The 57671-nt window shown below is 69.6% G+C and carries 49 protein-coding genes and 1 tRNA gene (2 of these 50 cut by a window edge); 28 read left to right on the top strand and 22 right to left on the bottom strand.

Annotation, left to right across the window (positions count from 1 at the left end):
- From D1409_RS06945 to D1409_RS06935, 3 genes are all read right to left on the bottom strand, one after another.
- Window positions 1-376 carry the beginning of a DUF1616 domain-containing protein gene (locus D1409_RS06945; protein ID WP_123535438.1) on the bottom strand. Its footprint begins 629 nt before the window's first position, so the window shows 376 of its 1005 coding nt (coding positions 1-376); its start codon is at window positions 374-376; the stop codon falls past the left edge of the window.
- 88 nt (window positions 377-464) lie between these two features.
- Window positions 465-1436 carry a glycosyltransferase family 2 protein gene (locus tag D1409_RS06940; RefSeq protein WP_123535436.1) on the bottom strand — a complete coding sequence of 324 codons (972 nt, stop codon included), beginning with the start codon at window positions 1434-1436 and terminating at the stop codon, window positions 465-467.
- Window positions 1437-1549: 113 nt separating this feature from the next.
- Window positions 1550-3037 carry a hypothetical protein gene (locus D1409_RS06935; protein ID WP_164471597.1) on the bottom strand — a complete coding sequence of 496 codons (1488 nt, stop codon included), beginning with the start codon at window positions 3035-3037 and terminating at the stop codon, window positions 1550-1552.
- 339 nt (window positions 3038-3376) lie between these two features.
- Here D1409_RS06935 and D1409_RS06930 point away from each other — a divergent pair, with 339 nt between their 5' ends.
- From D1409_RS06930 to D1409_RS06910, 5 genes are all read left to right on the top strand, one after another.
- On the top strand, window positions 3377-4747 hold the full coding sequence (locus D1409_RS06930; protein ID WP_123535432.1) for a polysaccharide deacetylase family protein: 1371 nt from the start codon (window positions 3377-3379) through the stop codon (window positions 4745-4747).
- 44 nt (window positions 4748-4791) lie between these two features.
- Window positions 4792-6516: an asparagine synthase-related protein gene (locus D1409_RS06925; protein WP_123535431.1), complete on the top strand. Its 1725-nt coding sequence runs from the start codon at window positions 4792-4794 to the stop codon at window positions 6514-6516.
- Between the two features lie 79 nt (window positions 6517-6595).
- Entirely contained in the window at window positions 6596-7567 is a 972-nt protein-coding gene (locus D1409_RS06920; protein WP_206424995.1) for an alkaline phosphatase family protein, read from the top strand.
- Window positions 7568-7724: 157 nt separating this feature from the next.
- Window positions 7725-8915, top strand: coding sequence for a glycosyltransferase family 4 protein (locus tag D1409_RS06915; RefSeq protein WP_164471596.1), 1191 nt, complete (start codon window positions 7725-7727; stop codon window positions 8913-8915).
- Window positions 8915-10366: a sulfatase-like hydrolase/transferase gene (locus tag D1409_RS06910; protein ID WP_123535427.1), complete on the top strand. Its 1452-nt coding sequence runs from the start codon at window positions 8915-8917 to the stop codon at window positions 10364-10366. Before D1409_RS06915 ends, D1409_RS06910 begins: the two co-directional genes overlap by 1 nt.
- Before the next feature lie 26 nt (window positions 10367-10392).
- On the opposite strand, the gene D1409_RS06905 is transcribed toward D1409_RS06910, so the two are convergent.
- The 7 genes from D1409_RS06905 to D1409_RS06875 all read right to left on the bottom strand — a co-directional run bounded on the left by D1409_RS06905 (window position 10393) and on the right by D1409_RS06875 (window position 19932).
- Window positions 10393-11340: an aldo/keto reductase gene (locus D1409_RS06905; RefSeq protein WP_123535425.1), complete on the bottom strand. Its 948-nt coding sequence runs from the start codon at window positions 11338-11340 to the stop codon at window positions 10393-10395.
- Between the two features lie 113 nt (window positions 11341-11453).
- A complete protein-coding gene (locus tag D1409_RS06900; protein WP_164471595.1) occupies window positions 11454-12965 on the bottom strand; it encodes an oligosaccharide flippase family protein in 1512 nt (503 codons plus the stop codon).
- Window positions 12966-13082: 117 nt separating this feature from the next.
- The gene (locus D1409_RS06895) at window positions 13083-14039 is read right to left on the bottom strand and encodes a hypothetical protein (RefSeq protein ID WP_235853524.1); all 957 of its coding nucleotides are present in this window, start codon (window positions 14037-14039) and stop codon (window positions 13083-13085) included.
- A gap of 332 nt (window positions 14040-14371) precedes the next feature.
- Complete coding sequence (locus D1409_RS06890; protein WP_123535421.1) at window positions 14372-15733, bottom strand: polysaccharide deacetylase family protein; 1362 nt, start codon at window positions 15731-15733, stop codon at window positions 14372-14374.
- A 174-nt stretch (window positions 15734-15907) separates the two neighbouring features.
- A complete protein-coding gene (locus tag D1409_RS06885) occupies window positions 15908-17536 on the bottom strand; it encodes a right-handed parallel beta-helix repeat-containing protein (protein ID WP_123535420.1) in 1629 nt (542 codons plus the stop codon).
- A 363-nt stretch (window positions 17537-17899) separates the two neighbouring features.
- Window positions 17900-18925 carry a DUF354 domain-containing protein gene (locus tag D1409_RS06880; protein ID WP_123535418.1) on the bottom strand — a complete coding sequence of 342 codons (1026 nt, stop codon included), beginning with the start codon at window positions 18923-18925 and terminating at the stop codon, window positions 17900-17902.
- Window positions 18922-19932, bottom strand: a complete 1011-nt coding sequence (locus D1409_RS06875) for a glycosyltransferase family 2 protein (RefSeq protein WP_123535416.1) — start codon at window positions 19930-19932, stop codon at window positions 18922-18924. Before D1409_RS06875 ends, D1409_RS06880 begins: the two co-directional genes overlap by 4 nt.
- Window positions 19933-20308: 376 nt before the next feature.
- Between D1409_RS06875 and D1409_RS06870 the strand changes: the two genes are divergently transcribed.
- The 4 genes from D1409_RS06870 (at window position 20309) to glmS (ending at window position 26487) form a co-directional block, all read left to right on the top strand.
- Window positions 20309-21646, top strand: coding sequence for a nucleotide sugar dehydrogenase (locus tag D1409_RS06870; protein WP_123535976.1), 1338 nt, complete (start codon window positions 20309-20311; stop codon window positions 21644-21646).
- Window positions 21647-22059: 413 nt separating this feature from the next.
- Window positions 22060-22686: a DUF7344 domain-containing protein gene (locus D1409_RS25170; RefSeq protein WP_206424994.1), complete on the top strand. Its 627-nt coding sequence runs from the start codon at window positions 22060-22062 to the stop codon at window positions 22684-22686.
- 277 nt (window positions 22687-22963) lie between these two features.
- The gene (locus D1409_RS06860) at window positions 22964-24457 is read left to right on the top strand and encodes a helix-turn-helix transcriptional regulator (RefSeq protein ID WP_235853522.1); all 1494 of its coding nucleotides are present in this window, start codon (window positions 22964-22966) and stop codon (window positions 24455-24457) included.
- 212 nt (window positions 24458-24669) lie between these two features.
- Window positions 24670-26487, top strand: a complete 1818-nt coding sequence (gene glmS, locus D1409_RS06855; RefSeq protein ID WP_123535414.1) for a glutamine--fructose-6-phosphate transaminase (isomerizing) — start codon at window positions 24670-24672, stop codon at window positions 26485-26487.
- A gap of 398 nt (window positions 26488-26885) precedes the next feature.
- On the opposite strand, the gene D1409_RS25545 is transcribed toward glmS, so the two are convergent.
- Window positions 26886-27665 (bottom strand): hypothetical protein, encoded by a 780-nt coding sequence (locus D1409_RS25545; protein WP_206425012.1) that lies wholly within the window; start codon window positions 27663-27665, stop codon window positions 26886-26888.
- Between the two features lie 371 nt (window positions 27666-28036).
- Here D1409_RS25545 and D1409_RS06845 point away from each other — a divergent pair, with 371 nt between their 5' ends.
- Window positions 28037-28321, top strand: coding sequence for a PadR family transcriptional regulator (locus tag D1409_RS06845; protein WP_123535972.1), 285 nt, complete (start codon window positions 28037-28039; stop codon window positions 28319-28321).
- A 215-nt stretch (window positions 28322-28536) separates the two neighbouring features.
- On the opposite strand, the gene D1409_RS06840 is transcribed toward D1409_RS06845, so the two are convergent.
- The 5 genes from D1409_RS06840 to D1409_RS06820 all read right to left on the bottom strand — a co-directional run bounded on the left by D1409_RS06840 (window position 28537) and on the right by D1409_RS06820 (window position 33643).
- Window positions 28537-30156: an alkaline phosphatase family protein gene (locus tag D1409_RS06840; protein WP_235853521.1), complete on the bottom strand. Its 1620-nt coding sequence runs from the start codon at window positions 30154-30156 to the stop codon at window positions 28537-28539.
- 175 nt (window positions 30157-30331) lie between these two features.
- Entirely contained in the window at window positions 30332-30742 is a 411-nt protein-coding gene (locus D1409_RS06835; protein WP_123535412.1) for a hypothetical protein, read from the bottom strand.
- 448 nt (window positions 30743-31190) lie between these two features.
- A complete protein-coding gene (locus tag D1409_RS06830; RefSeq protein WP_123535410.1) occupies window positions 31191-31931 on the bottom strand; it encodes a helix-turn-helix domain-containing protein in 741 nt (246 codons plus the stop codon).
- A gap of 175 nt (window positions 31932-32106) precedes the next feature.
- A complete protein-coding gene (locus D1409_RS25810; protein ID WP_123535408.1) occupies window positions 32107-32340 on the bottom strand; it encodes a DUF7576 family protein in 234 nt (77 codons plus the stop codon).
- A 91-nt stretch (window positions 32341-32431) separates the two neighbouring features.
- Window positions 32432-33643 carry a site-2 protease family protein gene (locus D1409_RS06820; protein WP_123535406.1) on the bottom strand — a complete coding sequence of 404 codons (1212 nt, stop codon included), beginning with the start codon at window positions 33641-33643 and terminating at the stop codon, window positions 32432-32434.
- Window positions 33644-33786: 143 nt separating this feature from the next.
- Here D1409_RS06820 and D1409_RS06815 point away from each other — a divergent pair, with 143 nt between their 5' ends.
- The 3 genes from D1409_RS06815 (at window position 33787) to D1409_RS06805 (ending at window position 35582) form a co-directional block, all read left to right on the top strand.
- Window positions 33787-34626 carry a sugar phosphate isomerase/epimerase family protein gene (locus D1409_RS06815; protein ID WP_123535404.1) on the top strand — a complete coding sequence of 280 codons (840 nt, stop codon included), beginning with the start codon at window positions 33787-33789 and terminating at the stop codon, window positions 34624-34626.
- Window positions 34627-34704: 78 nt separating this feature from the next.
- Window positions 34705-35139, top strand: coding sequence for a cupin domain-containing protein (locus D1409_RS06810; protein WP_123535402.1), 435 nt, complete (start codon window positions 34705-34707; stop codon window positions 35137-35139).
- A 92-nt stretch (window positions 35140-35231) separates the two neighbouring features.
- On the top strand, window positions 35232-35582 hold the full coding sequence (locus D1409_RS06805) for a hypothetical protein (protein ID WP_123535400.1): 351 nt from the start codon (window positions 35232-35234) through the stop codon (window positions 35580-35582).
- Between the two features lie 10 nt (window positions 35583-35592).
- On the opposite strand, the gene D1409_RS06800 is transcribed toward D1409_RS06805, so the two are convergent.
- Window positions 35593-36468 carry an NAD-dependent epimerase/dehydratase family protein gene (locus tag D1409_RS06800; RefSeq protein ID WP_123535398.1) on the bottom strand — a complete coding sequence of 292 codons (876 nt, stop codon included), beginning with the start codon at window positions 36466-36468 and terminating at the stop codon, window positions 35593-35595.
- A gap of 138 nt (window positions 36469-36606) precedes the next feature.
- Here D1409_RS06800 and D1409_RS06795 point away from each other — a divergent pair, with 138 nt between their 5' ends.
- The 11 genes from D1409_RS06795 to D1409_RS06745 all read left to right on the top strand — a co-directional run bounded on the left by D1409_RS06795 (window position 36607) and on the right by D1409_RS06745 (window position 47675).
- Entirely contained in the window at window positions 36607-38658 is a 2052-nt protein-coding gene (locus D1409_RS06795) for a DEAD/DEAH box helicase (RefSeq protein ID WP_123535396.1), read from the top strand.
- 72 nt (window positions 38659-38730) lie between these two features.
- On the top strand, window positions 38731-40605 hold the full coding sequence (locus D1409_RS06790; protein ID WP_123535394.1) for an SLC13 family permease: 1875 nt from the start codon (window positions 38731-38733) through the stop codon (window positions 40603-40605).
- 75 nt (window positions 40606-40680) lie between these two features.
- Window positions 40681-40753 (top strand) — tRNA-Pro (locus tag D1409_RS06785).
- Window positions 40754-41008: 255 nt separating this feature from the next.
- A complete protein-coding gene (locus D1409_RS06780) occupies window positions 41009-41554 on the top strand; it encodes a hypothetical protein (RefSeq protein ID WP_123535392.1) in 546 nt (181 codons plus the stop codon).
- A gap of 79 nt (window positions 41555-41633) precedes the next feature.
- Window positions 41634-43730: a minichromosome maintenance protein MCM gene (locus D1409_RS06775; RefSeq protein ID WP_123535390.1), complete on the top strand. Its 2097-nt coding sequence runs from the start codon at window positions 41634-41636 to the stop codon at window positions 43728-43730.
- Entirely contained in the window at window positions 43730-44050 is a 321-nt protein-coding gene (locus D1409_RS06770) for a DUF7854 family protein (RefSeq protein ID WP_123535388.1), read from the top strand. Before D1409_RS06775 ends, D1409_RS06770 begins: the two co-directional genes overlap by 1 nt.
- A 94-nt stretch (window positions 44051-44144) precedes the next feature.
- Window positions 44145-44726 (top strand): DUF7504 family protein, encoded by a 582-nt coding sequence (locus D1409_RS06765; protein WP_123535386.1) that lies wholly within the window; start codon window positions 44145-44147, stop codon window positions 44724-44726.
- Between the two features lie 68 nt (window positions 44727-44794).
- Window positions 44795-45133: a DUF7855 family protein gene (locus D1409_RS06760; protein WP_123535384.1), complete on the top strand. Its 339-nt coding sequence runs from the start codon at window positions 44795-44797 to the stop codon at window positions 45131-45133.
- Window positions 45130-46062, top strand: coding sequence for a DUF7856 family protein (locus tag D1409_RS06755; protein WP_123535382.1), 933 nt, complete (start codon window positions 45130-45132; stop codon window positions 46060-46062). Before D1409_RS06760 ends, D1409_RS06755 begins: the two co-directional genes overlap by 4 nt.
- 75 nt (window positions 46063-46137) lie before the next feature.
- Window positions 46138-47001, top strand: a complete 864-nt coding sequence (locus D1409_RS06750) for a DUF7857 domain-containing protein (RefSeq protein ID WP_123535380.1) — start codon at window positions 46138-46140, stop codon at window positions 46999-47001.
- Window positions 46998-47675, top strand: a complete 678-nt coding sequence (locus D1409_RS06745; protein ID WP_123535378.1) for a MinD/ParA family ATP-binding protein — start codon at window positions 46998-47000, stop codon at window positions 47673-47675. The genes D1409_RS06750 and D1409_RS06745 overlap by 4 nt, the downstream gene beginning before the upstream one ends.
- A gap of 23 nt (window positions 47676-47698) precedes the next feature.
- On the opposite strand, the gene D1409_RS06740 is transcribed toward D1409_RS06745, so the two are convergent.
- The 5 genes from D1409_RS06740 to D1409_RS06720 all read right to left on the bottom strand — a co-directional run bounded on the left by D1409_RS06740 (window position 47699) and on the right by D1409_RS06720 (window position 54469).
- Window positions 47699-49693, bottom strand: coding sequence for an ABC transporter ATP-binding protein (locus D1409_RS06740; protein WP_123535376.1), 1995 nt, complete (start codon window positions 49691-49693; stop codon window positions 47699-47701).
- Window positions 49690-51603 carry an ABC transporter ATP-binding protein gene (locus D1409_RS06735; RefSeq protein ID WP_123535375.1) on the bottom strand — a complete coding sequence of 638 codons (1914 nt, stop codon included), beginning with the start codon at window positions 51601-51603 and terminating at the stop codon, window positions 49690-49692. The genes D1409_RS06740 and D1409_RS06735 overlap by 4 nt, the downstream gene beginning before the upstream one ends.
- Window positions 51604-51817: 214 nt before the next feature.
- Window positions 51818-52684, bottom strand: coding sequence for a transcription initiation factor IIB (locus tag D1409_RS06730; RefSeq protein ID WP_123535373.1), 867 nt, complete (start codon window positions 52682-52684; stop codon window positions 51818-51820).
- A 196-nt stretch (window positions 52685-52880) separates the two neighbouring features.
- Complete coding sequence (locus D1409_RS06725; protein ID WP_123535371.1) at window positions 52881-53282, bottom strand: hypothetical protein; 402 nt, start codon at window positions 53280-53282, stop codon at window positions 52881-52883.
- A gap of 149 nt (window positions 53283-53431) precedes the next feature.
- A complete protein-coding gene (locus D1409_RS06720; protein ID WP_123535369.1) occupies window positions 53432-54469 on the bottom strand; it encodes a Gfo/Idh/MocA family protein in 1038 nt (345 codons plus the stop codon).
- Window positions 54470-54596: 127 nt separating this feature from the next.
- Between D1409_RS06720 and D1409_RS06715 the strand changes: the two genes are divergently transcribed.
- The 4 genes from D1409_RS06715 to D1409_RS06700 all read left to right on the top strand — a co-directional run.
- On the top strand, window positions 54597-55115 hold the full coding sequence (locus D1409_RS06715) for a DUF7858 family protein (RefSeq protein ID WP_123535367.1): 519 nt from the start codon (window positions 54597-54599) through the stop codon (window positions 55113-55115).
- Window positions 55116-55267: 152 nt separating this feature from the next.
- The gene (gene hemL, locus D1409_RS06710; protein WP_123535365.1) at window positions 55268-56608 is read left to right on the top strand and encodes a glutamate-1-semialdehyde 2,1-aminomutase; all 1341 of its coding nucleotides are present in this window, start codon (window positions 55268-55270) and stop codon (window positions 56606-56608) included.
- A gap of 81 nt (window positions 56609-56689) precedes the next feature.
- On the top strand, window positions 56690-57346 hold the full coding sequence (locus tag D1409_RS06705; protein ID WP_123535363.1) for a DUF7344 domain-containing protein: 657 nt from the start codon (window positions 56690-56692) through the stop codon (window positions 57344-57346).
- Between the two features lie 105 nt (window positions 57347-57451).
- Window positions 57452-57671: the beginning of an HVO_0234 family beta-propeller protein gene (locus D1409_RS06700; protein WP_123535361.1), read on the top strand. It continues 584 nt past the right edge of the window; only the first 220 of its 804 coding nucleotides appear in the window; its start codon is at window positions 57452-57454; its stop codon lies beyond the right edge, outside the window.

Here is a 57671-nt window from a genome sequence, read left to right as displayed (position 1 = left end):
CGAGCAGGGGGCGGAGTCGGATGCCGAAGCCGGCGACGTCGACGCCGAGCGCGACCAGCGGGACGACCGCGACGCTACAGCAGACCGAGAGGGCGATCCGGCCTTCGGCGCCGAGCCCCGCGCCGTCCCGGAGGTACTCGCTGGGGCCGAGCGACGCCGCTTCGAACTCGTCGAAGGGCATGAGCGAGTGGCCGCTCGCCGCGCGCTCCGGGAAGAGGGCGGCGACGAGCGCGTAGCCGGGCAGGAAGAGGACCAGCGGGGCGGCGATCAGTATCCGAGCGATGCCGTCGACGCCGGCGGCGACGCCGGCGACGCAGGCGGCCGTCGCCGCCCCCACAGCCACCAGGTCGATGGACCAGTGTCCGCGTTCGTTCATCCGATCGCCGGTAGGCGCAGGGGTTCCTTACTTATCGTGCGCGTAATCCCGCGTCGAGCCGTCCGGCCGCGGTCGAGCGGGGCTGCCCTCACCGACGCCGCGCGAGGACGACGAGGACCGCGGCGGCGAGCGCCCCCGTCAGCGCGGTCCGCCGGTCGGTTCGGCGCCGGAGGCCCCCCGCAGCGGCCCATACGAGGCCGGGCACGTGCCGGCCCGGCACCGTCGCGCCGGCGAGGTGTCGGACCGCGGTGCGGAACGCCCCCTCGGCCAGGTGTCGCTTGGCGAGGATGAGGTCGTGGCGACCCCTGACGTCGAATCCGCGCTCCTCGGCGCGTTCGACGGCGTCGGCGTACTTCTCGAGGTACTCGCGGTCGGCGGCCGTAACCGTCTCCGCCGCGGGCGTGCCGGTGTCGTGACGGACGACCAGCGGCGCGTCGACGTGGGCGAGCGGCCCCTCGTCGAGGAGTCGGAGCACGAACTCGGGGTCCTGGAACCGGTCGAGTTCCTCGTCGAAGCCGCCCACCGAGCGCGCGACGTCCGTCCGCGCGACGAGCGTGGACCCGGCGCCCGGGTGGAGCCGGTCGGCCAGGATCTCGCCCACGAGTTCCTCGCCGCCCTCGGTCGGGTGGTCGCCGTCGGCTCGCGCGAGCAGCCCGGCGGCCAGCGACTCCAGCCGCGCCGCCGGCCCCTCGCACCGCGTCTCGAAGTCGCAGTAGGCCGCCACCCAGTCCGTATCGTCCGCGTCGAGACGGTCGATCTGGCGTTCGAGCTTCGTCGGCTTCCACTCGTCGTCGGAGTCGAGGAAGGCGACGTACTCCCCCTCGGCCGCCTCGATTCCGGTGTTGCGGGCGACGTTCCCGCCGCGGTTCGTCTCGTGGGCGACGTACCGGACCCGGGCGTCGTCGTAGTCGGCGACGACGGACTCGGTCTCGTCGGTCGAGCCGTCGTCGACCACGACGAGTTCGAGGTCGGCGAACGTCTGTCCGAGGGCGCTGTCCATCGCGCGCGGCAGGATATCCGCGCGGTCGTACGTCGGGATGACGACGCTCACAGTCGGCATTGCCCGGAACGTCGCGACCCCACGCCATTATTATCTCGTCCGTAAGCGCCGGCACACGGCCCGTATTCGCCACGATGCGTATCGGAGAGCCGTCGAACGGGGACGGATCGGGCTCAGTCGTCGATCCCGTTGGGGAAGTCGTTGTGCTTGAGTCGGTAGTCCGCGACGTCGTCGAATATCTTGATCGAGGCGCGGTCCTCGTCGTAGGAGACGCTACGGGTGTCTTCGATCCAGGCGCCCTCGTCCTTCACGGAGAGGCCGCGCTCGGCGACGGCGATGTCGCAGTCGTCGACGTAGGCGTCTCGCCCCGCAAGGAGGATGCCGCGGCGCTTGTTCCCGCCGGTCTGGTCGATGGTGACGTTCCGGAACTCGCAGCCGTTCCGCAGACAGCGGATAGCGTGGCGCATCGTCTCGCCGCCGGCGTCGCCGGTGATCCGGACGTTCGAGAGCCCAACCTCGCCGCCGCCGCCCGCCCCGATCTGGATCGCGTTGTTGCTGTCGCGCATCTCGACGCCCACGTCCTCGAGGTACGTCGGTCCAGTGCCCGGGTTCACGTGGACGCCGATGGACGCGTCTTCGCCGACGGTCACGTCCGAGTGCTTGACGAACGCCCCGTCCACCTCGCTCCCGACGTTGATCCCCTCGCCGGTGGGGTTGGGCATCGACACCGTCGTGTCGTCGACGACCACCCACTCGCCGTGGTCGAGGCGGATCCCCTCCTGCGGGATGTCCCAGGGCTGGTCGTCGACCACCACGGTCGCGCCGGTGACGGAGACCCGCCGGCCGCCGAGCCGGAGCGACGCGGTGCCGCTGTTGGCGTAGCGACCGCCCTCGACGTTCACCCTGCCGCTGCCGCCCGAGGCGTAGAGCCCGTTGTCGGGAAAGCCGCCGAGCACGCAGTCGCGAAAGGTGATCGTCCCCTCGTGGGCCCACGAGCAGAGGATGCCGGTCGGCCCGCGCCAGAGGTGGTCGCCCGGGGTCTGCCACGTCGCCGCCGCTCCGTCCGGGGCGCGAAAGCCCTGGACGACCCCCTCGCCGCCGCCGTCGGTGATGCGGAACAGCGCCGGCCCCCAGGTGCCGCTGTCGTGGCGGCCCCGGATGTCGATGTTTTTCACCGTGAGCCCGTCGTCGACGGCGACGTCGAACACCCTGACCCCCGTGTCGGCGGCCGTGAAGTCGACCGTGAAGTTCTGGATGTGGAGGTCGTTCCCCGGCACCTCCGGGGTCCCGAGCCGGAACAGTTTGTTCGAATCGTCCGCGAAGGAGTGAAAGTGAGCCGGGACGAGCGTCGCGTCCAGCCCCGCCATCCCGAAGTGGTCGAAGTCGGTGAACCGGACCTTGCGGTCCATGTAGTACCGCCCCGACGGGAACTTCAGGAGCGTGTCGTCGTCCGCGAGGTCCTCGATCACGTCCACGACCGACTCCTCGCCGGTGCGGTCGGCGCCGTAGTCGGTCACGTAGAGCGAGGTGCCGTACTCGTCGTCGAGTTCGTGGTACGCCGACGCGACCCCCGAGAACACCCCCACCCCTGCGAGTCCCGCACTCCCGGATTTCAGAAACGATCGCCGGTCGAGCCGCGTGGAAGACAGTTCAGATGTCACGGGACATGGACCGTGGCTGGGGGTGATGAATGACCTCGATAGTCTCGACCGTTTCGGACTGTTTCGGCCGATTTTGCCGGCGAAACGGTCAGTAGCGCGATCACTGTCCCGGTGGTTCGACGCGGACCGCGACGGATCCGAGCGGTCGGTCCCCGTCGTTTAGGCCCCCGATAGTCGCCGTCAGAGCCCGTCGTCGACGGCGAAACCGGGCGATCTGGGCGGTGAGTGCGGGCGGCGCGTCGGCGCGCGAGTGAGAAGCGACCGGGGAGGGCGGTGGCGACCCGCTGGCGGCCTACGCGACCGATAAGTAAGTGGATCGGCGGCGTGGGGACGACCCAGATGAGACAGTCCAGACGAGCCTTCCTCGCGACCGTCGGAGCGGTCGGCCTCGCCGGCTGCGCCGGTGTCGGGGGCCGGAACGACCCGGGCGTCGTCACGCCCACGGACGGGACCGACGCGGGGACCGACGTCGCGACCGGGGCCGAGACGGACGCCGCGACCAGCGGCGAGACGGACGCCACCACCGCCGGCGCGCCCGACACTGGGACGAGTACGTCGACGCCCGCCGGCCGCACGGGTACCGCATCGGTCCCCCGAACGGACGTGGGAGACCGGCTGGAGGGCTTCGAGGACCTCGAGTACTGGTACGCACTCTCGGACCAGGGGACGGTCGAACCGGAGCTCGAGGGCGTCTACGCCGGGTCCCAGTCCATGCGGCTGCGGGCGTCGGGCGACGACGCGTTCGCGGGAGCGTTCACGTCGTTCGGCGAGCCGCGGGACTTCGACGGCAAGAACGTCTCCCTGGCCGTCAAGGTGCGAGCGCCGGCGATCGCGAAGCTCTCGGTGGCGCTGCTGGCCCCGGACGAGTCGAACATGGTCAGGATGACGCGGACGTTCCCGGGACCCGTCGGGACGTGGGTCCGCTCGGACATGGGCGTCACGGCGGTCCGCGGCGATCCCGACCTTTCGGCCGTCCAGGAGGTCCGACTCGTCGCCCGGCGCCGCGACCAGGACGACGCCGCTATCGACGTGTCGGTCGACGACGTGCGGCTCGCGGACGCCCCGGACGCGGGGTCCGTGACGTTCACGTTCGACGACACCCACGAGAGCCACTACGAGACGGCGTTCCCGCTGATGGAGGAGTACGGCTTCAGCGGCGTCGAGGGCGTCATCTCGGACGCCGTCTACCGGGGCGACCGGCTCGACGTCGGGATGATGCGCGAGATGTCGGACGCGGGCTGGGACATGGCCTCGCACCCGTACGTCGGGGAGAAGCTCCTCACGGAGTCGTCCGCGGCGAAACAGCGGAGCGTCATCGAGGGGAACAAGCGGTTCCTCGTGGACAAGGGGTTCGAGGCGGGCGCGCGCCACTTCCTGACGCCGAAGAACATGGTCGGGCCGGCGACGATGCGCATCGTCCGGGACGTCCACGACTCGCTGTACACCTTCGGCGGCATGCCCAACGGACGGCCCGCCACGACGGACTACTACAACAGCCGGATCGCGGCCGCGAACACCGACCGGGTCAGGCAGTACGTCGACTACGCGGCCGAGTTCGGCCAGCACCTCGTTTTGAACCACCACGCGATCGGAGCGGAGGCGGGCGAGATCTCCGAGAGCGACTTCGCGGCGCTGCTCGAGTACGTCGACGGCGCGGACGTGAACGTCGTGACGTGTTCGGACGTGCTCGCGCCGCAGGGACAGCATTGACGGGCGACGTGAGCGACTCTCTCCGCGACACCACGAGGGGTTCGATGGAACTGTTGACCGGCGAAGACGACTGGATCGCCCGGGCCGGCACCGACCGGAACCGGATGCGGATGCGCAAGGAAGTGTTCGGCGTCTTCGGCGACCGGACGGCCTTCGAACGCCACCGCGAGACGGACGCGTTCGACGCCGTCGTCGCGGGCGAGCACCTGACCGTCGGCCTCAGAGACCCCGCGCTCGGCGTGTCCGGCCGCAGCGACGTCTACGAGCACGAGGCCGGTCACTGCGTCGTGTGGGGCGAGGCGTACTGTCCGACCGGTGGCGACGCTGTCGCCGCCTGGCTCGCCGACGCCTACGCCGAGCGCGGCGCTGCGGCGTTCGCCGATCTGAACGGCTCCTATCTCGTCGCGCTCGAACACGGCGAGGACGCGCTCGTCGCCACCGACCCCATCCGCTCGTGGGAGTGTTTCTACACCGACGCTCCCGGGACCCGCGTCTTCGGCTCGGATCCGACGCCGGTCCAGGAGACTGTCCCGGACCCGGAGGTGCGCCGCACCGCCCTGCTGGAGTTCCTCCACCTCGGGACCGTGCTCGGGGAGAAGACCCTGTTCGAGCGGACCCGTCGGGCGCCCTTCGACGGGTACGTCACCCGCGACGGCCACGGGGAGTTTCGCCGCTTCGTCTACGATCCGGCGGAGTTCGACTACGCAGCCGAACTGGCCAACCGCCTCCGCACCGCCATCGACCGCCGGAGCGACTACCCCGGCGAGACCGGCCTCCTCCTCTCGGCCGGCTACGACTCGCGCGTCCTCCTCTCCGAACTCCCCGCCGTCAGCCGCTGTTACACCGTCGGCTCGCCGAACGACCAGGAGGTCGCCGCCGCCCGGCGGGTGGCGGAGCAGTACGGCGCCGACCACCGGGTCCTCGAGACCGACGACCGCTACCTGTCGCTCGACCCGTCCAAGAGCCGCTACAGCCAGTCGATCAAGGAGTCCCTGCACGTCCACCACGCCGGCTACACCGACGACATCGAGGTCGACTCGGTGTACCACGGCCTGCTGTACGACACCCTCTTCAAGGGCTTCTTCCTCGAACGCGACGCCGTCGAGATCGCCGGCAAGCGCCTCCCGTGGCGGCGTCTGGCGACCGACCCGGACCCGTTCGACTCGCTCCTCGACACGCTCGGCTTCTCGGCCCCGGACAGCCGGGACCTCACGCGGTCGGCGAGGCGCGTCTTCGAGGACGTCGAGGTCGACGACCCGGCCGCGTTCCTCCGCTCGTCGCTGGGGAGCGAACTCGACGCCTGCCGGGACCGTGCGGCGACCGACCACAACGCCACGGACCTCCTCGCCATCCGCAACCAGCCGGTGTTGCCCTTCCGGACGCACCTGGCGGACAACTTCCTCGAATCGTTCGTCGCCGTCGACAGCGGCCTCCTCGACTGGCACCTCCGCACCCCGCCCGAGCACCGGTCGCCGGACACGTTCCGCGCGGCGATGGAGCGACTCGACCCCGCGATCGACCGCCACAACCCGCCGGACCGCCCCCACGACGCGCCCCTGCTCAACTACGCCGAGTCGTTCCTCCGGCGACTGCTCCCGTTCCTCTCGCCGTTCGAGTCGGCGTGGCCGGACCGCGAGGCGGTCTACGAGCGCTACGACGTGGCCGCGCGCCTGTCCGCCCCGGTGTCGGAGGACCTGTCGGTCCGGCACGCGCTCCGCCTGCACGACGCGCTCACGCAGGCGGCCGCTCACGAGTGCCGCGAGGACTGACCGCCCGGCCGCGAAGCGGGCCCCGAGTGACTTACCGCGTGCATAAGGAAGGGCCCGCCGCCGCTACGGACCGGTACCCGTGAACATCGCCGAACTCGCCCGGAGCGGCTCGGGCCTGTCCTACGCCGCCGCGCGCCGCGCCTACGACGCGTACCTCGGGACCTGGTACACGATCACGTCGCGATACCCCCTCGGGACGAACGTCTACGACCGCGAGTGGGACGCGCTGCTCGTGCTCGACGCCTGCCGCGTCGACGCGCTCCGCGCGGTCGCGCCGGAGTACGACTTCCTCGACGCCGACCGGATCGAACGGACGGTCTCGGTCGGGAGCCACTCCTTCGAGTGGCTGGCGAAGACCTTCACCGGCGACCGACGCCGCGAGGTGGCCGACACCGCGTACCTCACCGCGAACACGCACGCGCAGATGCTGTTCGTCGACGGCGACGTCCCGCCCTACGAGCGGGAGGTCCCGGGCCGACCGGCCTGGGACGCGGTCGACGCCGCGGACTTCGGCCGGCTCGACATGGTCTGGCGGGACGGCCACGACGACGATCTCGGCAACGTGCCGCCCAGACGGGTCACCGACCGACTCGTCGACGTGTCGCGCTCGGAGGAGCACGACCGGGTTATCGCCCACTTCATGCAGCCCCACGCTCCCTACCTCGCCGGCGCGCTCGCCGAGGACCGCGACCCCACGCCCCTCGAGCGGTCGCCGCTGGACGCCTTCGCGCGCGGCGACGCCGACCGCGAGACGGTGTGGGAGCTGTACCTCGACAACCTGCGGCTCGTCCTCGACGAGGTCGCCCTGGCGCTGGAGAACCTCGACGCGGAGACCGTCGCGATCACGGCCGACCACGGAGAAGCCATCGGCGAGTGGGGCGACGTCGACCACCGCGAGGCGTTCCTCCACCCGGTCGTGAAGACGGTCCCGTGGATCGAGACGAGCGCGACCGACGAAGGCACGTACGAACCCGAGACGACGGGGGCGCCGGCCGACGACGGGGGAGACGTCGACGTCGAGAAGCGCCTCCGCGACCTGGGGTACGTGTGACGCGGTCACCGTCGGTTCGCAGTGTGACGCGACCACGGCCGGTTCGCACCGTGATGCGCCCCCCGTCGGTTCGCACCGCCTAATCCGGTGAGACGCGCGCTTATCGGACCGATAAGGAAGTGCGGTGGGCGGGTAGTCGGACTCGATGCATATCGGGATGGTTTCGATACCTCTCCAGTCCGGAGGGGCGGAACGGCTCGTCATCGAAGAAGCGAAATACTTCGCCGGGGTCGGACACGAGGTCACGCTCGTCACCGCCGACTACTCCGACTCGTTCCTCGACGAGTTCGACCTCCCCGCGAACGTCTCCGTCCGCACCTACAGCGCGCCGGACACCGCCTCGGGGATCGCCGACTTCGTCACCGAGACCGGCGGCCTCCTCGCGACGGTCCCCGACGTCGACCCCGACGTTCTCTTCACGCACTACCGCAACATCCAGATCTACCTCGTCGAAGCGTTCTCGGACCTCGACGTGCCCTTCACGACCCACGTCCACGGGTCTATTCTCTGGTTTCGCGACAACCCGCGCCTGCTCCCCCACCGCCGCGACGACGGCTTCGACGACCTGATCGACGCCGTGCCCGGCCACTCGGAGTTCCAGTCCGACATCGACGACGCGCTCGTCCCGCGGGGGAAAGCCGAGATCGAGGAGTGGCTCCAGAACCGGGCGATGGCCGCCTGCGACGTCGTCTTCACCGGCTCGAACCGGGTCGCCGCCGAGCTCGAAGTGCTCTACGACGTCGACCCGGTCGTCGTCCACCCCGGCGTCGCCGACGAGTGGCTGGCAGACCACGACGAGACGCCGCACGTCGAGCTGATGGACCGCGAACACGTCGTGCTGGCGCTGAGCCGCCTCGACCCGCGCAAGCGATTGGACCTCCTCCTGCGCGCGTTCGCGCGCCTCCGCGAGCGACGTGACGACGTGGGACTCGTTATCGGCGGCACCGGCTCCCACGAGGAGACTTTGAGAGAGATCGTCCGCGACGAGGGCATCGAGGACGACGTCAGGTTCGCCGGCTACATCCCCGACGACGAACTGCCGGCCCACTACAAGTCGGCCGACGCCTTCGCCTGCCCGGCGTGGATGTCCTACGGCCTCGCGCCGCTGGAGGCCTACGGCATGCGGACGAAGCTCGCGCTCTCGGCGGACACGTTCGTGAAGGAACTGCTGGGCGACCAGCGCGGCGTCGCCGTGGCCGAGCCCCGGACCGAGGCGTGGGTCGACTGCCTCGACGAACTGCTCGACGCCGACGAGACGCCGGGGGCCGACGACGTGTCCGTGGTCCCCACCTGGACGGAGTACTGCGCGGAGAAACACCGCGTCCTTGAGGCCGAGGGGGTGCTGTGATGGGGCGGCGCAACGTCGCGCTGGTCGTCCTCGACACCGTCCGCAAGGACGTCTTCGACCGCCACGCGACCCGCCTGCAGGCGCTCGCCGACGTCGACGTGGCCGAGTGCCGCGCGGCCAGCGTCTGGAGCACGCCGAGCCACGCCAGCATGCTCACCGGCGAGTTGCCCCACCGCCACGGCGCCCACACGCACAACGTCGACTTCGCCGGCGTCGACCGGGCGGACACGTTCCTCGCCGACCTGCCGGACCACGCCGCGCTCGGCGTCAGCGCGAACGTCCAGGCGAGTTCCGCGTTCGGCTTCGCGGACTGCTTCGACGAGTTCACCGACGTGAACCCCGACGCGCGATTCAGCGAGGGGCTCGACCCGGCGGCGTTCTACCGGTCCGACGACCGCACGGGGGCCGCGCTCTACGCGGGCTTCCTGCAGGCGGCGCTGTCGCACGAGCATCCACTGGCGAGCCTCGCGAACGGCGCTCTCGCCCAGCTCGACAGCCTGGCCAAGCGGGGTCCGACGCCGGCGCTGTTCGACAACGGCGCCCGCGTCGTCGCGCGTGACGCCAAGCGCGCCGTCGACCGCACCGACGAGCCGTTCTTCCTCTTCGCCAACGTCATGGACGCGCACGTCCCGCTCCGCCCGACCTACGGGTTCGACGGCGACCTCCACGACGCCCCGCCCCGGTGGCACTCGGCGGAGCTGTCGAAGTGGGAGATAAACCTGGACGGGCTCGGGCCCGAGCACGAGCGCGACCTGCGCCACTACCGCGACCTCTACGGGGCCGCCGTGGACTATCTCGACCGTCGCGTGGCCGACCTCGTGACGGACCTGCGCGCGCGAACCGACCGCGAGACCACGGTCGTGATCACCGCCGACCACGGCGAAAATCTGGGCTACCCGGACGAGGACGGGCTCGTCGACCACAAGTCGTCGGTGACCGAGGGCCTGCTCCACGTCCCGCTGTGCGTCGTGAACCCGCCCGAGGGCTTCGAGCGAGTCGCGCGCGACGCCGACGGGTACCTCTCGCACCTCGCGCTGGGGGAGATGCTGGCGGCGTTCGCCCGCGACGAGGTGCCGTCGCCGTTCACCGACCGCGCGGTCGCCGAGGTGGTCGGCGTCGGGACGACCGTCGGGCCGCTCGACGAACCCGGCCGCGAGGACGAGTTCGAGCACTGGGATCGGCTGATCCGGTGTGCATACGACGACGGCGAGAAGTACGTCTGGGACTCGCGGGGCGCGAGCGAGCGGTACGCCCTCGACGGCGGGCCCTGTTCGCAGACGCGACGGAGCGACGACACCGCCGTCCCCGCCTGGGCGGCCGACCGATTCGACGGCACGGCGAGCGAGGCCAAGGCGGCGGCGCGGAGCGGTGGCGCGGCGGGCGGTGACGGCCTGGACGGCGGCGTCGACGACGACACCCGGGACCGGCTCGCCGAACTCGGCTATCTCTGAGCCGGCGCCGCGGTCGAGGTGGGCGGTCAGTCGTGGTACGCGTCGGCGATGCGGTCGTACTGTTCCGCCGAGAGCGACACGTCCATCGCGCCGAGATTCTCTTCCATCTGCTCGGTCGTCCGCGCGCCGAAGATGGGCACGCAGGTGAACTCGCGCTGGTCGACGAGCCACCGCAACGAGACCTGCGCGGGCGTGGCGTCGACCTCGTCGGCGACGTCGGTCACGGCGTCGAGCACGCGCCACTGCCGGTCGGAGAACTCCATGTCCCAGTCGTGCAACGCGGCGCGCGAGTCGTCGTCGGCGTCGCCCTGCTCGTACTTCCCGGTCAGGAAGCCGCCGTCGAGCGGCGAGTACGGACAGACCGCGACGCCCTGGTCGGCGCAGACGTCGAGATAGTCCTGCGGCCGGTCGGCCGCGTTGAACCGCGGCTGGGTGGCCTCGAACCGCTCCAGACCCTCGAGTTCGCTCGTGGCGAGCCCCTTCATGAGCTTCCACGCCGCCATCGACGACGCCGCCAGGTAGTGGACCTTCCCCTCCTCGACCAGGCGGGTGAGCGTCCGGAGCGTCTCCGCGATGGGCGTGTCGTCGTCCCAGCGGTGGATGTAGTAAACGTCGAGGTAGTCGGTGTCCAGCCGGTCGAGCGACCCCTCGATCTCCGCGCGGATATTCTTGCGCGAGAGGTTGCTCGAAAAGCGGCTGACGCCCGCGTTGTACACCTTCGAGGCGATGACGTAGTCCTCGCGGTCGCGGTCGGCGAGCCACTCGCCGATCCACTGCTCGGATTTGCCGTTCCCGTAGCTGTTGGCGGTGTCGACGAAGTTACCGCCGGCCGCCGCGAAGGTGTCGAGCAGTTCGTGGGCCTGCTCGCGGTCGGTCTCGACGGTCCCGTCGCTCCCGGTCTTGTTGAATCGCCAGGTCCCGAAACACAGTTTCGAGACGTCGAGCCCCGTCGAGCCGAGCTTCGTGTACTCCATACCCGAAACGGGGTCGGTGACCGGTTAACCGTAGCGGAACCGGAAGTCCGACGCGGGCTCGCCCGCGTCGGTCGGTCCCGATGCGACCGCGAACGGCGAGCGCGCTCGTGGCGTCAGTCGCCCACCTGCGAGCGGGTCCGGTCGACGAACTCGCGGTCGGCGTCGTCGATCCCGAACGCCCAGATCGCGGCCCCGAACGTCCCGAGACCGACGAGCCCGCCGACGAGGATCAGAGGGAGCCCGCCGAGGCGCGGGTCCAGGGCGGCGCGGACGGCCAGCATCGCGACCGTGGCGTACCCGACGGCGCCGACGGGCTCCAGGTACCGCCGCGAGTACGGCGTCATCCCCTCGAAGTACCACACCTGGACGATGCGGGCGGCGTTGACGACGCTGATAGAGATACCGGTGGCGACCGCGGCGCCGACCATCCCGTAGCGGAGGATGAGCACGTAGTTGAGGACGACGTTGAGGAGCGCGGTGCTCACCTGGTTGACGACGTTGAGGTACTGGTGGTCGGTCATCATCAGGACGTAGCCGCTGGGACCGACGGCGACGTTGACGACCTTCGCGACGGCGAGGACGACGAGCACCGTGGCACCGGCGGTGAACTCCGACCCGAACAGTGCGAGGACGGGGACCCGAAAGACGATCAGCGCCGCGCCGCCGAGCAGGGCGATGCCGAACATCCAGCGAGTGAGGAAGCCGTAGATCGATTCGAGGTCCTCGTAGTTGTCCGCCTCGTAGAGGCGGGAGGCGACGGGCGGGAACACCTGGTTGGTCGCCATCAGCGGGAGCGCGAGGAGACTGGCGAGTGCGAGCGCGACGTTGTAGATGCCGACGTCCGCGGCGCCGGAGGCGAGCACGCCGAGCATGAGCACGTCGACGTTGCTGTAGACGAGCGACCCGGCGCGCGAGACCGTCAGCGGGAGCGAGTAGTCGTAGTACTCCGCGGCCACGTCGCGGGTGCCGGCGAGGCGCGGTCGCAGGTCCGTCCGCGCGAACAGCAGCGCGAACGAACCGGCGAAGACGGCGACGCCGGCGACGACGAGCGCGACGACGACGCCGACGAGCGACGCGTCGAGGAGGAACGCCGCCCCGACCGCGACGACCTGGGCGGCCGGCAGCGCCACCTTGTTGACGCCCACCGTGTACTCCAGCCGTTCGAGGCTCCGGAACGTCGCGGTGACGACCCGCCGGAGCGTGTAGAAGGGGAGCACGGCCGCGAACACCCGGAGCGCGTCCGTGAACAGCGGTTCGTCGAGCGTGTAGGCGTTGATGGCCGGAGCGGCGACCGCCAGGGCCGCGGCGGCGACGAGGCTGGCGACCAGCGAGGTGACCAGTCCGAGCGTCAGCACCGCGCCCCGGCGCTCGGGGTGGTCCTCGAACTTCGGCATGAACCGCAGGACCGCCTTGTCGGCGCCCAGGTCCGCGAGACCGGCGCTGACGGCGATCAGTTTCTTCGCGAAGACGTACACCCCGTAGGCCACCGCGCCGACGGCGTGGGTGAGCGCGAGCGTGAGCAGGAAGCCGAACACGCGCGCGACGAGCGTCCCGACGGTGAAGATGGAGCTCCCGCGCAGGATCGAGAGCATCGACGACCCTCGTACGTCCCCGCCGTCGCTCACGCGGGGCCACCTCTGCGCCGGACGCGCCCGTGGTCGGCAGTCGACCGGACGCGCCCGCGGTCGACAGCCGACCGGCGGTCGCTCGTCGCCGGGGGACCGTCGGCCGTCGGGCGCGCCTCAGGCATAGCCGAGGTGGTCGAGGCGGTCCCGGACGGTGTCGCTCGCCACGTCGTCGGTCTGTTCCGGCGGGTCGGCGGTGACGGTCCGGCGCTCGTCGGCCGGGAGCTCGTGCCACGGCACCTCGACGAGTTCCGGGACCCGCAGGCCGGCGGGGTGGCCGTAGCGGCGGAACGGGACCGGCCACTGGCGCTCGCCGAAGAGGTTCCCGTGGTCGGCGGTGAGGACCGTCTTGCCGCCGAGGGGCGTCGCGAGGTCGGCGGCGCACTCCGCCACGAGGTCGAAGTTCTCCGCGTAGGCCGCCCAGACGGCCTCCGTCGAGACGGCGGCGTCGCCCGCGGCGAGGCGGTCCCAGATGGAATCTGTCGGTTCGTCGGTCTTGGCCTGACCGGTGACGTGGCCGGTGACGCCGCCGCTGTCGAGCGAGCGCCCCGTCTCGCCGATGAAGGGGTAGTGCGGTTGCATGAAGTGGACGAGGAGGCGCTTCTCGGGGTAGCGCTCGCGGGCGGCGCGGGCCGCGTCGGCCACCGCCCCGGGCGGGACCGTCCCCAGGTCGGGGTCCCACTCGTCGGCGAAGCAGTCGACCACGCGGTGGAAGACGCCGTCGTCGAGCCGCGTGGCGAAGGGGTTCGCGGTGACGTAGACGGTGTCGTGATGGGTCTCGCCGGCGAAGTTGTGCTCCAGAAACTCCAGGCTCTGCGAGCCCGGAGACGTGACCTTCCGCAACTCGCCGGGCAGGTCGTGACGCTCGGCGAAGAGGTCGTAGCGGCAGGCGTCGAGGACGAAGCAGTTGTCCCAGTCCTCGTCCATGATGGCCACGGCGTCCCCGGGCGGGTGCCGGCGCGCGGCCACGGCCCGGTTGAGCCGCGAGCCGAGCGCTGCCGCTTCCGTCCGGAGCCGCCGGGGGTCGCGCACCACCCGGCGCAGATTCGTCAGGTTGTACCGAGACGGCAACATACCCGGCCCTTCGGGACGGGTGCATTTTTCTACGGGCCAGCTAATCGGCGGGCGGCGGCCGCCCGCTCGCGGTCCCGCCCCGCTCGCGAGTCGCGGTGGCATCCGACCGCCGTCCCGTCGTTCGCGCCGCAGCGGCCCCGAGGCCGCCGGCGAATGATTTTGGGATCGCGTAAAGCGCCGAGGGCCCGGCAGTGGGGCGGAGGCGCGGCGGCGTGACGGTGCGGCGGAGTGGCAGAGTGGCGGAGCGGAGGCGGCGAAGCGGCGGCGCGGCAGCGCGGAAGCACGGCGAAGCGGCGGCGCGGCGGCGCGGAAGCACGGCGACTCGGAGCCGCCTACTCGGTGCGCATCGACCAGAGGTCGGAGAAGGTGATCGCCTCGACGCCGTCGGTCTCGACGACGTGGTCGAGGAGTCGCTCGTACTCGCCGGGGTCCATCGTGTTGTCGGTGCCGAAGTGGTGGAAGTTGAGGATGCCGCAGTTGCGGTGGGCGGCGGCGCGGTCGACGACGGTCTTCGCGACCGCGAGGTCGTGGCCGATGGTCCGCGGGAGGACCAGCGGGTCGAAGCCGTTGACGCCCGTCGTGTTCACGTCGCCCGCCTGGTTCATCCCGCCCATGTTGAAGTAGCGGTCGGTCACGTCCAGCGACGTGGCGTCGAAGTTGTTGCCGGGGTAGACGACGAAGTCGCTCCCGTCGAAGTCGTTGGCGAGCAGCCAGCGCTTCTTGCGCGCCAGCATCTCGTCGAGTTGCTCGGCCGAGACGGTGCTGAACGTCCGTCCGGTGGTCCCGTGGGCGACGACCTCGTCGCCCGCCTCGCTGACCTCGTTGAACTGGTCGCGACTCATGAACGGTCCCTGTCCGACGTGGTCGACGGTCGGTGGCATCGTCACGACGCTGGGCAGGTCGCGTTCGCGATGGAGCGGCGCCGCCTCCTCGGCGTAGGCGCGCCGCCCGTCGTCCCAGCTGAGGACGACGTACCCCTGGTCGGGCTTTGGGTGGGTCCGCACGTCGTCGACCCACACCTCGACGTCGTCGGGACTCGCGTTGAGCGCGACGAGTTGCACCCGCTCGACGTTCGCGAGGTCGGGGACCTGGTCGCTGGTGGCGTAGACGCCCGGGCAGGTGCGGAACCAGCCCACGTCGGGCGGCTGGTAGGAGAGCTTCCGGAGCGAGAGCGCCGCGTAGTTGCCGTAGCCGTCGACCAGTCTGACGACGAAGGCGATCTCGCGGGGCGTCGTCGACCGGATCGCGACCGAGAGGTCCCTGTCCGACAGATCCGTGGGCGAGATCGACTTCGCGATCGAGGCGTTCGCTCCGCCCGGGCCGACCAGTTTGACGCCCCCCGCGTCGGTGATCCCCCGGTCGGAGGCGCTGGCCTCCCCCGCGACCGTCCGCCACTCACCGGGGCCGTCCAGCGGGGCGAGCGACGCTCCGGGCTGGCCGTACCGCTCGCGCGAGCGGTGGTCCGTCCTGAGCTGTTCGCGCGTCGGCGTCGCCGTCGCGGTGTCGGTCGCGGTGGCCGTTCCGCCCGACCGGGCGGTCGTCGTCGCGGTCGTGGCGCCCGGTTCGGCGGTGTCCGTACCGCTGGCGTTCGGACCGTTCGAATCGGGCGGTGTATCGTCCGTCGCGTCGCCGCAGCCGGCCAGACCGCCCGCCGCGACGACTCCGCTCGCCCGGAGGAATCGGCGTCGGTTCATCGGAGACTCATCACACCGCACGTTCGCACCCGCGTGTTCCTTCTTATGGGGTTGGTAGCACGGCCGCCGCGCCGCGGCGACGCCGCTAGGGCAGTTCTAATCCGTGAGAGACTGCGCGTCGAACCGGCGCGAACGGAGACGGCGGGGACGCTGTGACGCGGCCCGGCCGCTGACTCAGAAGAAGGAGTTGCCGACCATCTTGAGGCCGGAACAGCCCTCGTCTTTGACGTCGTTTTCGATCTCGTTGTTCTTGAGGTAGACGCCCTCGGTGGAGTCGGTGAGGCGGATGCCCTGACGGTCGTCCGCCGAGTGGAACGTCGAGTTCTCCACCCAGGTGTCCGCGGCCGTGTCGATGAGCGGGTGCTGGCGGGCGGTGAAGTCGCACGCGTACACCATGCAGTCGTCGCCGAAGTTCTCCAGCGCGCGGCGCTTGGACGAGCCGGTCTGGTCCACGTCGACGGCGCGGAACTCGACGTTGTTCCGCTTGTTGTAGATGCCGGCGCGGTTCCACTTGTGGCCGGCCGACCCGGTGACGGTGACCTGCGCGAGCATCGCCGACTCGTCGTCGGTGCCTTCGCCGTCGATGTAGAAGGCGGCGCCGCCGGGGCCGTTGTGCTCGACGCTCGTCTGGTAGACGGTCACGTCGCCCGTCCGCGAGGCGAGGCAGATCCCGTGGTTGAACACGGGGCTGTCAACGACGACGGTGTTCCCCCCGAGGAACGCCTTCTCGACGTCCCACTGGACGGAGATCGCGTGGCTGTTGGGCGTGTCCGCGGCGATGCGGACGTAGCAGTCTTTCACGTCGACGTCGTTCGTCTTCTCGACGCGGATACCGCGCTGGGCCTCGGTCTCCTCCCAGTTCCGGTCGACGACGACGTCGACGCCGATGATCTCGCTGTTCGGCCCGCCGACGCGGACGTTCGCGCCGTTGCTGTTCCTGTAGGTGCCGCGCCAGACGCGGATCTGCCCGTTGGTGCCCGCCGCGTAGAGGCCGTTGTCCGGGAACCCGCCGAGTTCGCAGTTGCGGAACGTCATCCGACCCTCGTTGTAGGTGTTGCAGATGATGCCCGAGGGACCGCGCCAGAGCTTGTCGTGCGGGGCGTTGGCCGAGTACTCGCCGCCGTCGACCGCGGTGAACCGCTCGACGACGCCCGTCCCGTCGGGGTCGGTGACGACGAAGCGGCCCGGTCCCCAGGCGCCGGAGTCGTGCTTGCCCTGTACGTCGATATCGCGGACCTCGAGGCGGTCGGCGACGGCGACGTCGAGGACGCGGGCGCCCGTGTCCTCGGCCGTCTGGTCGACGGCGAAGTTCTCGACGAAGAGGCGGTCCCCGGGGTTGTAGGAGACGCCCAGCCGGAACAGCTTGTGCTTGTTGTCCCCGAAACTGTGGTAGTCGGCCGGCACGAGCGTGGCGTCGTTCCCGTACATGCCGAACAGGTCGAAGCCGGTCATCCGGAACTGCCGGTCCACGTGATACCGACCCGGCGGGAAGTACAGCAACGTCCCGTTCTGGAGTCGGTCGTCGTCCCGCAGTCCCTCCAGGACGTCGACGATGGACTCGGAGCCCGTGTCGTCGGCGCCGGCCTCGACCACGTCGATAACGCGGTCGAATTTCTCGCGCAGTCGCGTCGGAATCGCGTCGGTTCCCGTGTCGGCGCTCGCGAAGCCCGACCCGAATATCAGCCCGCCCGCGGCCGCCGCGCCCGTCTTCAGAACCGCGCGCCGAGAGAACCGTCCCCCATCGCCACCGCAGGTCCGCCCCGTTTCGCCGTGGTCGTCCGCATCGCCGTCCGTCTGTGTCATGTGTGCTTTCTCATTTCGGATACCTCCCCCTGTCAGTACCCCTTAACATGTCCACTCATTAAGTCCACACCGAGGAGAGCGGCTGAAAAGCCTGAACGTACGCCCCTCGATATCGGGTCAGGAACGCTCCGTTTCGAAATTTGATATCCGTATGGTGGCGCTCGGGCCGTCTATCGGGCCCCTGCGGAGAGACAGAGAGACGCGTCTATCGCTCGTATCGAAAACGCCGCGCGCGTCCGGGGACCTGTCTGGCGGGCCGTTCGCAGGGACGAAAACGACGGAGGAGCGCGGACCCGGCCCCGGTTCGCGCGGTCAGGCGACCGCGCGGACGGTCGTCGACCGGGTCGAGGCGTGGCGAACGGGTCACCCGCTCGCGAGGATGCGGTCGACGACGACGTCGGTCACGTCTCGCTTGTCCTCCAGGACGCGGGCGCGGCGTCGCTCCCATCGCTCCCCGTCGGGCTCGCCGAGCAGTTCGACCGCCCGGCGGACGCCCTCCTCGTGTCTGTTGGGACCGTTGTACTGGAAGACCAGTCCGTACTCCTCGGCGAGTTCCGTCGTATACCCCAGTTGTAAGGAGTTGACGTAGACGGCGGGCGTCCCGAGGAGCGCGCTCTCTGTCGCGGTCGTCGCGCCCTCGCCGACCGTCAGATCGGCGTAGTAGAGCAGGTCGTGCATCCGCTCGGGCGCGACCGACAGCTCCCGGTCGGCGAGTTCGGGCGGGAGGTCGACCTCGGCGGTGAGCTGGACCGTCGCGCCGGCCGCTTCGAGGCGTTCGACCACCTCGGTGAGGTCGTCGAACCCGCCCTGGCCCACGTCGTGCGAGGAGTCCCAGCTGCTGAATCGGCAGACGACGAGCGGGTCGTCGGGGTCCACGCCGGCGTCGTCGAGGACGCTCTCGTCTGGCGTGTACCGCGAGGGGTGCAGGTACGCGAGTTCGTGGTACCCCGGGTAGCGGACGTGCTTGTCGCCCTCGTCCTCCGTGTAGCAGTCGGGCGTGCACACCTCGTCGGCGAAGGGGTAGGCCAGTCGCTTGATCAGCGAGGCGTGCTCGGTGTCGTAGAAGACGACGCTGCGGGCGCCGACCGCGGCGGCGACGTGGGACGCGGCGACGCCGCCGACGGCCGCGATGGCGTCGGGATCGATCTTCCAGGCGCGCGCGAGCAGGCGGCTCTCGTAGGTGACCTGCACCCGGGCCAGCGACGGGAGCGACGCCGAGGCCCCGGCGAGCATCTCGTAGTCGATGCCGTACGCCGACAGCAGCGCCGCGGTCACCTCGTTCTCCCGGGCGAAGACGTGTACCTCGTGCCCGGCGGTCTCCAGTTCCCGGATGGCGTGCTTGAAGAAGTGGACGTGCCCGGGATGCTGGACGGTGACGACGACCTTCATTCCTCGCTCGACCCCTCCGCGTCGTCGCGGCGCGACAGCGCGATCCACGTCGCGACGGTGACGCCGACCAGGGCGCCGCGGACGACGGTCCGCGGGTCGGCGTTCTCCGGGACGAGCGCGCGACCGATGCGCCAGCAGACGCCGCGAAGCAGCGTCAGCGAGGTCGCGGGAACGAACTCGACGTAGTCGATCGTGCTCTCCTCGTCGTCGTAGACCGCGGGCATCGCGACGTCCGCCACGGACCTGTCGGCCACCTGCAGGCGGACGAGGAGGTCGTTCGGGTAGTCGTGGCCGTCGGGGAGCGACTCGACGTCGACGGCCGCGAGCGCGTCGCCGGAGATGGCGGTGTAGCCGTTCTGCGGGTCCATCACCCCCCAGTAGCCGCTGGCGATCTTGGTGAGATAGGTCAACAGCCAGTTGCCGAAGCGGCGAAACGGCGGCATCGCGCGGCGGTCCTCGGGGTCGGCCAGGCGGTTCCCCTTCGCGTAGTCGGCCCGCCCGTCGGCGACGGGGTCGACGAGCGCCGACATCAGCTCCGGGTCCATCTGTCCGTCCGCGTCCATCGTCACCGTCACGTCGATGCCCTCGTCGAGCGCGGTGAGATACCCCGTCCGAAGCGCCCCGCCCGCGCCCTGGTTCTCTTCGTGTCTGATCGGCATGATCCGTCCGTCGACGTCGGCGCCGGGGGGCCCGGGCCCGCTGGGGCCGGGGGCGCGGATCTCCGCCCACGTGTCGTCGGTCGAGGCGTCGTCGACCGCGTAGATGCGGTCGACGAACGGCGGGATCGAGTCGAGCACCTCCCCGACGCGGCCGGCCTCGTTGTACGCGGGGACGACGACGGCGACCGTCGTGTCCGCGTACGCGGTGGCGGCGGCCCGACTCTCGTCCGCCGAGCCGGTCCGCGAACCGCCCCCGTCCGGCGGGTCGGCCGGTCGTACGCGCCGATAGTCCGTCGTGCGGTCGATCGTCGCTGCGTTCGCTGTCAGATCGGTCGTGGTGGCGTGCATGGGAAACCCCTGTGTGGTCTGTCTTCGGATCCGTCGCGTGACGGGGCGAAGCCGAGATACCCCACGCCGTCAGCGGGTTTTATTATTGAGCTGATAAGCGATAGCGAGCTCACAACGATCGCAACGATTCCGAAAATCCGCCGCACATAGACCCAGCAGACCGCAATTACGCCACATCATCCGAGCGATCGTTTCGCGTCTTACCCCCGGGATAAGCGACCACCTATCAGATTTATAATAAAGTCCATCGCCGGCCGAGGTCGGACACGGACAGCGAGCGGGCGTTCGCTCGCGACGACTACCCATGGATCCGAACAGACCCAGCAATCCCGGCGACGAGCAGGCATCGCACGCACCGACGGACGGCACGGGCGGAATGACCGCGATCCCGATCGAGGGGCAGTCGACGGCCGACGATTCGTCGGCCGAGCCGGCGACGGTCTGCGTCGTCGGGCTCGGCTACGTGGGCCTCCCGCTGGCCGTCGCGTTCGACGAGGCGGGCCAGACCGTCGTCGGGTTCGACATCGACGACGAGAAGGTCGACGCGCTCGCGAACGGCCGCGATCCGACTGGCGACGTGGACGACGACGCCGTCGCCGAGGCCGACGCCGAGTTCACCACCGACCCGTCGCTCATCGAGCGCGCCGACTTCGTCGTCATCACCGTCCCCACGCCGATAGACGACCTGGAGAACCCGGACCTGGAGTTCGTCCGGGCGGCGGGCGAGACGGTGGGCGAACACATGTCCGAAGACACGACGGTCGTCCTCGAGTCGACCGTCTTCCCGGGCGCGACCGAGACCGTCCTCGTCCCGGAACTGGAGGCTGCCTCGGGCTACACCGCGGGCGAGGAGTTCGACGTTGGCTACTCCCCGGAGCGCGCCTCGCCCGGCGACGAGGGGCGGGGCGTGCGCGACGTGGTCAAGATCGTCGGCGCGGACGACGAGGCGGTGCGCGAGCGCCTCGCGGAGCTCTACTCGTCGGTGGTCGACGCCGGCATCTACCGCGCCCCGGACGTCGAGACGGCGGAGACGGCGAAGGTCATCGAGAACGTCCAGCGCGACCTGAACATCGCGCTCGTCAACGAACTCGCCATCGCCTGCGACCACATGGACCTCTCGACCGAGGAGGTGCTCGCGGCCGCGCGGACGAAGTGGAACTTCCACGGCGAGTACTCGCCCGGACTGGTCGGCGGCCACTGCATCCCCGTCGACCCGCACTACCTCGCCCACCGCTCCGAGCGCGACGGGTTCTCGCCGAACCTCGTCCTCAAGGCGCGCGAGATCAACGAGTACGTCCCCACGCACGTCGCCGAACTGGCCGTCAAGGCGCTCAACGACGCCGGGAACGTGCTCTGTGACAGCTCGGTCCTGCTGCTCGGACTCTCGTACAAGCCGAACGTCGGCGACATCCGTACCTCCGAGGTCGACGGCGTCGTCGACGAACTGTCCGAGTTCGGGGTCGACGCGGAGGGGTTCGATCCGCACGCGCCGGACGAGCGTGCCCGGGAGACCTTCGGGCTGCCCGTCCAGTCCACGTTCAACCCGACCGGGTTCGACGGCCTGGTCGTCACGACCGCCCACGACGAGTTCGAATCCATCGACTTCGACGAGGTGGCCGACGCGATGGCCGACGACCCGGTCGTCGTCGACGTCCCGGGCGCGCTCGACGAACAGCGCGTCACCGAGGCCGGCTTCGAGTACCGGCGCCTCTGAACGGTTCCCCAGTTGAACGAACAACGGTAACAGGGATCGAACGGACAACGGTGACAGGGATCGAACGGACGACGGTGACAGGAGTCGATCGCCGACCGGGACGGGCCGCGTCGGTCGGCCGATCGGACCGCCGCGCCCCCGTCGGACGAGTGTCAGACAGTGGTCGATCGACCGGCCGATGACCGGCCGCGGCCCCGTCCGGGTCGGCGAACAGGGGGGAGAACCCGATCTGTCCGCGGACGAACTGGTTTGCAGACGGTAGAACCGGTTTCAGCAGTTTCAGCACCTGATTCGGTGTTTTAGACCGTTTCAAGCGACGGTTTACGGCCTTCCATAGCCGCTGCAACAGTCGTCAACGGTCGGGACGAGAGCCCCGTCTTATTAGAATATCCTGGAATGTCCAGACGAAGCCAATGAGCCACTCACTGCAGAAGACCGACACGACGGCCGCCAACGCGCTCTCGAACGACGAGCCTACCGACGAGGAGCAGGAGACGGAGCCCGACGACGACTCCGACCCGCTCGGTAAGAACGAGTTATTCCACCTGCTGCAGAACGAGCGGCGGCGCGCGGTCATCCGCTACCTCGAGGGAACCGACCAGACGGTCAAGATGCGTGACGTCGCGGAGCAGGTCGCCGCCTGGGAACACGACACGACGGTCCGGGCGCTCACGTCCGACGAGCGCCAGCGCGTCTACATCGCGCTGTACCAGTCCCACCTCGACACGCTCGACGAGGCGGGCGTGATCGACTACAACAAGTCGCGGGGCCTCGTCGACCCGCAGCCGCCGCTCGAAGACGTCGCGTCGTACATCGAGGACGAGCCGAACGCGGACGAAGCCGAGGACGACTCGGTCGACATGTGGGACCAGGGCTACCTGAGCCTCTCGCTTCTGGGGTCGCTGCTGCTCGTCGGGTCCGTGTTCGACGTCACCCCGTTCCAGTTGCTCTCGGGATTCATCGTCGGTGTCATCGTCGTCACGATGGTCTCGCTGCTGACGGTCACCAAGATCACGACGACCGCGGACACCGACGCCTGACGCTACTGCGACCGAACCTGCGCCGCGTCCGACCGTCAGATCGCCGAACTGCGACAGCCACCAGCCGCTGCTCACGCGAGGAGAATGCCCAGATACCAGAGCGCCGTCCGGCGATCCACCGGACCTAAACGAACCGGGCGGTCAGTTAGTAAAGTAATACGTATACCGGGACAGCCTGTGTAGGCTAACAACACGCAACGAAGCCGTCTGGGAATCGATCGAAATGGTTAGCAGAACACACGTTGGAGCGTTCGAAGCGCGATTCAAGCGATAGAACATGGCCCGAACACACGTCATCGCCGTACTGCTGTGCCTCCTCTTCGTCGGCGTCGCCGCTACGCCGCTCGCGGGAGGAACGGTGACCGGAGGTACTGAAGTGGTCCAGGAGGACTCGGACCACGGTCACACCGCCGCGGTCGAACCAGCGGGGAGCCCCGCCGCGACCGAGACCGACTCCGGGACCGCGTCCGTGGACCTGACGATACGCAACGGGACCGTCAGGCAGACGTACGACAACGCGACGTACGTCTGGCAGCAGTCGGCGGTGACGCTGGTGGCCGAGACGAACGCGCGCAACCATCGGAGTTTCAGCGTCTGCCTCACCGTCGACGGCGAGAACGTGACCGACGGCTGCCGGTCTCACTCGCTCATCACCGACGATTACACCGTCACCGACGAGTACACGTTCGACTCCTGGCCGACGAACCGGACGGGGGAACAGACGGTGACGGCCACCGTCAAAAACGAGAGCAGCGGCGCCGTCATCTCGTCCGTCAACCGCACCGTCGTCGTGATACGCCCCGAAGGCGATTTCGACTCCGACCGCCTGACGAACGGCCAGGAGGTCGACCGCGGCACCGGGCTCAACCGGACGGACACCGACATGGACGGGTTAGAGGACGGGCCGGAGGTCATGGAGTACGGAACGGATCCGGTCGACAACGACACCGACGGCGACGGGCTCACCGACGCGACCGAGGTCAACGGCAAGACGAACGCCACGGGCCCGGACACCGACGGCGACGGGCTCGAAGACGGGGCCGAGGTCGACGAGTACGACACCGATCCGCTGGACGAAGACACCGACGACGACGGTCTCTCCGACGCGGTCGAGGTCGACGGACCGACCGACCCGACGCTGGCCGACACCGACGGCGACGGCCTCACCGACGACCGTGAGGTCGACGGGCCGACCAACGCGACCGTCCCGGACACCGACGACGACGGCCTCGTCGACGGCGCGGAGGTGGACACCTACGGCACCGACCCGACCGAAGCCGACACCGACGGCGACGGCCTCTCCGACGCGACCGAGGTCTCCATCGGGACGAACCCGACCAGTCCGCTGACCACCGGCTTCATCGTCATCGGCGTTATCGCCGTCCTCGCTGTGCTCGTCCTGATCCAGCGGAAGATGCTCCCGGACGTGACCTCTATCGGGCGCGAACCCGAGCCGCCGGCGACGGAAGCGGCCGACCGGGACGAGGCGCTCGACGCGGCCCCGGATCCGGTCCCGCCGCGCATCCTGAGCGACGAGGACCGCGTCCTCCAGTTGCTCCGCGAGGAGAACGGCCGACTGCCCCAGAACGAGATCACGGAGAAGACCGACTGGTCGAAGTCCAAGGTGAGCCGCCTCCTCTCGAAGATGGAAGACGGCGGAGAGATCGAGAAGATAAACGTCGGCCGCCAGAACATCATCGCGCTCGAGACCGCCGTGCCCGACAGCGCGCGGTCGCCGTTCGAAGACGCCGCCCCCGGGGACGACACCTGACGCGGCGGTCGATCCCGACAGTTGTCCCCAGTTGCGGCCGTTATTTCGGCGCTAACCCGATCGTTACTATCTGGATAGTAAACCCCTCCCCGCGAGTGGACGGTGATATGCAACGAGTACGACCTTCTCGAACCGACGGACTCCTCCGCACCACCGGCACCCGACGCGCGACCGGGCGGCGGTCGTCCCTGCTCCGGGGGGTGTTCGGATAGATGTGCGGCATCATCGCGCGGATCGGCGAGGGAGGGACGGTCGAGGACCTCGTCACCGGGCTGGAGAACCTGGAGTACCGCGGGTACGACTCGGCCGGCGTCGCCGTCCAGAACGGCGACGGGATCGCCGTCCGTAAGCGCTCCGGGCGGGTCGACGAGCTCCGCCGTGCTGTCCGGCGGCGACGCCTCCACGGCGAGGTCGGGATCGGCCACACCCGCTGGAGCACCCACGGGCCGCCGACGGACGAGAACGCGCACCCCCACACGGACGAGTCGGAGGCGGTGGCCGTCGTCCACAACGGCGTCATCGAGAACTACGACGACCTCCGCGCGGACCTGCGCGCCGACGGCGTCACGTTCTCCAGCGACACCGACACCGAAGTCGTCCCGCACCTGATCGAGCGGAAGCTGGAGGAGGGCCTCGAACCCGAAGCGGCGTTCCGCGCGGCGCTCGACGCGCTGGAGGGGAACTACGCGATCGCGGCGCTCGTCGAGGACGACGAGACGCTGTACGCCGCCCGCGACGGGTCCCCGCTCGTGCTCGGCGTCGCCGCCGACGGCTACTACCTCGCCAGCGACGTGCCCGCGTTCGTGGAGTTCACCGACCGGGTGATGTACCTCGAAGACGGCGACGTCGTCGTCGCCCAGCGGGACGAACTGCGCGTGACCGACACCGCGGGGCGGCCGGTCGACCGCGCGGTCGAGACCGTCGACTGGAGCGCGGACGAGGCCGGGCGGGGGTCCTACGACCACTTCATGCTCAAGGAGATCCACACCCAGCCCGGCGCCCTCGCCAACACGATCGAGGGGCGGATCGACCCCGAGCGCGGGGCGGTCTCGCTCGAGGATTTCCCGCAGGGGGCCTTCGACGACGTGCGACGCGTCCAGCTCGTCGGCTGCGGCACCTCCTATCACGCCGCCCTGTTCGGCGAGACCATGCTGAAGCGGGCGGGCGTCAGAGCCGAGGCGATACGGGCCAACGAGTACGGCGTGTCCGCCGGGCCGGCCGACGAGGAGACCCTCGTGGTCGCCGTCACGCAGAGCGGTGAGACGGCCGACACGCTCGCCGCGGTCGAGGACGCGGGCCAGCGCGGTGCGCGGACGCTCGCGGTGACGAACGTCGTCGGATCGTCGGTGACCCGCGTCGCCGACGACTCGCTGTTCATCCGCGCCGGCCCGGAGATCGGCGTCGCCGCGACGAAGACCTACTCCTCGCAGACGGTCACGCTCGGGCTGCTCGCCCTGCGCCTCGTCGACGACGTCCCGGCGGCCGACCCGCACTTCGACCGCCGCGAGCTGCTCTCGGCGCTCCGCGACCTGCCCGACCAGGTGGAGTCGGTCCTGCAGACGAACGACGCCGAGTCCCTGGCACGCACCTACAGCGACCACGACTCCTACTTCTTCATCGGCCGCGGGCAGGCCAACTCGGTCGCCAAGGAGGGCGCGCTGAAGTTCAAGGAGATCACCTACGAGCACGCCGAGGGGTTCGCCGCCGGCGAGCTGAAACACGGCCCGCTCGCGCTCGTGACGCCGAACACGCCGCTGTTCGCCGTCTGTTCCGGCGACGAGGAACAAGACGAGAAGACGCTCACGAACGCGACAGAGGCGCAGGCCCGCGGCGCGCCCGTCGTCGTCGTCGGCCCGGACCACTCCGACGACGTCGCCGACGCCCGCCTGCCGGTCCCTGACACCCACCCCGTGTGGGCGACGCTGCTCGCGAACGTCCAGCTCCAGCTCGTCTCCTACCACGCCGCGGTCCAGCTCGACCGCGCCATCGACAAGCCGCGGAACCTGGCCAAGAGCGTCACCGTCGAGTGAGGCCGCCGCGCGAGCGGTTCTGCGAACGCGATTTCGACGCGACGCCCGAGAACGGACCTCATTTTTCGCCACCGACGGCGCGACCGACGGACCCGAGAGAGCTCCGCGGACTTCGAGCGCCCGACGTCAGCGACCGCGCGCTTCAGTGACCGCGCGCCATAGCGAGTGCGTACCACAGTGACCACGCACTTCAGCGACCGCGCTCCTCAGTGACCGCGCGTCGACGGACCCGACGGGACCGCGAGCAGAGGTGTCACCCCCGGCCGCTCGCGGGACACCGGGGACGCTGGCGCTCACGAGAACGCAAGCGAGAGAACTGGTGAGAGCGAAGTCTACACCGGGGACGAGCGGCGACGACCGGCCGAAAGACCCGGCCGCAGAGCGACCTCGGCTGCGGACTACAGGAAGAAGTTCGCGATCGAGGGGAACAGACCGCCGCCGTCGTCGTCGTCAGTCGGCGTGTCGGTGGGTGTCTCCGTCGGTGTCGGCGTGGCCGTCTCGGTGTCGTTCCACGCGTCCGTCGGCGTCGGCGTGGCCGTCTCCGTCTCGTTCCACGTGTCAGTCTGTGTCGGCGTCGGCGTTTCAGTGTCGTTCCAGGTGTCCGTCGGTGTGGGCGTCGGCGTGGGCGTCTCCGTGTCACCCCAACCATCCGTCGGCGTCGGGGTCGGCGTGGGCGTCTCCGTGTCGCCCCACGCGTCTGTCGGCGTCGGCGTCTCGGTGGCAGTCGGCGTCGGCGTCTCGGTGGCAGTCGGCGTCGGCGTCTCGGTGGCGGTCGGCGTCGGCGTCTCGGTGGCGGTCGGCGTCGGCGTCTCGGTGGCCGTCGGTGTCGGCGTCGGGGTCGCCGTCGCGGTCGGAGTCGGAGCGGCACTCGCCGTCGGCGGTGCGTCGGTCGGCGCCGCGGTTGCGGTGGCCGTCCCGGCGGCGCTCGTTCCGGGCGGGTCAGCCGACGCGCTCGTCGTCGAGGGCGGATCGTCCGGCGTCGTCGTCTCGTTCGCGGCGCCGAGTCCGGGGGTTCCGCCGACCGTATCCCCCGCGATCGCGAACCCGATCCCGGAGAGGAAGAGGAGGACGCCGACGCCGGCGAGGAGGATCTGGAGCCTGTCGGCGAACCGCGCGCGGCGGCCCCGACGGCTCGGTCCGCGACGGGCGACGCCCGCGCGGGCGGGACCGGCTGTCACGGGTCGACCCTCCGGTGCGGACAGCGGCGGTGGTCGGTTCTGCCCGGTCTGCCGGGACTGACGGGTTCCATAGGTAGGACACCGTAGACCGCCCGGACGGTTTATTATCGGCACGGTAAGTCGACCGCCGCGACGGCTGCCGGCCGAACGGGCACGAGACGGCGCTTACCGTCCGCATAATAAACCCACTGGCCGTCGTTCGTCCAGTCGGCCGGTCGGAATCGCAGCCATCCGACAGGCAGTCCGTGACTCCACCCACTCGACGCCCGCCGCCATTTTTTGCCACTCCGACGAGATATCGGGGCCGTTAATCGCGGCAACGATCGGGACGGTATATACTGGTCGTCGCCCACTGTTGGCACATGAGAACCATCCACAAACTCCGCGGCTTCCAGCGGGACCTGCTGTTCGTCATCAGCGGCCTCACAGACCCGAACGGACAGGATATCATGGCCGAGGTGGAGCGGTCGATCGACGACGAGGTCCAGCACGGCCGCCTCTACTCGAACCTGAACGAGCTCGTCGAACTCGAACTCGTCGAGAAGACGGCGAAGAACGGACGCACGAACCGCTACACGCTCACCGCCACCGGCTGGGAGGTGCTGGAATCCAGACACGAGTGGGAGAGCCACTACCTCGAGACCGGGTCGTCGTGAGAGGATCGAGCGCCTATTGACGGCCTCCGACGGCGGGACGGCTCACGACGATGGCGGAGCGGAGCGAGCGAACGACCGACGGGGACCGACCGCTGTGGCTGCGAGACGACTGTTTCTACGACGGATTCCGCTATCGGAATATCCGAGTGAGGAGCGACAGCGCTCGACGACTCACGCGCGGGAAGAACTGGCTCCGTCGGCGTCGACGGCGGCGGTCACTCCAGGTATCCGAGGTCGGCGAGGCGGCCCTCGACGCCGGCTTCGATGTCGTCGGCCTCCCCCTCGTAGGGCGGGTAGCTCCTGGGCGGGACGCGGGCGGTAACGGGCAGCACGTCGCCGTCCATCCGGGTGCTCGGTTCGATTCCCATGCTCGCGAGGATCGTCGGTGCGACGTCGAACAGGTGCGGGTCGACGGCCGCGGACTCGTCGATCCCGTCGCCGCAGGCGACGAAGACGCCGTCGCGCTTGTGGTTCCACCGCGTCTTGCGCTCGCCGAAGGGGTCGCCCGCGAGCTGGTCCGAGAGGAAGTGCTGGAAGTCGTTGGGGACGACGACCACGTCCACCGCCTGTTCGAGCTCCGGCCCGTGGAAGTACTCCTCGCGCGGACCCACCTCCTCGAAGACCGGCTCGCCGCCGGGCGCGGTGACCGACCGGAGCGCCTCGACGAGGTCCGCGCGGACGGCGTCGTACTCCGCGGGCGAGACGACGCCGTCGGGCTCGCGGCCCGCGAGGTTGATGCGGACGCCCAGTTCCGTCCGGGCGCGCAGATACGCCGTCGACTCCGCGAAGTCCACCTGTTCGGTGGCCGTCCGGGAGACGTTCGCGGAGAGGTGCTGGCTGACTGCGTCCGCGAGGTTGACCCGTTCGAGCGCCGAGCGGGCCCGGTCGGCGGTGAGGCCGACGGAGGCCGCGCTCGCGGCGGCCCGCTCGACCAGCGACGGCTCCCACGACTCCGTCGTCTCGCCGTGGCGGAGCTTGTCGCGGATCGGCGACCAGCCGGGCATCCCCTTGCCGCCGCGCGTGCCGACGACGTGGCCCTCCTCGCGGAGGAAGTCGTTGACGCGGAACTGCGGGCGTTCGTAGGGCCCCATACCGTGGTCGCTGGCGAGGAAGACGCGGTCGGGGTCGCACTCGTCGAGCACCCGACCGATGGCCTCGTCGGTGGCCTCGTACACCCGGCGGACGGCGTCCCAGTTCCCGTCGAACTCGTGGAAGACAGTGTCCGGGCGCTGGAACTGGACGAATCCGAAGTCGGGGTCGTACCGGTCGGCGAGGTATCGAAAGGCGTCGCCCCGCATGCGCACGAGGTCGGCGTACTCGCTCGTCTTCTCGTCGACGGTGTAGGAGTCGTCGTCGGTGTGGTACGCGGGGTAGATGCGATACTCGCCGATCTCCGCCCGGACGTCGTCCAGGAGGCCGGACGGGTGACAGTCGGGGTCTTCCGGCCCCATGAATCCGGGGATCACAGCGCCGTCGATGGCGGGGGGTGGGGCCGTCACCGGACCGTTGACGACGACGCTGGTCTTGTCGTGTCGGTCGAGCAGCTCCCAGAGCGTGAACTCCCTGACGTCGCCGGCGGTGACGACGCGCCAGTCGTACCCCTCGTACGTGACGAAGCCGTAGACGCCGTGTTTGCCGGGGTTCACGCCGGTGTACAGCGACGGCCACGCGCTCGGCGTCCACGGCGGGATCTGCGACTCCATCGGCGCGGCGACCCCCTCCGAACAGAGCGACTCGAGGGCCGGGAGGCGCCCCTCGTCGAACAGCCGTCGGAAGACCGGCAGGCAACCGGCGTCGATGCCGACGAGAAGCGTGTTCACGTTCGCACCCGTCACGTCAGATCACCCGACGGGAGCCGTGGTGACCGCCGACCGGCGGCAGTCCAGTCGCTCGAAATCGGTCGGGCCGTCAGTGCTCGCAGACTCATGGAACGGGGTTGCGGTGCCGTCCATTTCGTTATGAATCAGGTAAACGACGGCGGAGTGGACGGTCGGACCGCGCCGCGAGTCCTCACTCCGTCGCGCCCGTGTCAGTCGATTCCGTCGTCGTGTCGTCGTCGGCTCCGTCGTCGAATTCGGAGTCGCTCTCCGTGTCCGTGTCGGCCTCGGTGTCGTTGCCGGCGTCGGATTCGGTGTCGTCACCCATGCCGGCGTCGGTGTCGTTGCCGGCGTCGGACTCGGTGTCCGTCTCTTCGTCCATCGGATCGTCGCCCTCGGCGGTCTCGGTCTGCTCGTCGAGCGGGTCCTCCTCGTCCGGGCTGTCGGTGGGCTCACCGAGTGGGGCGTCCGTCGACGTGCCCGCGTCGATACCTCCGTCGTCCATCGGCTCTGTGCTCGTGCCCGCTCCCGGGCCCGGGCTCGAACAGCCCGCGAAGATCAGGAGCAGGGCCAGCAGCGGAACGAGTAGCAGTTTGGGCTTCATGCGGCGAGTTCGGCTGGCGCCCGTTCGATGATAAACCGGTCCGGTCGTTCCGTTCGTTGCCCGCAGTTCCGGTCATTTCCAACGGTCGAAGCGACGCGGTCTCGCCGCGCCGAGTTGCAGGTATTTTCCGCGGAGAACCGGTGATACCCCCACTAGCACACCGCTAACCGACGGCCCGACGCCGCCCGCCCGACCGGACACCGTCGGCCCGGGACTGCGACAGACGCGCGCCAGACAGCGGGGAACGGGTGCCGTCTCCAAGTGCGTGCGGACGGGCGACCGACGGTGCGCGCGTCGGAACGCGCGAGCGGTTCGCTGGGTGGACCAATCGAACCGTCAGTGCGGTCGGAAGAAGGGGAGGTGCGCGGGAACCGTATCGGTGCGCTCGGGATGCAGCGGCGGTCGTCGGCGGATCAGAACGCGCCGACCCAGCGTGGCTCGCCGCGGATCAAAACGCGCCGAGGTTGTAGGCGACGAGCTTCCCGGTGGCAGTTCGGAGGCGCTGAGAGATCGCGGACGGCGAGACGTCGAACATGCTCGCGAGGTCGTGCTGGGAGATGCCACGGGGCGTCTCGAAGTACCCGTGGTCGATGGCAGCGGACAGCAGCTCCCGCTGGTCCTCGCTGAGAACGACGTCGTCCACGTCGTCGACCGTTCCGAGGCGGGAGAGCCGAGCGAAGTCGAACGACAGGTCCTCGGCCCGGAATCGGTCGGTCAGCGTCGTGAGCACCGACCGAGAGGAGAGGTACGCGCGGACCGACCAGCCGTCGCGGGTGGAGCGGACCTCCCGGACGACGGCGTCGACCGCGTCGAACGCCGGCATGAGTCGCGTCGCATCGGAGGCGACGGTGACGCGGTAGAGGCGCTCCGTGTCGAAGGCCGCGACCGTGCGGTACTCGGCCACGGTCGCGTCGTCGTCGAGCGCCGCGTCGACCCCGTCGAGCGCCCCGCCCGAGGCGGTGACGAACAGTTCGTCGGTGTCGGTGCCGGCCCAGGACTGGACGTCGAAGCTGAACGAGACCGACGGGAGGGCGGTGATCGTCGGAGTCAAAACGAGGTCGGACCGCGAGAGACGTGTCTCCGTATCGATGTCGTAGGTATCGGCTCCGCTCTCGTCCGCCGGGGCCGCGCGGGAGGCAGCGACGCCCGGCGGCGACGTAGAGATCGACGAGTCGTCTGCAGCTCGCATTGACGCGTCGTACTCCCCACGCGTGGAAGGGCCTGTCCGCTATTATCAGCGAGACCCGCGACCCGCCGGTCTCTAGATGGCTAGTGCGGTGGGGGCGGGACCCGTCGACCGGCGTGCGGTCCCGCGAACCCGTCGACTTCGGTCCGGTCGTCGAGCGGGAGCGTGCCACCAGTGCTCACGGTGAGTCGCCGGGACCGTCGCGCGCGGCGAGCCACGCCGTCCGACAGGCCGTGCGACAGAACGGATAGACACGGTCGCCGTCCGGCGGGGCCGCGGCCGAGTGCCAGACCCCCAGGGCGATTCCCGTCCCGCAGGTCGCACACCGTGTGCGCCGCCGCGAACGCGACGGGTCGGCCGCTCCGCCGGTCGCCGGGTGGTGAGCGACACCGTCGACCGACGGGGAGTCCATACTGCGTTGTCGGAGGCGATACACATTCCTCCACTCGTTCACATCTGGCCTCCTTAAGTGAGCGCCCCGGCCCCGCGACCCGCCGGGTCGCTCAGGGCTGGCGAGACTCCTCCGGGCGGAACACGTCGGGGCCGCTCTCCTCGGCCGGTTCGGACTGGTAGCGACCGCCCGACTTGATGATCGAGAGCGCGGTCATGATGTCCGTCCGGGTGACGAGACCGACGAACTCCTCGCCGTCCATGACGAGCAACCGGCCGACGGACTGGGAGTCGAGTTCCTCCAGCGCCGTCATCACGTCCGCGTCGGGCGCGACAGTGTAGAGTTCGGTCGACATGATCTCCTCGACCCGGTAGGCGTCGCGCTCGACCTCGCGGACGGCGCGCGCGTCCTCCAGCGTCACGAGCCCGACGATCTCGCCGTCGCGCTCGACCGGGTAGCCCGTGTGGCGCTCGCGGAACATCGTCTCGATCAGCGCCGTGACCGACTGGTCGGCATCGACGGTGGTCACGCGGTCGGCCGGCGTCATCACGTCGCGGACGGTCACGCCCTCGAAGGCCGCCCGCATCACCGTCTGCTGGGCCTCGGTCGCCGCGCCGATGTAGATGAAGAAGGCGATGGCGACGAGGAAGAGCCCGCCGCCGCCGAACAGGCCGAACAGGCCGAGGACGACGGCGAACATCTTGCCGACTTCGGCGGCGATCTCGGTCGCTCGCGCGTAGGGCCGGGTGCGGTTGAGCAGCGCCCGGAGGACGCGCCCGCCGTCCATCGGGAAGCCCGGGAGCATGTTGAACCCCGCGAGGACGACGTTCATGAGCGCGAGGTAGCCCAGGACGAACTGCGTGGCGGCGACGGCCAGGGAGTCCCCCGCGGGCACCGCGAGGAAGGCCGCGTAGGAGAGGACGCCGAGGGCGACGCTGACGACCGGCCCGGCGATGGCGATGGCGAGTTCCTGACGCCAGTCCTCGGGGACCTCCTCCATCTGGGCGATGCCGCCGAAGATCCACAGCGTGATCGACCCGATCGGGAAGCCGTAGCGCATCGCGACCAGCGAGTGGCCCAGCTCGTGGAGGACCACCCCGACGAACAGGCCGAGCGCGGCGACCAGCCCCAGCGCCAGCGATAGCTCGGTCGAACTGGTGAGCAGGTCGACGGCGATAGACGACCCGAAGAGGTCGTTGACGAACCCGACGTACCGGCCGATCTGCGACCCGATAGCCCAGGCGAACAGCGGCAGGACCAGCAGGAAGGTGAGATCGAGGTCTATCGGGATCCCGAACGCGCTCCCGATACGGAATCGTCGCATACCCCAGAGTAGGGCGGGGACGGTCTTAAGCGCGTGTCCCGTCGCCAGCGGAACCCCCTCGTAGCGCGTGTCCCGTCGCCCGGACACGAGCGAGATTCGCTCCCTGCCGAGGCTATAAGCCGTGCGGCCGACGACTCCGGACCATGTACACCAGTTTCGGGCCCGCCGCGGTCGGCGTCGACCTGCCGTTCCCGGACGCGGCCGCGCTCGCGGCCGAAGTCGGCTTCGACGGGATCCAGACCGACCTGTCGTTCCTCGACGACAGCCGCCCCGAGACGTACCGCGCGGTGCTCGACGAACACGACCTCCGGCCGGGGAGCGCGAACCTGCCCGTGGACGTGACCGGCGACGCCGACGCCTACGAGGCGGACCTCGCGGCGCTCCCCGCGGTCGCCGAGGCGGCCGCGGCCGTCGGCTGTACCCGGATGTCGACCTACATCATGTCCTTCAGCGACGAGCGCCCCTTCGAGGAGAACGTCGCGTTCCACCGCGACCGCCTCGCCCCCGTCGCCGACGTGGTGGCCGACCACGGCATCGACCTCGGACTGGAGTTCCTCGGCCCCGAGACACTCCGCGAGGGCCACGAGTACGAGTTCGTCTCGACCGCCGAGGGGATGCTCGACCTGTGCGACGCCGTCGGCGACAACGCCGGCCTCCTGCTCGACTGCTGGCACTGGCACACCGCGGGCGCGTCGGCCGCGGCGCTGGAATCGCTCGACGCAGACGACGTGGTCGACGTCCACGTCAACGACGCGCCCGAGGGCCTCGCGCTCGACGAGTACGTCGACACCGAGCGCGCGCTGCCCGGCGCGACGGGCGTGATCGACGTCGAGTCGTTCCTCGGCCGCCTAGACGCGATTGACTACGACGGCCCCGTGATGGCCGAGCCGTTCTCCGACGAACTCGACGCGATGGACGACGCGGCGGCCGCTCGGGAGACGGCGCAGTCGCTGGAGCGCGTGTTCGACCGCGCCGGCGTCTGAGCGGCCGGACAGTCACCGCCACGTCGCCCGATCCCCCGCAGGGCCACAGTCTTTGTTCCCCCACCCGTAGCCGGGCGCATGAGCGACAGCGATCCGCAGACGCCGCTGATTCGTCGCGCCACCGACATCGAGTACGAGTCCGTCGACGCCGCCGACGGGCTCTCGAAAGCCGTCCTCATCGGCGAGGACCACGGCGCCGAGAACCTCGCGATCCGGCGGTTCACGCTCGCACCCGGCACCGAAGTGCCGAAACACACCAACGAGATCGAACACGAGCAGTACGTGCTGGCGGGGGAGTACGTGGTCGGGATCGACGCCGAGGCGTCGGAGACGCCCCGAGTCAACGGCGAAGCCGTCGACGGCGAGGAACACACCGTGAAAGGCGGCGACGCGCTCCACATCCCCGCCGGCGCCGTCCACTGGTACCGCAACGAGCGCGAGATCGAGGGCGCGTTCCTCTGTGCGGTCCCCACCGGCGACGACGCCATCGAACTGGTCGACAACGAGGAGTGAGCGGAGCGGTCTCTTCTCCTCAGTCGGGTCGTGACTCACCGCCGACGCACAGCCCCGGAAACACCATACCGATCGATCCCGAACTACCGCCCATGAGCAGTCAGGAACCGGCGGACGGCCAGTCCGACTCCATCGCCACGCGGATCGAGCTCTCCTTCCCGGCGGACGTCGGGAAACACGGGCGCAAGCGGATCGACTCGGACTACTACAAGAAGTACCTCACCAAGGTCCACGACACCGCCGAGGTCGGCGACGAGTGGGACGAGTTCACCGACGTGGGCTGCTGTGGCAGTCAGATGGACGTGCCGATGGTAGTGGAAGCCGTAGAGGGCGGCTCCCGCGTCGGTCTCGACACCGAGATCGAGTACACCGAGCGCGAAGCGTGCGGTGTCAACCAGGGCTGGTCCGTCCAGCACGACGAACCCGAGGCGCTCGACGACTGAGCGGTCCGTTTTACACCTTGGGGACGGGCACGTCCGCGTCGGCCGCCTCGCGCCACGACCGGGTCGGCTGCCAGTCGAGCAGTCGCTCGGCCTTCGCCGTCGAGTAGGCGGCAGCGGCGCCCGAGACCGTGCAGTCGTCGGGAACCCTGCCGTAGTGTTCTTCCAGCAACTCCGCCAGCGGCCGGCCGAGCGCGTTGTCCGGGCCGACACAATTGAACGCCTCGTGGCCGGACACGTCGGCGGTCAGCGCCGCGGCGACCATGTCGGCTACGTCGCGGGCGTCCACGTACGACCAGTAGTTGCCGGCGCCGGCGCTCAGGTCGTCGACGTACGCCGGATCGCGGCAGGGGTACTCGCCGGGCGTCTGGATCCACGACGGCCGGAGGGAGAGCACCGGCACGTCGTCCCGGCGGGCGATGGTCCGCCCGATCTCCTCGGCGACGACCTTCGAGAGACCGTAGTCGTCCTCCGGGCGGAGCGCGTGGGATTCGGTGATCGGGAGTTCGTCCGGGACGGGCGTCTGTTCGGCGAAGAAGAAGCCGTAGGCGCCGTCCGAGGAGGCCTGGACGACCCGGGCACCGATCCGCCCGGCGGCGGTGAGGACGCTGTGGGCCGCGAACGTGTTGTTCCGGTAGGTGTCCACGCCGGGGTGGGTGTCCGCGACGGGGATGGCCGCCCAGTGGACCACCGCGTCCGGGTCGAGCGCCGTCAGCGCGTCGAAGACGCTCCCGGCGTCGGTCAGGTCGAGCGCGCGATAGTCGACGTCGGGATGGCCCTCCGGGCCGGGGTGGTTCCTGTCGAGGCAGGTGACCGCGTGGTCGGCGGCGAGGCGGTCGACGACCCAGCGCCCCGACGCCCCGCGACCGCCAGTGACGACGATGTCCATACCCGAAGCGGGACCGCCAGCGACCAAAGTGTGGCGGGTCGCTCACCGGCCCGACTCTCGCCGCGCGGCACTGACACGCGGTATCGACCCGCACGACAGTCCGAATCGCTGATATACCTCGATAACGGATGGAGAGACGTGTCACAGCAGGTCGGCGAGGTCGGGACGCTGTTCCTCCACGAGTACGGCGACGACGTGCGGGTCGCCGTCGTCAAGGACGGAGAGCGTCGCCTCCACGCGATTCTGGAACTCAAGGAGACCGACGCCGGGCCGCGCCCGGCGCGGCTCCGCGTGAAGCGCGGCTCCAGCGAGGAGCCCCGCCCGCCCGACCTGTTCCTCGAACTCGCCCGCTCGGCCTCCCGGATCCGCATCTCCGAGCAGACCTCGCCGGCCGTCCGCCGACGCCTCCAGGAGCTCCTCGACGCCTACCAGCTGGAGGGGAAAGCCGTCAGGACCTGCCGCTACTGCGCCAGCGAGGGCCACTACTCGCCGATCACCTCGGAGACGGCCATCGAGGCCGACGGCGAACACATCTGCCCGGACTGCGCGAAGGCCGAACTCGACCGCGAACTCGCCTACAAGGGCGAGATCACCGCCGGCGCGCGCGACCGCCTCTACGACCTCCTGACCGAGGTGCAGGACCTGAAACGCGTCTCGAACCTCCTCAAGGGCGACCTCGACCCCGATCTCACCAAGTTCGACGAGATCTCGGCGACCGTCGACGAGGTCGATCCAGTTCGTGTGGACTCGCTGGACCTCCACCCCGGCATCCAGGACCACATCGAAGGCCGGTTCGACACGCTCCTGCCCGTCCAGAGCCTCGCCGTCGAGAACGGCGTGACCGAGGGCCGGGACCAGCTAGTCGTGAGCGCGACCGCGACGGGGAAGACCCTCATCGGCGAGATGGCCGGGCTCGACCGCGTCCTCAACGGGGAGGGGAAGATGCTCTTCCTCGTCCCGCTCGTCGCGCTCGCCAACCAGAAACACGAGTCCTTCGAGGAGCGCTACGGCGACATGGTCGACGTGTCCCTCCGCGTGGGCGCGAGCCGCATCAACGACGGCGGCGGCCGCTTCGACCCCGGCGCGGACGTGATCGTCGGCACCTACGAGGGCATCGACCACGCCCTGCGCACCGGCAAGGACCTCGGGAACATCGGGACCGTCGTCATCGACGAGGTCCACACCCTCGGCGAGGACGAGCGCGGTCACCGCCTCGACGGCCTCATCTCCCGGCTGAAGTACTACTGTGGCGAACTGGCGGACAACAGGAGCACCCACGGCACCCAGTGGATCTACCTCTCCGCGACCGTCGGCAACCCGAGCGACCTCGCGAAGAAGCTCCGCGCGCAACTCATCGAGTTCGAGGAGCGACCGGTCCCCATCGAGCGCCACGTCACGTTCGCGGACGCCCGCGAGAAGACCCAGATCGAGAACAAACTCGTCCGCAGGGCGTTCGACACGAAGTCCTCGAAGGGGTATCGCGGGCAGACGATCATCTTCACCAACTCGCGGCGGCGCTGTCACGAGATCTCCCGGAAACTCGAGTACGAGTCGGCGCCCTACCACGCCGGCCTCGACCACCGCCGCCGGAAGAAAGTCGAGGGGATGTTCGCCGACCAGGACCTGGCCGCCGTGGTCACGACCGCCGCGCTGGCGGCCGGGGTCGACTTCCCCGCGTCGCAGGTCGTCTTCGACTCGCTGGCGATGGGCATCGAGTGGCTCACCGTTCAGGAGTTCCACCAGATGCTCGGCCGCGCCGGCCGCCCGGACTACCACGACAAGGGGACCGTCTACGTCCTCGTCGAACCCGACGGCCACTACCACAACAGCCAGGACATGAGCGAGGACGAGGTGGCGTTCAAGCTCCTGAAAGGCGAGATGGACCCGGTTATCACCCGCTACGACGAGGGCGCGGCCGTCGAGGAGACCCTCGCCAACGTCACCGTCGCCGGGAAGCACGCCCAGCGGCTCAACGAGCGGATGATCGGCGAGGTGCCCACGAAGCACGCGCTGGGCAAACTCCTCGAGTACGAGTTCATCGACGGGCTGGAACCGTCGCCGCTCGGTCGAGCCGTCACCTCGCACTTCCTCTCGCCCGACGACGCCTTCCTCCTCCTCGACGGCATCCGCAAGGGACAGGACCCCTACGAGATCGTCGGGACGATGGAGTTGCGCGACGAGGAGCGGTAATCGCCGGCGACACGGCCGGAGACCACGCGACCAACCGCACACTTTTTCAGACTCCCACACACCGGTTGGAACGTGCCATTCGGGATCACCGCGTCCACTGCGTTCGTCTTCCTCGTGATCCTCGTCGCCCTGATCCTCTTCGCCACCGAACCGGTCCCCGTCGACATCACCGCTATCGGCATCCTGATCGCCCTCTTGCTCGTGGAGCCGCTGTCGGCGGTCGCAGCGGATCTCGGCCTGCTCGCCGACGGCCTCGTCGTGCTCTCGGACCCGGCCGCGGGGCTTTCGATGACCGACAACGGCCTCTCCGGGTTCGCCAGTTCGGCGACGCTCACGGTGCTTGCGATGTTCATCCTCTCGGACGGCGTCCAGCGGACCGGCGTCGTCCAGATCCTCGGCTCGAAGATCGCCGGCTTCACCCGCGACAGCGAGGGGCGACAGCTCGGCGCCATCATCGGCCTCGTCAGCCCTATCTCGGGCTTCATCAACAACACCGCCGCGGTCGCCATCCTCCTGCCGATGGTCACCGACCTCGCCCACGAGGGCAAGACCTCGCCGTCGAAACTCCTCATCCCCCTCTCCTACGCGTCGATGTTCGGCGGCATGCTGACGCTCATCGGCACGTCGACGAACATCCTCGCCTCCGAGCTCTCCGGCCGGCTCATCGGCCGCACGTTCACGATGTTCGAGTTCACCCAGCTGGGTATCGTCGTCTCCATCGTCGGGACGATATACCTGCTGACGGTCGGCCGCTGGCTCACGCCCGAGCGCATCCCCGTCGCCAGGGACCTCACTACGGAGTTCGAGATGGGCGAGTACCTCACCGAAGTCGTCGTCCGCGAGGACTCGCCGCTGATCGGAGAGACCGTGCGGGACGCGCTCCGCGACACCGACTTCGACATCGACCTCGTCCAGTTGATCCGCGGCGACCGGGCGTTCACCGGACCGCTCGACCCGAAGACGATCCGGGCGGGCGACGTGTTCGCGGTGCGGACCGACCGCGACACGCTCGTGGCGCTCTCCGACGCCGAGGGATTGGATCTCCTCCCCGAGGTCGAGGTCGACGAGGACGAACTCGAAGTCGCCAACGAGCGCGACAACCTCGTCGAGGTCGTGATCGCGCCGGGGTCGGACCTCGTCGGCGAGACGCTCCGGACGACCAACTTCCGCCAGCGCTACGACGCGACCGTCCTCGCCCTGCGGCGCGGCCAGGAGCTGTTCCGCCAGCGCATGGACCACGTCCGACTGCGCGTCGGCGACACGCTCCTGATCCAGGGGCCCCCCGACAGCATCGAGCGACTCAACGTCAGCCGCGACTTCATCGTCGCCCAGGAGATCGACCGCCCGGACTACCGCCGGTCGAAGATCCCCGTCGCCATCGGCATCGTCGGCGTCGTCGTCGGCGCCGCGGCCGTCGGCCTCCTCCCCATCGTCGTCGCCGCGCTCGCGGGCGCCCTCGCGATGGTGCTCACCGGCTGTCTCAAACCCACCGAGATCTACGACGCCGTCCAGTGGGACGTCGTCTTCCTCCTGGCCGGCGTCATCCCGCTCGGGATCGCCCTGGAGAACACCGGCGGCGCGGATCTCGTCGCCGATCTCGTCGTCGGGTCCGCTTCCTTGCTCCCGCCGCTCGGTGTGCTCGCCATGCTGTACCTCGTCACCGCCGGCCTGACGAACATCATCAGCAACAACGCCAGCGTCGTGCTCATGATCCCCGTCGCCGTCGAGGCCGCCCAGCAGCTCGGCGTCAACACCTTCGCCTTCATCCTCGCGGTCACCTTCGCCGCCTCGACGGCCTTCATGACTCCAGTCGGCTACCAGACCAACCTCTTCGTGTACGGTCCCGGCGGCTACCGCTTCACCGACTACCTCCGCGTCGGCGGCCCCCTCCAGCTGATCTTCGCCGGCGTCACGACTCTCGGAATCGCCTTCTTCTGGGGACTGTGAGCGGACCCGGGAGTCGTCGCGGGCCTCGGGACGCAACGAAACCCTTTCGTCGGTGCCTCCGCAATAGATTCTTGCGGGACCGTGGGGTAGCTTGGTATCCTTTCGGCCTTGGGTGCCGATAACCCCGGTTCGAATCCGGGCGGTCCCATTCTGTCGCGTCCGATCCGTGAGCGACAGCGACAGAAATCCCGCAGACCGCCCGGAATAAACACCCACAGCACTGAGGACCGAATTCTAAGCCAGTTCCCCTTCGAACGACAGATGGCCGACTGGCGCTCGGCCACGGGGCGGACAGCAAGGGCGACCGTACCCTATCTCTCCATCTGTTCTGGACGCGCAGACGGCCGCCGGTCCTAACTGGTTTGGCCGTGTGTACTTTTCTGGAGCGGTCGTAGACCCCCTCATGAGTTCCGCACGCGGCGACTACCCGGTCGCGGAGATGGAAGTGACCGGTGAGGTGGTCGGGGCAGTCGCCGCCGGCGTGGAGACGTTCTCGACCGAGTCGCGGGCGGCGGCCCGGGCTATCCTCGACGAGCGCGGCATCTCGACGGCCGAACCGGGCGAGTGGTACCCCCTCTCCGCGTTCGTCGCCGCGATCGACGCGCTCCACGACCTCGTCGGCGACCACGCGGTCCACGCGCTCGGTCAGCGCATCGCCCGAGCGGTGTCGTTCCCGACCGAACCCGGAGACGTGCCCGAAGCGCTGACGGCCCTCGACGAGGTCTGTCGCGACCAGCACCGCGGGGGCGACGTGGGCGGCTACTCGTTCCGACAGATCGGGGACGCCGACGGTCGGATCGAGTGTCACACGCCCTACGCCTGTGCGTTCGACCGAGGGGTCGTCGAGGGGACGGCGGTCGCCCACGCGGACGGCTTCGTCTGCGTCTGCGAGGTGGGTGCGTGCCGGTCCGAGGGCGCCGACCGCTGTACCTACGAGGTGAGCTGGTAGTCGGGGTCGCGCGTGCGTTCACTTTCACCCCGGTTTGCGAAGGTTCTTACCCGAGGGAGGGGTAAGCTGGGGTCACCCAATGGCGCGCGCCGAGAACACCGAACTGATAGACTCCTTCGAGGAGCTCTATCGGGACTACTACCGCAACGAGATCGGCGAGCTCGCCCAGAAGTATCCGACCGAGCAGAAGTCGCTGTATCTCGACTGGCAGGACATCTACCGCTTCGACCCCGACCTCGCCGACGACGTGCAAAACCACCCCGAAGAGCTTCGCGACTACGCCGAGGAGGCGCTGCGGCTCTACGACCTCCCCGTCGACGTGAAGCTCGGACAGGCCCACGTCCGCGTCCGCAACCTCCCCGAGACCACGGACATCCGCGAGATCCGCGCGGACCACCGCGGACAACTCATCTCCGTGCAGGGCATCGTCCGCAAGGCGACCGACGTCAAGCCCAAGATCACCCAGGCCGCCTTCGAGTGCCAGCGCTGTGGCACGCTCACCCGCATCCCGCAGCAGTCCGGCGACTTCCAGGAGCCCCACGAGTGCCAGGGCTGTGAACGGCAGGGCCCCTTCCGGGTCAACTTCGACCAGTCGGAGTTCATCGACGCCCAGAAGATCCGCGTCCAGGAGTCCCCCGAGGGCCTGCGTGGCGGCGAGACTCCTCAAAATATCGACGTGAACATCGAGGACGACATCACCGGCAACGTCACCGCCGGCGACCACGTCCGCGTCGACGGCGTCCTCAAACTCGACCAGCAGGGCAGCGACCAGGACCAGTCGCCCATGTTCGACGTGTACATGGACGGCTTCTCCGTCGAGATCGAGGACGAGCAGTTCGAGGAGATGGACATCACCGAGGAGGACAAGACGGAGATCATCGAGCTCTCCAGCGAGGACGGCATCTACGAGAAGATGGTCGGCGCCATCGCCCCCTCCATCTACGGCTACGACCGCGAGAAGCTCTCGATGATCCTCCAGCTGTTCTCGGGGGTCACCAAACACCTTCCTGACGAATCTCGTATACGTGGAGACCTCCATATGTTGCTGATAGGCGACCCTGGAACCGGAAAATCTCAGATGTTATCATACATCCAAAATATCGCTCCGCGCTCCGTATACACCTCGGGGAAGGGGTCGTCCTCCGCCGGGCTCACCGCGGCAGCCGTCAGAGACGACTTCGGCGACGGCCAGCAGTGGACGCTCGAAGCGGGCGCGCTCGTCCTCGCCGACCAGGGCATCGCCGCGGTCGACGAGCTCGACAAGATGGCCGCCGACGACCGGTCGGCGATGCACCAGGCGCTGGAACAGCAGGAGATCAGCGTCTCGAAGGCGGGGATCAACGCGACGCTCAAGTCCCGCTGTTCGCTGCTCGGCGCGGCGAACCCGAAGTACGGTCGCTTCGACCAGTACGAGCCCATCAGCGAGCAGATCGACCTCGAACCCGCTCTCATCTCCCGGTTCGACCTGATCTTCACGGTGACGGACCAGCCGAACGAGGCCGAGGACCGGAACCTCGCGGACCACATCCTGCGGACCAACTACGCGGGGGAGCTCCACACCCACCGCGTGGAGTCCGGGACGTCGAACTTCAGCGACGAGGAGGTCGAGAACGTCACGGACGACGTGGCGCCGACCATCGAACCGGAGCTCCTGCGCAAGTACATCGCCCACGCGAAGCGCAGTTGCTACCCGACGATGACCGAGGAGGCGCGCCAGGAGATCGAGGACTTCTACGTCGACCTGCGGACACAGGGCGCCGACGAGGAGGCCGCCGTCCCGGTGACGGCGCGGAAACTGGAGGCCATCGTCCGGCTGGCGGAGGCGTCGGCGCGAGTGCGGCTCTCGGACAAGGTGACCTCCGAGGACGCGTCGCGAGTCATCGACATCGTCCGGTCGTGTATGGAGGACGTGGGCGTCGACCCGGAGACGGGCGAACTCGACGCCGACATGATCGAGGCGGGGACGACCAAGAGCCAGCGCGACCGGATCAAGAACCTCAAGACGCTCATTCAGGAGCTCGAGGACGAGTACGACGACGGCGCGCCGGTGGACGTGGTCGTCGAGCGAGCCGAAGAGGTCGGGATGGACCAGTCCAAGGCCGAACACGAGATCGAACAGCTCAAACAGAAAGGCGAAGTGTACGAGCCGCGGACCGATCACCTACGAACGACCTGATGGACCGGATCTCTGCCCTGCGCAACGTCGAGGACGCGCTCGCCGAGTTCGAGGACGGCGAGATCGACCTGGCGGGGCTGGAGCGGGAGGTCCGGGGGACGCTGCGGACGTACGCGACGGAGTTCGACGGGGAGCTGTCGGCCTACCGGGCACGGAGTGGAAGCGGGAGCGAAGGCGAAGACGCCGACGGCGGCGATACCGCAGCCGCCGTCGACGGCGTCGTCGTCCTCGCCGCCTCGGCCCAGGGCGCTCGCGAGCGGGTTCGCGAACTCGTCGAGCGGCCGGGCGAGTTCACGGTCGAGCGGTTCGACGGCGCGTAGCGCGGCGAGAGCGCGACGGCGGCGGGCCGTAATCGGTCGGAGCGGAAGGATTTTGGTCGCGCCGCGGATAGATATGGAGAACTGATCGACGAGGATGACTGATCTGACCTCCGAACTGGCCGACGCCCGGAACGTGCTGCTGTGTGCTCCGTCGATGACCGGCGGCGAGGCCGAAGCCTGTACCGACCTGTTGATCCCCGACGCTCCGGGGGGTTCGAACGTACTCTGGGTGACCTTCCGCGGGGACGCGACCGACTGCGTCGACCAGTGGTTCGGGGCGACCGACGACCAGCCGGGGAACGCGGCGGTTATCGTCGTCGGCGAATCGCCCGGCGCCCGGCCCGACGGCGTCACCGTCGAACACATCTCGACCCCCAGCGACCTGACGGGGCTCGGCATCGCCATCGGGGAGTTGCTCTCCCAGTGGGACGGCGCGCCGGTGGTGTGTTTCGACTCGCTGACCTCGATGCTCCAGTACGTCGAGGTGGAGACGGCCTACGAGTTCCTGCACGCGATCACCGGCCAGCTCTACGCCGCAGACGCCAAGGCGCACTTCCACATCGACCCGACCGCCCACGACAGCAAGACCGTCGACAGCATCGCCTCGCTGTTCGACGCCGTCGTCGACTTCGGCGACGGCGAGCCCACGATTCGCAAGCGCCACCTCCTTCAGTAGGGGTCCTGATATCGTTTCGTTCAGTTTATCCAATACATTTATGTCGGGTGGCGGTACAATCGCCGCTCGTGTTACTGGTGGTGACGTACTCGCGGGCGGCGCGGGGGACGCTCAGGAACGTCTGCCGGACGCACGAGGAGGTCGTCGTCCGGCGGTTCGGACGGGTCGCCCTGCTGGCCGAGACGGAGTTCGCGGCGTTCCAGGCGCTCCGGCTCCGGGAGAAACACGGCGGCGACGTGCAGATCGAGCGAACCCGCCCGTTCAACGAGTTCGAGGCCGTCGACGCGTCCGTCCGCGAGGCTGCCGCGGCTTACGAGAAACGCGAGGAGGGGGCGCTCCCGTACACGGCGTTCGCCGCCGAGCGTGACCATCCCGACCCCGAACAGATGCGCGAAACCGAGCTATGACCGAAGAGGGGGTTCTGCGACTCGAACTGGGGGACGACGGCGATGAGGACGGCGACGGCGAGCGGACCGTCGACCTCCGCGGGCACGACATCGGGCCGAAGACGGTGGTCGCGGCTATCCGCGCGGCGTCTCGGGACGCGGCCGCGAGTGGAAATCGACCGATAGCGGTCGACTGTCCGACCCCGGGGCCGGTCCACGAGCACGTGGGACTCGTGACGCCATCGACGAACGTCCGTGTGCGGACGGCGCTGGCCGCTGCGGCCCGGTCACGGGGCGGCGAGGCGCCGCAAGACGAGGAACTCGCGGACGTTCGGGAGCGGGTCGCCGACCTGACGGTGCCGGCGCCGCCTGACCTGCAGGCGCCGCGGGAACGGCTGGCGGGCACCGACGACGCCGTCGAGCGGATCCGCGAGCGGGTCGCCGCGCTCCGCGGCCGGGTTCAGGCCGGGCGAGAAGCCGACCGAGACGTGAGCGAACTGGAGGCCGATCTGGCCGAGGCGACGCGCGAACTCGCCGAGCGCGAGACGGAACGGGCGGCCGCCCGCGAGGCGCTGGAGCGGGCCGAGCGACTGGCACGCGAGAGCCGCGACGCCCGCGAGCGCCGCCGGAGACTCGAAGACCGGCGAGCGAACCTCGAACGGCGCGCCCGCGCACACCTCGTGGGCCGGATCCGCGAGGAGTACGAGGCCGCGCTCGCGGCGGTGCCGGGCGGGCCCGAGCGGGCGGGCGAACGGAGTGAGTCCGCCGAAGGGGCGAGCGGCGACGCCGCGAGACGGGTGGACGACCCGCTGGTCGCCGACGGGGTCTGTGCGGCGCTCGCGGTCGGGCGGGTGGCCGCGCTCCGCGCACCGGTCGTGGTGGCCTGCGACCGCTTCGAGACGCCGACGGCGGCCGCGACGTGGCTCGGCGCGCCGGTCGTACGGGTCTGAGCGGCGGGCGAGAGAGCGGGACGTGCCCGTCGTCGGCCCTCGAATTTAAGGCGGAACGGGCGACCAGCGCCCGTCATGGTCACGCTCGACTGGAGTCTCGAACGGAGCGACGGGGTGACGCTCGTCGGTCTCGTCGTCGCCGCGGACCGGCCGGCCAGAGTGCGGGTCGAGAACCGCCTCGACGGGCCGGTCTGGCCGCCGCGGCGCCGTGGGCAACCGGCGGCGGGGTGGGACGACGGTGCGTTCACTGGGCGAGTCCCCGGCGACGGTCGACTGACGGTGGGGTACGCGACCCCCGCACCGCCAGCGGAACCGCCCGCCGCCGTCGTGTCGACAGAGCCGGCGAGTTCCGCCGAGGCGACCGCCGGAGCCAGTGGATCGACGGAACGAAGGGGGGAGGTTCCCGCGGTCGAATCGACGCCGTCAGGGGTCGTCCGCGCGCTCGGTGACCCTGCCGTCCCACGGGACGCCGTACCGGTCCCGGACGCTGCGGACCCCGAGCGGCGACCGGCTGCGTCGACTGACTCGACCGAGCCCGAGTCGAACGACGGCGGAGACGGTGGTTCCCGACGTGACCACCAGGTGTCGGGGGCGCCCGGGACCGACGAGACCGTGGCCGGGGGCGATGTCGGGATCGGGGCCGGAGATGGGGACGGGGACGGAGATGGGGACGGGGCCGGATGGGCGACTACGGCGGGTGAGACGGTCGGCGGACCCGAGCGACTCGTCGTCCCCGGGGCCGTCCGCGCCTGGCTCCGGGACGTCGACGCCAGACTGGCAGCCGCCGACGGGGGACGACGTGTCGAACCGGGCGACGACCGGACACTGGGGCCGGACTCGGCGCTCGTGGGAGCCGTCGAGACGGACCGGAGGGCGTTACGGCGGGTCCGCGAGCGCGTCGACGCGCTCCTCGCGCGGGCCGACCGCAGGGAGCGATGATCCTCGCTGTCGTCGGCGGGAAAGGCGGCGTCGGCAAGTCGACGGTCGCGTACAACCTCGGCGCGGAACTCGACGCGGTGGTCGTCGACGCGGACCTCGCGATGGCGGACCTACCCGCCGGCCGCGGACCGGACCTGCACGACGTGCTCGCGGGGCGGGCCGACCCGACCGAGGCGGTACGAGAGGAGGGAGCGGTGGCACTCCTCCCCTGCGGGCGGTCGCTCACCGGCGCGCGGGCCTGCGAGCCGACGGCGCTCGTGGAGACGGTCGAGCGGGTCAGGGACGAGTACGGCCGCGTCGTCGTTGACTGTCCGGCGGGGATGTGCGGCGACGTGGGCCTCGGACTGCTCGTCGCAGACGCCTGCGTGCTCGTGACCGAACCCGCGCCGCCGGCGCTGGGCGACGCGCTCCGGGCGCGGGCGCTCGCTCGCGAACTCGACGCGGGGCTCGCGGCCATCGTCGTGAACCGGGCCGGCGACGAGACGCCGACGGACCTCGTGGCGCGCGAACTCGGCGGACCGGTGACGAGGGTCCCGGAGTCGGCGGCGGTCCAGCGAGCGCAGGCGGCGGGCGTCCCGGTCGGGGCGAGCGCGCCCGACACGGCGGCGGCCGGGGCGTTCGCCGATCTGGCGGCGACCGTCGAGCGGGCCTGCGGTCACGGTGTTTCGGCGTGACCGGAAGCGGATCCTCGAGGCGGTCAGTCGTCGGTGTCGAGCGCGTCGGCGCGGCGCTCGATCCGGTCGACGAACGCCGGCGGGAGCGACTGGACCTCGCCGACCTGGACCTGCCAGAGGGTGGCGTACAGTCCGTTCCGGTCGAGGAGGTCGGCGTGGCTGCCCTGCTCGGCGACGCGACCGTCGTCGAGGACGACGATGCGGTCGGCGTCTTTGACCGTCGAGAGGCGATGTGCGACGACCAGCGTCGTCCGGTCGGCGACGACGGACTCGATGGAGCGCTGGATGAGCGCCTCGGTCTCGTTGTCGACGTGGCTGGTCGCCTCGTCGAGGACGAGGATTTCGGGGTCGTGGATCATCACACGGGCGAGACAGATCCGCTGGCGCTGGCCGCCGGAGAGCTTCACGCCGCGTTCGCCGATGGTCGTGTCGATGCCGTCGGGCAGGTCCTCGACGAACGAGGCCGCCTCCGCCCGCTCCAGGGCGTCCCAGACGGTTTCCGCGTCGACCGCGGCGGTGCCGTAGGAGACGTTCTCCCGAATCGTCCCCGAGAAGAGGAACGGGTCCTGGCTGATGAACCCGACTGCGTCCCGGAGACTGTCGACCGTGAGGTCGCGGACGTCGTGGCCGTCGACGCGGATGCGGCCCCGGTCGACGTCGTAGAACCTGACGAGCAGTTTCAGCAGGGTCGATTTGCCGGCCCCGGTCGGACCGACGATGCCGACGGTCTCACCCGGGTCGACGTCGAAGGAGACGTCCTCGACGACCGGCCCCGCGTCCGTCGCCGTGACCGGTGCGTCCGCGCGCTCGCTCTCGGGATACGAGAACGTGACGGCTTCGTACGTGACCCGGCCGCGAACGTCGGTCAGTTCCGTCGCGTCTTCGGCTTCCGCGACGGTCGGTGCCGCACGCTGGATGCCGAGGAGCCGTTCGGCGGAGGCGCTGGCGCTGCTGTAACTCTCGATGACGCCCGCGATGTCCTGGAGCGGCCAGCCCATGTGCTGGGTGTAGAGCAGGAAGGTGACGAGGGTCCCCGCGGTCAGCGACGCGGTGAAGGGACCGGGTGGCCCGTTCATCACCCAGTACCCGCCCACGCCGAAGGTGAGCGCGAGGCCGACGCCGGTGAGCGCACGCATCGCGGGGTAGTGATACGACCCGAGGCGGATCGCGTCGAGGAAGGCGTCGACGACGGTCTGAGAGGAGCGCTCCACGCGCTCGCGTTCGAACGGTTCGGCGGTGTACGCCTTGACGACCGAGATGCCGCTGATGGAGTTGCGCAGTTGCGCGTTGAGTTTGCCCTGGGCCTCCCGGACAGCGCCGTAGATTTCGCCGATCTTGCCGGAGAAGTAGTAGTTGGCGACGGCGATGACCGGCGCGACCGACAGCGCGACCAGCGCGAACTGCCAGTTCAGCAGGACCATGTAGAAACTGATCCCCAGCATGAACGCGACGATGGTCATCGCGTCGTCGATGGTGCTGGTGAAGAAGTTCTCCATCGCGTCGACGTCGTTGTTGAGGATGCTCATGACTTCGCCCGTCTGGTGGTCGTCGAAAAAGCCCATCTCCAGGCGCTGGACGGTGTCGTAGGTCTCGACGCGGACGTCGTGCTGGAGGCGGAAGGCGAAGGCCCCCCACGAGAGCGTGCGGAGCCACTTCACTGCCTGCCCGACGACCGAGATGGCGAGGAGGAGGCCCGCGACGACCCAGATCTGTCCGAGCTGGGTCTGCGGGATCCACGCCTGCGGGACGAGCGGCAGTCGGAACTGCTTCGCATCGCTGAACACCGCGTCGAAGGCGTACCCGATCAGGGCGGGCCCCGCCTGCCCCGGCACGATCCACAGCAGTCGGAGCAGGAGGCCTGCGACCGCGAGGTGCCAGTGCGATCGGCCGTACTCCCGGAGGAGCGCGAGCACCGGCCACCTCGCGTCCGCACGATACGGGTCGTCGTCGGAGTCCACAGGGCCGTCGTCGGAATCCGCGGGACCGTCGTCGCTGGATCCGTCGGGGTCGTCACTCATGCGGTATCACCTCGGCGCACCCGCTGGAGGAACGACTCCGGGAGCGCCGTCACGTCCCCGACCTGCACGTGCCAGAGATTGGCGTAGAGGCCGTCACGGGCGAGCAGGTCCTCGTGCGTGCCGCGCTCGACGAGTTCGCCGTCGTCGACAACGAAGATGTGGTCCGCGTCGCGGACCGTCGAGAGGCGGTGGGCGACCATGAAGGTGGTGCGGTCGGCCGCGAGTTCGTCCAGCGTCCGCTGAATGAGCACCTCGGTCTCGTTGTCGACGTGGCTGGTCGCCTCGTCGAAGACGAGAATCGCCGGATCGCGGGCGATGGCGCGGGCGATGGCGATCCGCTGGCGCTGGCCGCCGGAGAGTTTCACGCCTCGCTCGCCCACCTGCGTGTCGTACTCGTCCGGTAACTCGGAGACGAACTCGTGGGCGCCCGCGAGTTTCGCGGCCTCGACGACCGTTTCGTCGTCGACGTCGGGGTGTGCGTAGGCGACGTTCTCCCGGACCGTCCCGTAGAAGAGGAACGGGTCCTGGGAGACGTAGCCGATCGAGTCGCGGAGACTCTCGACGGTGACGTCCCGTACGTCACGACCGTCGACGGTGATCCGTCCCGAATCCGCGTCGTAAAAGCGCACGAGGAGTTTGAGGACGGTCGACTTGCCGGCACCGGTCGATCCGACGATACCGACCGTATCGCCCGCGTCGACGTCGAAGGAGACGCCCTCCAGCGTGGGTTCGTCACGACTCGGGTACGTGAACGTCACGTCGTCGTAGGTGACGACCCCGTCCGGGTCGTCGAGGTCGGCCGCGTCGGAGCGCTCGACGACGCTGTCGTTGGCGACGATGTCGCGCAGGCGCGTCGCCGCGGCCTTCCCGTTCTGGTAGCCGTCGACGACGCGGGCGATGCCCTGCATCGAGGTGAGCAGCGAGCCGACGAACATGTAGAAGGTGAACAGCGCGCCGGGCGTGAGCGTGCCCGTGAAGAACAGCGGCGGCCCGGTGAGCACCCAGATCCCGCCGACGACGATGGTGACCACGCGCCCGAGTTGCGAGACCGTCCGGGAGACCGGATCCATCGTCGCCCCCGCCCAGTGGGCGTCCCACTGTGCCTCTCGGTGGTCCCTGGAGGCCGTGCGAACCCGGTCGCGCTCGGCCGACTCCGTGCCGAATGCCTTGATGACCGAGACGCCGTCGACGTTGTTGTTGAGTCGGCTGTTGAGGTCGCCGACGCGCTCGCGGACCGCCTGGTGTCTGGGTTCGATCCAGTTCGAGAACCAGTAGCTGAGCCCGAAGAGGACGAACGGGACCACGGCGAGGACGACCGCGAGCTGCCAGTTGAGCCAGAGCATGTAGGCGTAGGTGGCGACGGCGGTCATCGTCATGTTCGACCCGCGCGCGAGTACGCCGAACACGAGCGTCTGCACCTCCTGAACGTCGTCGTTCAGGATGCTCATCACTTCGCCGGTGTCGTGTTCGTCGAAGTAGTCCAGTTCCAGGCGCTGGACGGTGTCGAACACCTCCGTCCTGATCTCGTGCTGGAAGGACTGCCCGAAGCGCCCGAGCACTCGCCGACCGAAGAAGTTCACGAGCGCGACCGCCGCGAAACTCCCGCACAGTAGCGCCAGCAGGAGGCGCAACTGGTCGGCCATCGCCGTCGGGAGCCAGGCCCGGGGGACCAGCGGCAGTCGAAACGGGCCCGACCCGAGCAACACCGCGTCGATGGCGAGCCCGATGAGCACCGGTGGCAGGCGCGCCGGGAACTGCTCGACCGTCGTAAAGGTGAGCCCACCGACCAGCTGTTTCCAGTGGGGCCGCGCGTACTCGTCGAAGAGCCACACGACCGGATGGCCCGACCCTTCGTCGCCGTCGCCCGGAACCGGGTCACCCGCCCCGTCCGAATCCACGCTTACACCCATGGATCCACTCCGTTGACACCCCCGTGATTTGAAACGAACGGTGGTGTGTCACCGCCCCTCACCCCGTACGGGTGTTCCGAACCCGCAGAACCAGACAGTTCGAACACGGACGGACCGTCTCACCAGTCTCCGATAACTGTTTGGAGAACTACATTACAGTGATTCGGCTGATAGGTACGAGAGCTGATAATCGATGCGGCCCGGAAAGCGGCGGTCAGGCGTCCTCGGAGAGCGCGTGGTAGGTGGCCCGCAGCGTGACCGGCGTCACGTCGGCGGCGTCGGCGGCCGCCTGCTGGGTGAGCGGGTACTCGCGTTCTGTGGCGGCGGTGTAGAGACAGCCGGCGGCGACGCCCGCGGGGTTGCGCCCGTCGACGTGCCCGCCGTCACGCGCTCGCTGGACCAGTTCGCGGGCGCGCCCTTCGAGTTCCTTCGGGAGGTCGAGGTCGCTGGCGAACCTGGCGAGGTATTCGGCGGGGTCGATGGGTCCCGTCGGGAGGCCGAGTTCGCGGTTCAGCGCGTCGTAGGCCGCGGAGAGTTCCGCCTTCGAGGCGCGGGCCTCACCGACGACTTCGTCGACGGTCCGCGAGACTTCAGCCGTGCGGCAGGTGGCGTACACCGTCGCTGCGGCGAACCCCTCCAGCGAGCGACCCCGGAGGAGGTCCTCGTCCTGTGCGGACTCGAAGAGGACGCAGGAGCGGTCACGGATGTGGTCCGAGAGGCCGAGCGCGCTCACCAGCCGCCGGATCTCGGTGAACCCGTACACCTGGTTGCGCTCGGCTTTCGACCCGATCTTCGTCCGGTTGTGCTGCCGGCGCAGACGGGCCATCCGCCGGCGCTTGCGGCCCTTCAGTCGAGTGGAACGGCCGATCTCCGTCGAGAGACCGCGGTCGTGACGCGAGCGAGTCAGCGGCGCGCCCGTCCGTTCGGGGTTCGTGTCGTCGTCGGCGAACGAGCGCCACTCCGGCCCGTGGTCGATGTTGTCCTCCGCGACCACGAGGCCGCAACTGGCACAGACGGTTTCGCTGTCGTCGCTTCGCAGTCGTCCCTCGCACTCCGGACAGGCGGTGACTGTCGTGCTCATACACGAGCGTTGGCCCGGCAGGGGGTTAATAAACGGTGCGGTAACCCCCGCTCTCCGGCCGTGAGGCCGCCGATCCACATACCGGTTACCGGTAGGTGGTCCCGGCACGGTCGGTTCGCGAAAGGCGGATCGGCGATGCGGTGGGACTACCCCGTAGCGAGCGAGCGGCGGCCGCTGCTCGGCGAGTGCGGTGGGACTACTGCTCGGCGATCCACTCTCTGGCTTCGCCCATGTCGCCGGCCAGCACGTAGGTGTAGTCGAGGTCCTGTGCCTGGTCGACGAACTCCTCCATCTCCATCTCGGAGATGACGCTGTCCCCGGTGACCGACACGCTGTACTCGATGCCCGTCTCGATCGTCTCGGGTATCCACTCCTCCTGCAGCCACTCTTTGTCGGCCTCGTCGTGGGCCTGGATCCCACTCGTGTCGACGAGCAGTTTCGACTTGCCGTTCCAGCGGATCACGTCGAGCAGTTCGTTACACCCGTCGCGGAACTCCTGCCCGGCCGCGAACGCGTCCCACGTGTGAACTATCGCGTCGATGTCGTCGTCGACCTCGATGGTGTACTTCTCCGTGTCTGCCGCTACCTGTGCGGACATGATCTACACTCTCCAGTTCTCCGCCTTCAATCATCCTCGCCAGCTATCAGAGTGCATAAAAGCGGCAGTTCAGGCAATATTATCGGCCGATAGAGTGGACACGGAGTCGTGTGATCGGAGCGATCAGACAGACCGACAGAAGGGCGCCGTCAGTCGCCGCGGATCTCGTCCAGCCGGACCCGCTCGCCGGTCTCGGCGGACCGATAGGCCGCGAGGATGATGTCGATGGCCGCGCGCGCCTGGTAGCCGGGAACCTCGGGTTCCCGACCCTCGCGGACGGCGTCGACGAAGTCCTGCACGACGCCGTCGTGACCCTCGCCGGCCTCGTGCGGGTCGCCCTCGACCTCGCGTTCCTCGGTCTCGGCGCTCCACTTCGACTGCTCACCAGTGCCGACTCTGAAGTCGGTGAGCCCGGCGTCGCCGAGCGAGAACGACCCCTCCGTGCCGTTGATCTCCGTTCGATCCGTGCCGCCCGTGACGGCGGTCGAGACGGCGACGGTGCCGATGGCGCCGTTCTCGAATTGGAGGACCATGGCACCGGTGTCCTCACACTCCAGTTCGCGGGCGAGCGCGCCAGTCTCAGCCTGGACGGACTCGACGCCGCCCATGACCCACTGGAGGGCGTCGAGCGAGTGGATCCCCTGGTTCATGAACGCGCCGCCGTCCATCTCGCGGGTACCCCGCCACTCCGCGGAGTCGTAGTAGCGCTGCGACCGGAACCACTTGAGGTGCGTGTCGCCCAGGATGGGGCGGCCGATCTCCGCCTCCTCGACGGCGCGTCTGGCTCTGCGGACCGCCGGGTCGAAGCGCCGCTGGAACACGCCCGCCAGCGTGACCCCCGCCTCGTCGCAGACCCGAACCATCCGGTCGACGCGCTCGGCGGTCACGTCGAGCGGTTTCTCGCAAAGGACGTGCGCACCAGCCTCGGCGACCGCGGTCGTGACGTCGGCGTGCGTGCCGCTCGGGGTACAGACGCTGACGGCGTCGACGTCCCCCTCCGCGACCATCGTCGCCGGGTCCTCGAACGTCTCGGCCACGTCGTGCTCGTCGGCGAACGTCGCGGCGGCCTCGCTGTCGAGGTCGGCACACGCGGCCAGCGTCGCGCCGTCGGCGGACTGGACGGCCTCGGCGTGCGTGTTCCCGATCCCCGCACAGCCGACGATCCCGTATCTGAGTGGGTCTGCCATGCCAACTCCCGGCGCGGCCAGCGTGAAGTATCTGCCGTCGCCGGAACGGGCTGCTGCCATCAGGGCCCGAGTGGCGGTGTTGTTGGATCGGAAACATTTACATTCGAGATGGACGAAGCCCGGGTCGATGGGGCTCTCGGACATCGCCGCCGGGATCGAGGTGGTCGACGAGCAGCGGGAGGCGGGGGTCGCGACCGTCGACCGCACCGCCGATTCGCTCGCCGAGCGACTGGACCCCTTCGCGGCGGAGTTGCCCTGTTCCCCCGCGGCCGCGGCGACGCTCGTCGAGGCCTACGCGGAGGGCAAGAGCGTCGGCGCGAGCGCGCGAGTCGCGGGAATCCCGCCGACCGACGGCGCGAAGGCGCTCCACCTGTTCGGCGAGAACGTGTCGCCGGTCGGTCCGATGGGCCGCGAGATCGTCTCCGACTGGCTGACCGGGGAGCTGGCCCGGACCGAAGCCGTCGAACTCGCGGGCGTCTCGGACCAGGCGTTCGCGCTCGCCGCGTACGTCGAGACGCACGATCCGATCGAGGGCGCGATGGAAGCCGTCGAGAGCGCGCTCTCCGTCGACGGGAGCGAGTCGGTGTCGACGCGGGACGCGCTCGACGAGACGATGGACGGCATCGGTGACCTCGGCCGGTTTTGAGACGCGCGCGCCGCAGCGACGAGTTCGGTCACGCTCACAGCCACGCCGGAACGATCGAGAACGAACCCGTTCGGGTCCGAAGGGCCGAGGAGGACCCGGAGCGTCCGGCCAACCTCGGTACGCCTTTGGGAGACGAGCGAGAACCGGTGGGTATGAACCACGACCGGTCACGTGACCTCTACGATCGCGCGCTGTCGGTCATGCCGGGCGGCGTCAACTCCGCCGTGCGGGCCGCCGTCGAACCCTATCCCTTCTTCGTCGAGCACGGGGACGGCGGCCACGTCGTCGACGCCGACGGCAACCGCTATATCGACTGGGTCCAGGGGCTGGGCCCGCTCCTGTACGGCCACGACCTCCCCCAGCCGGTCGAGTCGGCGGTCCAGTCGCGAGTCAGCGAGGGGCCGATGTTCGGCGCGCCGACGGAGATCGAGGTCGAACACGCCGAGTTCGTCGCGCGCCACGTCCCCAGCGTCGAGATGATCCGCTTCGTCAACTCCGGCACCGAGGCGACCGTCTCGGCCTGCCGACTCGCCCGCGCCGCGACCGGTCGCGACAAGATCGTCGTCATGCAGGGCGGCTACCACGGCGCCCAGGAGACCACGCTCGTCTCCGGCGAGTACGACGACGTCGAACCGTCCAGCCCGGGGATCCCCGACGAGTTCGCCGAGCACACGCTCGCGATACCGTTCAACGACGAGGCGGCCGCGGCGCGGGTGTTCGAGGACCACGGCGACGACATCGCGGCCGTCCTCGTCGAACCGATCCTCGCGAACATGGGCATCGTCTCGCCCGTCGACGGCTACCACGAGACGCTGCGCGACCTCACCGAGGACAACGGCGCCCTCCTGATCTTCGACGAGGTCATCACCGGCTTCCGCGTCGGCGGCCTCCAGTGCGCCCAGGGGAAGTTCGACGTCGAACCGGACCTGACGACGTTCGGCAAACTCATCGGCGGCGGCTTCCCGGTCGGCGCCATCGGCGGCCCGCCCGAGCTGATCGAGCAGTTCACCCCCTCCGGCGACGTGTTCCAGGCCGGCACCTTCTCCGGGCACCCGGTGACGATGGCCGCCGGGCTCGAATCGCTCCGCTACGCCGCCGAGCACGATGTCCACCAGCACATCAACGACCTCGGCGAGCGACTGCGGACCGGGCTGCAGGAGATCGTCCAGGACCAGGCACCGGAGTACACGGTCGCCGGCACCGAAGGGATCTTCAAAGTGCTCTTCTCGCGAGACGCGCCGAACACGTTCGACGACCACTGCGAAGGAGGCTGTTCCCAGCGACCCGACTGCCCGCGCTTCGACCACTGTCCCAAGAACGCCGCCGAGGTCGCCGCCGGCCAGACCGACCGCTGGCGGCGCGTGTTCTGGGAGGAGATGAAAGAGGATGGCGTGTTCCTCTCGCAGAACCAGTTCGAGGCGCAGTTCGTCACGTACGCGCACACGGAGGACGACGTCGAGGAGACGCTCGAAGCCTACAAGAAGGCGCTGTAGTCGCCGATTCTCCGGGGCCGATTCGAACGGCGACCCGTCTCGCCGGCGTTTATATGGTTCGGGCGAGCGGTTCGGAGTACGATGGAGGTCCCCACGGCGTCGCCGTCGGTGCTGGACGCGCTGTCGGTCGCGACCCGCAGGGTCGCGCTCGCCGTGCTGGTCGACCGCGGGGAGACCGTCACGGTCGACGTGCTCGCGTCGGCGATCGCCGACAGGCGAGCCACGCCGTCTCCCGACGGCGATTCCGACCCCGACCCGGTCCAGAGCACGCTGTATCACGTCCACCTGCCGGTGCTCGCCGAGACGGGGGCGGTGCGGTTCGACCCGGAGACCGGGCTCGTCGGGCACGCGACCGACTCGGCGTTCGACGGCGAGTGGGTCCACCGGTTGATCACCGAACACCCCGACCCGACGTACGACCCGGTGCTCGCCGCGCTCGCCAGCGAGCGCCGTCAGGTCGTCCTGCACGAACTCCTCACCGGCGGGCCGACGAGCGAGAGCGAGCTGGCCGTCGCCGTCGCGGCTCACGAGCGCGGATCCGGTCGGGAGGACGTGCCCGAGGCCGTCTCGGAGGTCGTCTCGCTCTCGCTCGACCACACGCACCTCCCGCTGCTCGCCGACGTCGGGCTCGTGACCCGCGAAGCCGCGACCCGGACGGTCCGCCCGGAGCCAATGCCCTGGCGGGCCGACCCGTGGGTCGCCGCGAGCCCGATCGGCGAGTGGGCGGCCGCGGAGTGACCGCGGAGTGCCCGACGGCGCGAGGGTGCGGGGCTGTCGTCGCCCCCAGCTCGCCCCGAACCGGTGAGGCGGCAGGTTTTCACTCCCGGCCCGCCCAGCGGGCGTATGAGCGCTATCGAGGAGAAGCGGATGTACGGCGACCGCCGCGAGGAGACGGTCGCGTACCTCGCCACCGGACAGGGCGTGGCTACCGTGCGTGTCTCCGGCGACCAGGTCGGCCGATTCGGGCTCGCGCACCGCTGTCTCGCCCGCGACGTGTCCGCCAGCGACGGCGCGGTCGTCGTCGCCACCGACGACGCCGTGCTCGTCGGACCCGAGGCGTTCG

The sequence above is a fragment of the Halosimplex salinum genome (assembly GCF_003730195.1).
In the GTDB taxonomy this organism is placed as follows: domain Archaea; phylum Halobacteriota; class Halobacteria; order Halobacteriales; family Haloarculaceae; genus Halosimplex; species Halosimplex salinum.
Note: the sequence above shows the minus strand (reverse complement) of the source record. Positions and strands in the feature narration are given on the sequence as shown.

Bases quoted from the DNA above. Each gene is read 5' to 3' on its own strand.
- D1409_RS06940 (WP_123535436.1), bottom strand. From the start codon at position 1,436: ATGCCGACTGTGAGCGTCGTCATCCCGACGTACGACCGCGCGGATATC.
- D1409_RS06930 (WP_123535432.1), top strand. From the start codon at position 3,377: ATGAGACAGTCCAGACGAGCCTTCCTCGCGACCGTCGGAGCGGTCGGC.
- D1409_RS06925 (WP_123535431.1), top strand. From the start codon at position 4,792: ATGGAACTGTTGACCGGCGAAGACGACTGGATCGCCCGGGCCGGCACC.
- D1409_RS06915 (WP_164471596.1), top strand. From the start codon at position 7,725: ATGGTTTCGATACCTCTCCAGTCCGGAGGGGCGGAACGGCTCGTCATC.
- D1409_RS06910 (WP_123535427.1), top strand. From the start codon at position 8,915: ATGGGGCGGCGCAACGTCGCGCTGGTCGTCCTCGACACCGTCCGCAAG.
- D1409_RS06905 (WP_123535425.1), bottom strand. From the start codon at position 11,340: ATGGAGTACACGAAGCTCGGCTCGACGGGGCTCGACGTCTCGAAACTG.
- D1409_RS06895 (WP_235853524.1), bottom strand. From the start codon at position 14,039: ATGTTGCCGTCTCGGTACAACCTGACGAATCTGCGCCGGGTGGTGCGC.
- D1409_RS06890 (WP_123535421.1), bottom strand. From the start codon at position 15,733: ATGAACCGACGCCGATTCCTCCGGGCGAGCGGAGTCGTCGCGGCGGGC.
- D1409_RS06885 (WP_123535420.1), bottom strand. From the start codon at position 17,536: ATGACACAGACGGACGGCGATGCGGACGACCACGGCGAAACGGGGCGG.
- D1409_RS06880 (WP_123535418.1), bottom strand. From the start codon at position 18,925: ATGAAGGTCGTCGTCACCGTCCAGCATCCCGGGCACGTCCACTTCTTC.
- D1409_RS06875 (WP_123535416.1), bottom strand. From the start codon at position 19,932: ATGCACGCCACCACGACCGATCTGACAGCGAACGCAGCGACGATCGAC.
- D1409_RS06870 (WP_123535976.1), top strand. From the start codon at position 20,309: ATGACCGCGATCCCGATCGAGGGGCAGTCGACGGCCGACGATTCGTCG.
- D1409_RS25170 (WP_206424994.1), top strand. From the start codon at position 22,060: ATGAGCCACTCACTGCAGAAGACCGACACGACGGCCGCCAACGCGCTC.
- D1409_RS06860 (WP_235853522.1), top strand. From the start codon at position 22,964: ATGGCCCGAACACACGTCATCGCCGTACTGCTGTGCCTCCTCTTCGTC.
- glmS (WP_123535414.1), top strand. From the start codon at position 24,670: ATGTGCGGCATCATCGCGCGGATCGGCGAGGGAGGGACGGTCGAGGAC.
- D1409_RS06835 (WP_123535412.1), bottom strand. From the start codon at position 30,742: ATGAAGCCCAAACTGCTACTCGTTCCGCTGCTGGCCCTGCTCCTGATC.
- D1409_RS06830 (WP_123535410.1), bottom strand. From the start codon at position 31,931: ATGCGAGCTGCAGACGACTCGTCGATCTCTACGTCGCCGCCGGGCGTC.
- D1409_RS25810 (WP_123535408.1), bottom strand. From the start codon at position 32,340: ATGGACTCCCCGTCGGTCGACGGTGTCGCTCACCACCCGGCGACCGGC.
- D1409_RS06820 (WP_123535406.1), bottom strand. From the start codon at position 33,643: ATGCGACGATTCCGTATCGGGAGCGCGTTCGGGATCCCGATAGACCTC.
- D1409_RS06815 (WP_123535404.1), top strand. From the start codon at position 33,787: ATGTACACCAGTTTCGGGCCCGCCGCGGTCGGCGTCGACCTGCCGTTC.
- D1409_RS06810 (WP_123535402.1), top strand. From the start codon at position 34,705: ATGAGCGACAGCGATCCGCAGACGCCGCTGATTCGTCGCGCCACCGAC.
- D1409_RS06805 (WP_123535400.1), top strand. From the start codon at position 35,232: ATGAGCAGTCAGGAACCGGCGGACGGCCAGTCCGACTCCATCGCCACG.
- D1409_RS06800 (WP_123535398.1), bottom strand. From the start codon at position 36,468: ATGGACATCGTCGTCACTGGCGGTCGCGGGGCGTCGGGGCGCTGGGTC.
- D1409_RS06780 (WP_123535392.1), top strand. From the start codon at position 41,009: ATGAGTTCCGCACGCGGCGACTACCCGGTCGCGGAGATGGAAGTGACC.
- D1409_RS06775 (WP_123535390.1), top strand. From the start codon at position 41,634: ATGGCGCGCGCCGAGAACACCGAACTGATAGACTCCTTCGAGGAGCTC.
- D1409_RS06770 (WP_123535388.1), top strand. From the start codon at position 43,730: ATGGACCGGATCTCTGCCCTGCGCAACGTCGAGGACGCGCTCGCCGAG.
- D1409_RS06765 (WP_123535386.1), top strand. From the start codon at position 44,145: ATGACTGATCTGACCTCCGAACTGGCCGACGCCCGGAACGTGCTGCTG.
- D1409_RS06755 (WP_123535382.1), top strand. From the start codon at position 45,130: ATGACCGAAGAGGGGGTTCTGCGACTCGAACTGGGGGACGACGGCGAT.
- D1409_RS06750 (WP_123535380.1), top strand. From the start codon at position 46,138: ATGGTCACGCTCGACTGGAGTCTCGAACGGAGCGACGGGGTGACGCTC.
- D1409_RS06745 (WP_123535378.1), top strand. From the start codon at position 46,998: ATGATCCTCGCTGTCGTCGGCGGGAAAGGCGGCGTCGGCAAGTCGACG.
- D1409_RS06740 (WP_123535376.1), bottom strand. From the start codon at position 49,693: ATGAGTGACGACCCCGACGGATCCAGCGACGACGGTCCCGCGGATTCC.
- D1409_RS06735 (WP_123535375.1), bottom strand. From the start codon at position 51,603: ATGGGTGTAAGCGTGGATTCGGACGGGGCGGGTGACCCGGTTCCGGGC.
- D1409_RS06730 (WP_123535373.1), bottom strand. From the start codon at position 52,684: ATGAGCACGACAGTCACCGCCTGTCCGGAGTGCGAGGGACGACTGCGA.
- D1409_RS06725 (WP_123535371.1), bottom strand. From the start codon at position 53,282: ATGTCCGCACAGGTAGCGGCAGACACGGAGAAGTACACCATCGAGGTC.
- D1409_RS06720 (WP_123535369.1), bottom strand. From the start codon at position 54,469: ATGGCAGACCCACTCAGATACGGGATCGTCGGCTGTGCGGGGATCGGG.
- D1409_RS06715 (WP_123535367.1), top strand. From the start codon at position 54,597: ATGGGGCTCTCGGACATCGCCGCCGGGATCGAGGTGGTCGACGAGCAG.
- hemL (WP_123535365.1), top strand. From the start codon at position 55,268: ATGAACCACGACCGGTCACGTGACCTCTACGATCGCGCGCTGTCGGTC.
- D1409_RS06705 (WP_123535363.1), top strand. From the start codon at position 56,690: ATGGAGGTCCCCACGGCGTCGCCGTCGGTGCTGGACGCGCTGTCGGTC.